The sequence below is a fragment of the Bifidobacterium santillanense genome, assembly GCF_018555385.1.
Taxonomy (GTDB): Bacteria; Actinomycetota; Actinomycetes; order Actinomycetales; family Bifidobacteriaceae; genus Bifidobacterium; species Bifidobacterium santillanense.
In genome coordinates this window covers 1-57,671 of record NZ_JAFEJS010000010.1, presented here as the reverse complement: position 1 = coordinate 57,671, position 57,671 = coordinate 1, and the positions used below count along the sequence as shown (strand labels likewise).

36 protein-coding genes, 4 tRNA genes and 2 pseudogenes are annotated in these 57,671 nt (G+C 68.8%); 27 read left to right on the top strand and 15 right to left on the bottom strand.

Going from position 1 to position 57,671, the window contains the following annotated elements; all coding sequences use genetic code 11:
* Positions 1-17 precede the first annotated feature (17 nt).
* A complete protein-coding gene (locus tag JS528_RS09030; RefSeq protein ID WP_214358731.1) occupies positions 18-1,028 on the top strand; it encodes a CPBP family intramembrane glutamic endopeptidase in 1,011 nt (336 codons plus the stop codon).
* Between the two features lie 22 nt (positions 1,029-1,050).
* On the opposite strand, the gene JS528_RS09025 is transcribed toward JS528_RS09030, so the two are convergent.
* The 4 genes from JS528_RS09025 to JS528_RS09010 all read right to left on the bottom strand — a co-directional run bounded on the left by JS528_RS09025 (position 1,051) and on the right by JS528_RS09010 (position 5,733).
* The gene (locus JS528_RS09025) at positions 1,051-1,851 is read right to left on the bottom strand and encodes a mechanosensitive ion channel family protein (RefSeq protein ID WP_214358730.1); all 801 of its coding nucleotides are present in this window, start codon (positions 1,849-1,851) and stop codon (positions 1,051-1,053) included.
* A gap of 270 nt (positions 1,852-2,121) precedes the next feature.
* Positions 2,122-3,594 (bottom strand): aspartate ammonia-lyase, encoded by a 1,473-nt coding sequence (locus JS528_RS09020; RefSeq protein WP_214358729.1) that lies wholly within the window; start codon positions 3,592-3,594, stop codon positions 2,122-2,124.
* Positions 3,595-3,678: 84 nt separating this feature from the next.
* A complete protein-coding gene (locus tag JS528_RS09015) occupies positions 3,679-4,335 on the bottom strand; it encodes a TetR/AcrR family transcriptional regulator (protein ID WP_214358728.1) in 657 nt (218 codons plus the stop codon).
* Between the two features lie 144 nt (positions 4,336-4,479).
* Positions 4,480-5,733, bottom strand: a complete 1,254-nt coding sequence (locus tag JS528_RS09010; RefSeq protein ID WP_214358727.1) for a DUF2974 domain-containing protein — start codon at positions 5,731-5,733, stop codon at positions 4,480-4,482.
* A gap of 281 nt (positions 5,734-6,014) precedes the next feature.
* Here JS528_RS09010 and JS528_RS09005 point away from each other — a divergent pair.
* The 3 genes from JS528_RS09005 to JS528_RS08995 all read left to right on the top strand — a co-directional run bounded on the left by JS528_RS09005 (position 6,015) and on the right by JS528_RS08995 (position 6,332).
* Positions 6,015-6,087: transfer RNA gene (locus JS528_RS09005), tRNA-Gly, on the top strand.
* A gap of 35 nt (positions 6,088-6,122) precedes the next feature.
* Positions 6,123-6,194, top strand: a tRNA-Val gene (locus tag JS528_RS09000).
* A gap of 65 nt (positions 6,195-6,259) precedes the next feature.
* Positions 6,260-6,332 (top strand) — tRNA-Val (locus JS528_RS08995).
* 213 nt (positions 6,333-6,545) lie between these two features.
* Here JS528_RS08995 and JS528_RS08990 read toward each other — a convergent pair.
* A complete protein-coding gene (locus JS528_RS08990; protein ID WP_240541437.1) occupies positions 6,546-7,913 on the bottom strand; it encodes an amino acid permease in 1,368 nt (455 codons plus the stop codon).
* Between the two features lie 359 nt (positions 7,914-8,272).
* Between JS528_RS08990 and JS528_RS08985 the strand changes: the two genes are divergently transcribed.
* Positions 8,273-9,154, top strand: coding sequence for a biotin--[acetyl-CoA-carboxylase] ligase (locus tag JS528_RS08985; protein WP_214358725.1), 882 nt, complete (start codon positions 8,273-8,275; stop codon positions 9,152-9,154).
* A 72-nt stretch (positions 9,155-9,226) separates the two neighbouring features.
* On the opposite strand, the gene JS528_RS08980 is transcribed toward JS528_RS08985, so the two are convergent.
* Positions 9,227-9,832, bottom strand: a complete 606-nt coding sequence (locus JS528_RS08980; protein ID WP_214358724.1) for a biotin transporter BioY — start codon at positions 9,830-9,832, stop codon at positions 9,227-9,229.
* Positions 9,833-10,007: 175 nt separating this feature from the next.
* Here JS528_RS08980 and JS528_RS08975 point away from each other — a divergent pair, with 175 nt between their 5' ends.
* The 11 genes and pseudogenes from JS528_RS08975 (at position 10,008) to JS528_RS08930 (ending at position 31,946) form a co-directional block, all read left to right on the top strand.
* On the top strand, positions 10,008-11,918 hold the full coding sequence (locus JS528_RS08975; RefSeq protein WP_214358723.1) for an acetyl/propionyl/methylcrotonyl-CoA carboxylase subunit alpha: 1,911 nt from the start codon (positions 10,008-10,010) through the stop codon (positions 11,916-11,918).
* Positions 11,915-13,522: an acyl-CoA carboxylase subunit beta gene (locus JS528_RS08970; RefSeq protein WP_214358722.1), complete on the top strand. Its 1,608-nt coding sequence runs from the start codon at positions 11,915-11,917 to the stop codon at positions 13,520-13,522. The genes JS528_RS08975 and JS528_RS08970 overlap by 4 nt, the downstream gene beginning before the upstream one ends.
* Positions 13,523-13,652: 130 nt before the next feature.
* A pseudogene (locus tag JS528_RS08965) lies at positions 13,653-21,009 on the top strand (fatty acid synthase subunit beta domain-containing protein); the annotation flags it as partial.
* A gap of 59 nt (positions 21,010-21,068) precedes the next feature.
* Positions 21,069-23,138: pseudogene (locus tag JS528_RS11900) on the top strand (beta-ketoacyl synthase N-terminal-like domain-containing protein); the annotation flags it as partial.
* 101 nt (positions 23,139-23,239) lie between these two features.
* Positions 23,240-23,905 (top strand): holo-ACP synthase, encoded by a 666-nt coding sequence (locus JS528_RS08960; protein ID WP_214358720.1) that lies wholly within the window; start codon positions 23,240-23,242, stop codon positions 23,903-23,905.
* Positions 23,906-24,201: 296 nt separating this feature from the next.
* Positions 24,202-26,094 (top strand): alpha-amylase family protein, encoded by a 1,893-nt coding sequence (locus JS528_RS08955; protein WP_240541433.1) that lies wholly within the window; start codon positions 24,202-24,204, stop codon positions 26,092-26,094.
* Between the two features lie 101 nt (positions 26,095-26,195).
* Positions 26,196-27,365: a biotin--[acetyl-CoA-carboxylase] ligase gene (locus JS528_RS11425; protein WP_240541432.1), complete on the top strand. Its 1,170-nt coding sequence runs from the start codon at positions 26,196-26,198 to the stop codon at positions 27,363-27,365.
* A 57-nt stretch (positions 27,366-27,422) separates the two neighbouring features.
* Positions 27,423-27,496: transfer RNA gene (locus JS528_RS08945), tRNA-Gly, on the top strand.
* Between the two features lie 258 nt (positions 27,497-27,754).
* Complete coding sequence (locus JS528_RS08940; RefSeq protein WP_214358761.1) at positions 27,755-28,444, top strand: hypothetical protein; 690 nt, start codon at positions 27,755-27,757, stop codon at positions 28,442-28,444.
* 113 nt (positions 28,445-28,557) lie between these two features.
* Complete coding sequence (rpsO, locus tag JS528_RS08935; protein WP_214358719.1) at positions 28,558-28,827, top strand: 30S ribosomal protein S15; 270 nt, start codon at positions 28,558-28,560, stop codon at positions 28,825-28,827.
* Between the two features lie 359 nt (positions 28,828-29,186).
* Positions 29,187-31,946, top strand: coding sequence for a polyribonucleotide nucleotidyltransferase (locus tag JS528_RS08930; RefSeq protein ID WP_214358718.1), 2,760 nt, complete (start codon positions 29,187-29,189; stop codon positions 31,944-31,946).
* A 153-nt stretch (positions 31,947-32,099) separates the two neighbouring features.
* Here the strand turns inward: JS528_RS08930 and JS528_RS08925 are convergent, their stop codons facing one another.
* Positions 32,100-33,320: a trans-sulfuration enzyme family protein gene (locus JS528_RS08925; protein ID WP_214358717.1), complete on the bottom strand. Its 1,221-nt coding sequence runs from the start codon at positions 33,318-33,320 to the stop codon at positions 32,100-32,102.
* Between the two features lie 422 nt (positions 33,321-33,742).
* Here JS528_RS08925 and JS528_RS08920 point away from each other — a divergent pair, with 422 nt between their 5' ends.
* The 3 genes from JS528_RS08920 (at position 33,743) to JS528_RS08910 (ending at position 37,610) form a co-directional block, all read left to right on the top strand.
* Entirely contained in the window at positions 33,743-34,324 is a 582-nt protein-coding gene (locus JS528_RS08920) for a LemA family protein (RefSeq protein ID WP_214358716.1), read from the top strand.
* Between the two features lie 31 nt (positions 34,325-34,355).
* Entirely contained in the window at positions 34,356-36,674 is a 2,319-nt protein-coding gene (locus JS528_RS08915) for a DUF2207 domain-containing protein (protein WP_240541431.1), read from the top strand.
* 69 nt (positions 36,675-36,743) lie between these two features.
* A complete protein-coding gene (locus JS528_RS08910) occupies positions 36,744-37,610 on the top strand; it encodes an aldo/keto reductase (protein ID WP_214358715.1) in 867 nt (288 codons plus the stop codon).
* Between the two features lie 178 nt (positions 37,611-37,788).
* Here JS528_RS08910 and JS528_RS08905 read toward each other — a convergent pair whose 3' ends face one another.
* Positions 37,789-39,354, bottom strand: a complete 1,566-nt coding sequence (locus JS528_RS08905) for an aminotransferase-like domain-containing protein (RefSeq protein ID WP_214358714.1) — start codon at positions 39,352-39,354, stop codon at positions 37,789-37,791.
* A 317-nt stretch (positions 39,355-39,671) separates the two neighbouring features.
* Between JS528_RS08905 and JS528_RS08900 the strand changes: the two genes are divergently transcribed.
* The 3 genes from JS528_RS08900 (at position 39,672) to JS528_RS08890 (ending at position 43,260) form a co-directional block, all read left to right on the top strand.
* Positions 39,672-40,358, top strand: coding sequence for a LysE/ArgO family amino acid transporter (locus tag JS528_RS08900; protein WP_214358713.1), 687 nt, complete (start codon positions 39,672-39,674; stop codon positions 40,356-40,358).
* Between the two features lie 183 nt (positions 40,359-40,541).
* On the top strand, positions 40,542-42,170 hold the full coding sequence (locus tag JS528_RS08895) for a peptidase U32 family protein (protein WP_214358712.1): 1,629 nt from the start codon (positions 40,542-40,544) through the stop codon (positions 42,168-42,170).
* A gap of 61 nt (positions 42,171-42,231) precedes the next feature.
* Entirely contained in the window at positions 42,232-43,260 is a 1,029-nt protein-coding gene (locus JS528_RS08890; RefSeq protein ID WP_214358711.1) for a purine nucleoside phosphorylase YfiH/LACC1 family protein, read from the top strand.
* A 75-nt stretch (positions 43,261-43,335) separates the two neighbouring features.
* Here the strand turns inward: JS528_RS08890 and JS528_RS08885 are convergent, their stop codons facing one another.
* The 7 genes from JS528_RS08885 to JS528_RS08855 form a co-directional block, all read right to left on the bottom strand.
* The gene (locus JS528_RS08885) at positions 43,336-44,961 is read right to left on the bottom strand and encodes an AtzH-like domain-containing protein (RefSeq protein WP_214358710.1); all 1,626 of its coding nucleotides are present in this window, start codon (positions 44,959-44,961) and stop codon (positions 43,336-43,338) included.
* A 21-nt stretch (positions 44,962-44,982) separates the two neighbouring features.
* Positions 44,983-46,137 (bottom strand): acetamidase/formamidase family protein, encoded by a 1,155-nt coding sequence (locus tag JS528_RS08880; protein WP_214358709.1) that lies wholly within the window; start codon positions 46,135-46,137, stop codon positions 44,983-44,985.
* A 14-nt stretch (positions 46,138-46,151) separates the two neighbouring features.
* Entirely contained in the window at positions 46,152-47,528 is a 1,377-nt protein-coding gene (gene allB, locus JS528_RS08875; RefSeq protein ID WP_214358708.1) for an allantoinase AllB, read from the bottom strand.
* Between the two features lie 2 nt (positions 47,529-47,530).
* On the bottom strand, positions 47,531-48,835 hold the full coding sequence (locus tag JS528_RS08870) for a Zn-dependent hydrolase (protein ID WP_214358707.1): 1,305 nt from the start codon (positions 48,833-48,835) through the stop codon (positions 47,531-47,533).
* Between the two features lie 73 nt (positions 48,836-48,908).
* Positions 48,909-50,171: a pyridoxal-phosphate-dependent aminotransferase family protein gene (locus JS528_RS08865; protein WP_214358706.1), complete on the bottom strand. Its 1,263-nt coding sequence runs from the start codon at positions 50,169-50,171 to the stop codon at positions 48,909-48,911.
* A 336-nt stretch (positions 50,172-50,507) separates the two neighbouring features.
* Positions 50,508-51,329 carry an IspD/TarI family cytidylyltransferase gene (locus JS528_RS08860; protein ID WP_214358705.1) on the bottom strand — a complete coding sequence of 274 codons (822 nt, stop codon included), beginning with the start codon at positions 51,327-51,329 and terminating at the stop codon, positions 50,508-50,510.
* A gap of 82 nt (positions 51,330-51,411) precedes the next feature.
* Positions 51,412-52,335, bottom strand: a complete 924-nt coding sequence (locus JS528_RS08855; RefSeq protein WP_214358704.1) for a MurR/RpiR family transcriptional regulator — start codon at positions 52,333-52,335, stop codon at positions 51,412-51,414.
* Between the two features lie 229 nt (positions 52,336-52,564).
* On the opposite strand from JS528_RS08855, the gene JS528_RS08850 reads away from it, so the two are divergent.
* The 5 genes from JS528_RS08850 to JS528_RS08830 form a co-directional block, all read left to right on the top strand.
* Positions 52,565-54,169 carry an NCS1 family nucleobase:cation symporter-1 gene (locus JS528_RS08850; protein ID WP_240541430.1) on the top strand — a complete coding sequence of 535 codons (1,605 nt, stop codon included), beginning with the start codon at positions 52,565-52,567 and terminating at the stop codon, positions 54,167-54,169.
* A gap of 132 nt (positions 54,170-54,301) precedes the next feature.
* Positions 54,302-55,036, top strand: a complete 735-nt coding sequence (locus tag JS528_RS08845; RefSeq protein ID WP_214358703.1) for an aspartate/glutamate racemase family protein — start codon at positions 54,302-54,304, stop codon at positions 55,034-55,036.
* Positions 55,033-55,482, top strand: coding sequence for a cation:dicarboxylate symporter family transporter (locus JS528_RS08840; protein WP_214358702.1), 450 nt, complete (start codon positions 55,033-55,035; stop codon positions 55,480-55,482). Before JS528_RS08845 ends, JS528_RS08840 begins: the two co-directional genes overlap by 4 nt.
* A 128-nt stretch (positions 55,483-55,610) precedes the next feature.
* Positions 55,611-56,267 (top strand): pyroglutamyl-peptidase I, encoded by a 657-nt coding sequence (locus tag JS528_RS08835; RefSeq protein WP_214358701.1) that lies wholly within the window; start codon positions 55,611-55,613, stop codon positions 56,265-56,267.
* Positions 56,268-56,441: 174 nt separating this feature from the next.
* On the top strand, positions 56,442-57,671 hold a 1,230-nt coding region (locus JS528_RS08830; RefSeq protein ID WP_214358700.1), incomplete at its 3' end, for a cell division protein.

Sequence of the window (57,671 nt, the reverse complement as noted above, 5' to 3'; positions counted from 1 at the left end):
TGCCGTAAGCTGGGCGTATGAGTGAACAGATGTCACAGGGGAATCCGCAGGGGGCGGGACCGGGGAACGTGTTCGTCGCGCAGCGGCGGTTCATGGTGATGGGCGTCGGGTTGTGCGTGATGGTCGCGGTCTGGATCGGGCTCAATATCCTGATCTCGGGGGCCGTCGCCCCGTACTTCCCGCACGGCGCGCCCTCGTGGGTGCTGATGCTGCTGTCGTCCGGTCCGTTGTATCTGGTGGCGATGCCGCTCGCCTCGACGGTGTTCGCGCGCGTGCCGAGACTCGAGACCCGGCGCTTCGCCCTCGGCGCGCGCGAGTTCCTCGCGCTGCTGGTCGCGTGCTTCCCGATCATGATGGTGGGCAACATGATCGGCACGGGGCTCTCGTCGTTGATCTCCGGCGGTCAGTCGACCAACCGCGTCACCGAGCTGGTGCTCCACTCGAGCCCGTGGGTGAACGCGCTGTTCGTGGTCGTGCTCGCGCCGATCCTCGAGGAGTGGGTGTTCCGCAAACAGCTCATCGACCGCACGCGCCGGTACGGCGAACGCGTCTCGATCCTGCTGTCGGCGTTCGCGTTCGCCCTGTTCCACATGAACCTGTACCAGTTCTTCTACGCGTTCGGCCTGGGACTCGTGTTCGCGTACGCGTACATGCGCTCCGGCCGCCTGCGCTATCCGATCGCGATGCACATGGTCATCAACGCGTGCGGGTCGGTGCTCGCGCCCGCGGTGCTGTCGCTGGCCGGTGACTCGGCCGGCGCGCTGGTCGGCGGGTCGATGAGCGACGCCGAGCTGGCGCGCATGGCCGCGACGGACCCCGCGTTCCTGCTCATCGGCCTGTATTCGCTGGCGATGATGGCGCTGTCGATCGCGGGATTCGTGGCGATCGTGCGGCATGCGCGCGACCTCGAGTTCTACACGGCGCCCGAGGAGCTGCCGGTGTGGACCGGCGCGCGTGTGGCGCTGCTCAACCCGGGCATGGTCGTGTACGTGCTGCTCACCGTCGTGCTGAGCGTGTGGGCGGGCTGATCAGCGGGTTCGCCCGTTCGCCTCACTCCGAGGCGCCGCCGTCCCTGACGAGGTAGTCGGCGTCGGCGATGGCGCGCGCGGCCCTGTCCTTGACGGTGGACAGCAGCACGCCCTCGCGCGCGAACAGCAGGATCTGCCCCTCCATGCCGTAGGGGGAGAAGCCGGTGAACTTGACGATTGGCGGGTTCTCCGGGCGCATCACGTCCGCGGCGCCATGCTGCACGCGGGTGGTCATATCGCGGCCGACCTCGTCCGGATCGCTGCCGCCCTTGACGGTGAACGGGATCGTCGTCATGCTCTCGTTCGACGCCGTGAGCTTGGTCAGCGACGCCGTGTTGAGGATCGAGTTCGGGATGACCATGCGGTCGCCGGCGCGCGTCTCGATCATCGAATGACGCCACGTGATGTCCACGACGGTGCCGGTCACGCCCTGGATGGTGACCGGGTCTCCCGGCTGGATCACGTGTCCGAGCATCAGCCCGAAGCCGCCGATCACGTTCGCGATCGTGTCCTTCAGGCCCAGCGACAGCGCGACGCCGCCGACGCCGAGGGCGGTGACGAGGGTCGTCGGATTGATGCCGAACACCGGCTGCAGCACCATCGTGGCCGCCGCGCACCAGACCACCACGCGCATGAGATTGATGAAGATCGAGGCGCTGGGGATCTGCGAGTTGTCGAGCACCTTGCGCAGCACGCGCCGCAGCACCCGATCCGCCACCCACGCGACGATCAGCACGATCAGCAGCCACAGCAGCTTGCCCGCGTTCGCGCGGAACCAGGTGCGTACGAGGTCATCAACACTAGTCACATCAACGGTATCCATGCGCTCCACCATAACCATACGGATGTGGGCGAGATGCGCATTCCCCGGAAAGATGATGTGAAGGTGTGGGGCTCGAGAGGCGGACGCAAGGCAACTCCGCCGCCGAAGTCGGACTGACGCGAACCGAGATGCGCGAAGGCGACTGAACGCTGGAACGGAGCGTGGGGAGGCGGTTCCCTGTTCCGGACCGTAGGCTTGGCCGAGCGGCCTTGAGCGTGTCCGGAACAGGGAACCGCCTCCCCACGCGGTCACGTACGTAACGAAGCGAGATCACACCATATGCTCGCGGCAGGTCTGGCCGAGTCCTCGGGCCAGACGCGTCGGATCGAGGATCTCGTCGAGCTGCTCGGCCGGCAGATCGGTCCGTTCTCCGGCGATCTCGCGCACCGTGCGCCCGGTCGCGACGGCCTCGGCGGCGATGGCCGAACCCTTCTCGTAGCCGATGTAGTGGTTGAGCGCCGCCGCGATCGACGGTGACGTCTCGGCGTGCGCCCGTCCGATCTCGGTGTGCACGACGATGCCCTCGACGCAGTTCGCGCGGAACACGTCCATCGCGTTCGTCAGCAGCGACATGCCGGTGAGCAGCTCGTGCACCATCACCGGGTCGAACGCGTTGAGCTGCAGCTGACCCTCGGCGACGGCCCAGTTGACGGTCACGTCCATGCCGAAGACCATGAAGCAGCACTGGTTGACGCATTCGGGGATCACCGGATTGACCTTCGCCGGCATGATGGACGAACCCGCCTGACGGGCCGGCACGTCGAGGTCGTTGAATCCGGCGCGCGGGCCGGAGTTGAGCAGTCGTAGGTCGTCGGCGGCCTTCTTGAGGTGCACGGCGAGGTTCTTGAGCGCGGCGGAGGTCGCCACGTATGCGCCCATGTCGGTCATCGCGGCCACCGGGTCGGGTGCGGCCGTGATCGGCAGCCCGGTGATGCGCGCCAGATGCTCGGTGGCGGACTTGCGGAAGCGCAGGTCGGCGCAGATGCCGGTGCCGATGGCGGTGGCGCCGAGGTTGAGCTGCGCGAGCTGGGGGACGAGCCGCTCGAAGCCGGCCAGATCGGACTTGAGCAGCGTGGCGAACGCGTGGAACTCCTGGCCGAAGGTCATCGGTACCGCGTCCTGCAGCTGCGTGCGGCCGATCGTCACGTCGTTGATGTGCCTGTCGGCGAGGTCGTGGAACGCCTTGGCGAGGCGCTTGGTCGACTCGGCCAGCGGGTGGATCGCGTCGATGAGCGCGAGCTTGCAGGCCGCCGGATACGTGTCGTTCGTGGACTGCGACTCGTTGACGTCGTCGTTGGGGTGGATGTACGCGTAGTCGCCGCGCCTGTGCCCGGCGAGCTCCAGCGCGCGGTTGGCGATCACCTCGTTCATGTTCATGTTGGTCGAGGTGCCGGCGCCGCCCTGCATCACGTCGACCGGGAACTGGTCGGCGAGCTTGCCCGACTCGATCTCGACGCACGCCTCGCGGATGAAGCGCGCCTTGTCGGGCGCGATGATGCCCAGCTCCTCGTTGGCCGAGGCGCAGGCGCGCTTGACCGTCGCGTAGGCGCGCACGAGTTCGGGGTGCGCGGAGTCGGGGATGCCGGAGACCGGGAAGTTGCCGATCGCGCGCTGCGTGTGGATGCCCCAGTACACGTTCGCGGGCACGGCCATCTCGCCGATGCAGTCGTGTTCGATGCGGGTGGGGGTGGTCTTGTCGTTCGTGGCGTCGTCGCCGGGGATGATGTTCGTTGCAGTCGTCATGCTCATGCCTCCATCATCCCCGGCGCCCGCCGGAAACGCCATGGCCGGAGGCGATTCGGCTCTGTGAGAAAGTTCACCGTCACCCTACGCGACCGTCGTGCGTCCGTCCGTCTGCTGTTGGTTGAAGATGCGGTTCCAGTAGGCGAGCATGCTCTCCTTGGACATCGACGTGTAGATGCCCATCGCGAGCACCGCCACGTCCTCGTTGAGCAGGTCCTGCATCGAGACGGTCTGGCGCAGCTCGGGCCAGCGCCGCAGGATCACGAGCAGGCCGCCGACGGTGAAGTCGAGCATGAGGTCGGTCTTGAGGTCGATGGTCGAGGGGGAGAAGTCGAGCATCTCCATGAGCGACATGCGCGCGAAGTCGCGCAGCGACTCGACCAGTTCGGGCGAGCTGTGGGGGCCGGCGAGCAGGGCGAGGTGGTTGAGGCGGTCCTGCTCGCGCGGCGTGGACATGAAGTGCGTGATGCGCCTGCGCCACTGCTCCTGCGGGTCGGCTTTCGGATCGGGCACCTCCTGGACCAGCGGGGAGTTCTTCACCTCGCTCAGGATGGCGGCGTCCGCGAGTTCGGGCAGACCGGAGAAGTGATAGTAGAACGAGTTGCGGTTCACCTGCGCCCGCTGCACGATGTCGGTGACGGTGATGCGTCGGTATTCGCGTTCCTCGAGCAGCGTCCAGAACGCGTTCTCCATGCGCTGCTTGGCCGGGGGGATGTTCGAGTCCCTGCGTGGACGGGGCATGATGGCACTCCTTTCGCGTCGTTCCGGTGTTTTCGGTCGTTATTGGACCATGTGTTGAGACGACTTGTCTAGACAGTATAACCAATAACGAGACATGCGGAATGCGAAGCGTGAGGCGCGAGGCGGGGAGGGGTGGAATCGGGGCTACTTCCGCCCGTTGCGGGCGGTTGCGGCCTTGACGAGGATCAGCACCGCCTCGAGCAGGTGTCTGCGGTCCTGCGGCGACAGGCCCAGCATCGAGCCGATCATCGCGGGGACCGATCCGGGGAATCCGGCGATCACCTCGGAGAACGTCGTCGCGCCGTCCGCATGCAGCACGGCGAACAGGGCGTCCACCGCGCGTTCGCGCTGCTCGACCGTCAGGCCGCGCATCCACGCGTTGAGCGACTCGTTGAACAGCTGCGAGCTCGACGCCAGATCGGGTTCGGTGGCGAAGTGGTCGCCGTCCACCTGCCACGAGAACGAGAAGTGCTGCATGATGCCGTCCGAGTCGGACGTCACCACACGGCACGGCTCCGGCGTCTCGAAGATCTGCCCGACGATCGACGAGCTCGGCACGATCTTCGTCACCTTGGGCTGGATGTCGAGATACTGGCGCGACGTGACGATGTTCGGCGGGAAGCCGGGGCCGTCGAGCGAATACACGTGGCGGATGCGGCGTTGGACCTGCTCGGTCGCGTTCATCGCCGCGTACACGGCCAGATTGCCGCCCTTCGAGTGGCCCGTCAGGACGATGTCGCCGCGCCACAGGCGGGCGACCATGTCGAGGTACGCGCTCGCCGCACGCTGCGCCGGCACCGGGTACTGGAAGGCCATGTTGAAGTCCTCCTTCCAGCCGATGAGCGAATCGTCGGTGCCGCGGAACGCGATGACCAGCGTGCCGCCGCGCGTCGGCTCCTTCCCGTTCGGGCGCCCGTCGAACCGTCTGCCGTCGGGCAGCATGAACGTCATCGCGGCGAACTGCGTCTGCTCGCCCGGATTGACGTGCTCGACCACCGCGCCGAGGCGCGTGTCGGCGAACCGCGGCGAGTCGGCCACGGCCTGGAAGAACGAGTGCGTCTCCTCGGGGTCGGTCAGCCCCACCATCTGCACGTCGTGCGGCCCGTCGGCCTCGTGCAGACGGTCGTTCGCCTCCGCGAGCGTGACCGAATCGAACGGCTCGCGCACGAGGCCCTTGAGCCACGCGAGCCACAGACGCGGATGGCGCGGCTCGAACGTGCGCAGCCGGGCCGCGAACGAGACCTCCTTGTCCTCGTCGAGCGTGAGCGTGGGGGAGATGCCGGCCACGTCCTCGTAGGCGAGCGAGGCGAAGACCAGCGCATCGACCTCGTTGAACGGGGCGTCCGGATCGGTGAACGGGCGCGATTCGGCCTTGACGTAGTCGAACACATTGCCCATCGCCGCGCACCTCCCTGCGGATCGTCATGGAAACGCCGTCGTCGTGGAGCGGCCCATCAGCCACCATCTTAATTCGCGCGTGGTGCGGCATCGTTGGGTGAAACGGGGAATTGTGTGGGAATCCCGATGGAATCGGGGAGATCGATTGGTGGCGCCCGGCCCGGTGCATCCCGCAAATCGTTGCGAATCCTTGCGACACGCCGATTGGCGCGTCCGATTTGCGCACGTCGCCGAATCCGCGTATATTATCCCCTCGTTGCTTCGCTTCAAGCGAGACACTTGCGGACATAGCTTAGTTGGTAAAGCGCAACCTTGCCAAGGTTGAGACCGCGGGTTCGAGTCCCGTTGTCCGCTCTCGGAAGGCCGGTTTCCGGCCTGATGAACGACCCGGGCGGTTGGCGCAGTGGTAGCGCACTTCCCTGACACGGAAGGGGTCACAAGTTCGAATCTTGTATCGCCCACCCGAGAAACGGCCGGCAGGTGACTGCCGGTTTTGTTTTTCTCGCACAACTGAACATCATCTTTCGGGCGATTGGCGCAGCGGCTAGCGCACTTCGTTCACACCGAAGGGGTCGTAGGTTCGATTCCTACATCGCCCACCCACAGAGAAGAAGAACAGGAAAGCCCCGGCGAACCGTCGGGGCTTTCGCATATCCGGACGAATCGCAGGAGCCGGCCGAAGGCGCCGTGCCCACGCAACCGAGCGGAGGGGCGTCCTTCTCCGTTGAGGACCGTAGGACTTGGCCGAGCGGCCCGGAGCGTGTCCGCAATGGAGAAGGACACCCCTCCGCGGGTGCCTGTCGATGCCGCCGTCAGTGCAGCTCGAGCGGCTGCGCCGGGTGACGTTTGCGCCACCACTGCTGGAGGAAGTAGGCCGCGTAGCACACGATGATGAAGACGATCTCGGCCACCAGCGCGAACCGCTGCTCCTTGTCGAAGAAGACGAGCAGGAATGAGGCGGTGCACAGGATGAACGCGCCCCACGAGGTGAACGGATAGCCCGGCGTCGCGTACTTGAGCTCGGAGGCCGTGTGCCCCGAGGCGATCCAGCGCCTGCGGAAGACGATCTGGCAGTAGGCGATCGCGATCCATACCACCACGGCGGAAAGACCGGACAACGCCACCAGCACCAGATACACGGTGGAGGCCGCGATCACCGACGAGAGCAGCGCCAAGAGACCGCCGGCCATCGCCGCGCACAGGGCCAGCATCGGCACGCCGTGGCGGTTCGTCTTGGCGAACCAGCGCGGGATCATGCCCTCGTTGCCCATCGACCACACCATGCGCGTCGAGGCGTACAGGCCCGAGTTCGAGGCGGACAGCACGGCCGTCAGCACCACGAAGTTCATGATGTCGGCCGCGTACGGGATGCCGATCGAGTTGAACACCAGCACGAACGGGCTCTCGCCCACGCCCGCCTGGCGCCACGGGATCAGCGCGCACATCACGGTGATCGAGCCGATGAAGAACAGCACGAGGCGCCACAGCGTCGTGTGGATGGCCTTCGGCACGGCGGTCTCGGGGTCGCGCGTCTCGCCGGCGGTCACGCCGATCAGCTCGGTGCCGGAGAACGCGAAGTTGACCGTCAGGATCGTGGCGAACACCGGCATGAAGCCGTTCGGGAAGACGCCGTCCTTGACGAGGTTGCCGAACAGCGGCGCGTGGTCGTAGCCGGAGATCGGCACGGCGCCGAAGATCGCGAGCAGGCCGATGAGGATGAACGCGCAGATCGCGAACACCTTGATCGAGGCGAAGACGAACTCGGCTTCGGCGAAGAAGCGCACGGACAGGGCGTTCGCGACGAAGATCAGGATGATACACGCCGCCGACCATATCCAGGTGGGCGTGTGCGGGAACCACCGCTGCATGAGCAGTCCGGCGGCGGTGAATTCGGAGCCGAGGGCCACCGTCCAGGTGAGCCAGTACTGGATCGCGATGACGAATCCGGTGCCCGGGCCGATGAACTTCTCGGCGTACACGTGGAACGAGCCGGTCACCGGCATCGCCACGGACAGTTCGCCGAGGGTGAGCATGACGAGGTAGACGATGAGGGCGCCGATGCCGTAGGCGAGGATCGTGCCGATCGGGCCCGCCTGCTGGATCGTGTATCCGGAGCTCAGGAACAGTCCGGTGCCGATCACGCCGCCCAGGGAGATCATCTGCAGGTGGCGCGATTCCATGCCTCGCTTGAGGTTCGTGTGCAGCGCGTGCTTGGTGCGCTTGTCGTGCGCGTTGTTGCCGTCGTTCGTGGCGACGCTGTTCGCGGTGACGCCGTCGTTGCCGTTGCCGCCGTCGCCTGCGGGTGACGGGGGAGCCGGTTCGGGGCGCTTGCGCATATCGGTGTCGGTCTTGATCATGCTTCTCTCTTGATCGATCGTGGTTGATGGTGAACGGTTTCCTTCGACGGGCGCCGCGCGGGGCGCCCAAGGCCGCGAACAGTATACGCGCGGGGCCCACTTTCACGAGGGGCTCCGCGCCGGACGTGCGATGTTGACGGTCTGCTTTGACTCGTCACCCGACGGGGCGTAAGGTGTGGGACATGATTTCTTTGCTGAAAGTCGCAGCGCCGCGACTGGACAGGACGAGGTCGGTGTCGGACAAGGTCGTTTCGGTGGCCGACATGGACTCGACGCATGCGGAGGCGCGACGCATGGTCGAACGTGGCGAGGTCGTGCGCGAGGGCGTCGACGGCCATGCGCCGATCACCGTGATCGCCGCGGACTATCTGGACAACGCCCTGGTGCGGTTCGGCCGCCCGTGGATCACGGTGCCCGGCCGGTCGCTCACCGTGACGGTCGTCACGATGGTCCCGGCCGAGGTGGCCGACGACGAGCTGCTCAACGGCTGGCTCGCGATGATCGCCGAACTCGCCGCGCTGGACGCGCTCGAGGGCGCGATCGACGAATGCGGCGCCCGTCCGTACGACGAGGACTGCGGATTCAAGCTCAAGTGGCCCAACGACATCTACTGCCATGGGCTCAAGATCGGCGGCACCGTGACAGAGGTCATGCCGGTGCCGGGGGATGCGTCGGAACGCGCGGTGGCGTTCAGCTTCGGCGCCAACCTGCTCGTGCCCGCCGATCGTCTGCCCACCGCGAAGGCCACGTCGCTGCAGATGAACGTGGGCCCGCTGCCCGGCATCGAGGCGTTGCGCGACGGCATCGTCTCCCGCTTCGTCGAGTCGCTGCGCGGACGTCTGGAGGCGTTCGTGAGCGCGCCGCTGGTGCAGTCCGGCAGGTTGCGCTCGGAGATGCGTCACGTGTGCTGGATGATGGGCCGCGAGATCGACGCGCAGCTCATCGACGGATCGGCCGTGCACGGCGTGGTCGTCGCCCTGAACGACGACGCGTCGATCAGCGTGCGCACGGACGACGGCGAGATTCGCGCGCTGCTGTCCAGCGAGGTGGGCCTACTGCAGTGAGGTGCGGATCGAAATAGGCCGGGCGGAGGGGGACTCTGCCCGTCCCTCCGGCCCGGCCGGTCCGTGGTCCGCTCAGCGCAGCCTGGCGAGGCCGGCGGCGGCGAGGGAGGCGACGAACGCCTTGACGACGTCGCCGGCGACGAAGCCCATCGAGGCGAGGGCCACGGTCTCGATCGGCAGTCCGGTCAGCGCGGACTGGACGAGGAATCCGAACGCGTAGACGACGGCCACGCCGCCGACGATGGCCACGGCGAAGTAGCGCAGCGCGGTCAGCGGCGCGGACTTGCCCGCCTTGCCGCGCAGCAGGGCGATGACGACGACGCCCGGCAGGAAGCCGAGCAGGAAGCCGGCGCTCGGACCGACCAGCGCCAGCGTCGAGGCGCCGCCGGCGAACACCGGCAGTCCCGCTGCGCCGGCGGCGAGATACGCGGCGACGGCCGAGCCGGCCTGACGCCACGGGAGCATGAGTCCGGCGAGCATCACCACGAAGGTCTGCAGCGTGATCGGCACCGGGGTGCCCGGAATCGGGATCTCGCCGGCCGCGGCGGCGATCCACATGAGCGCGGCGAACAGCGCCGGACGCCATGAGACGGCGGCCGCGCGGCGGGCGATGGAGAAGATCTTGGTTGCGGCCGGCTTGGCCGCGGCGCCGTTGGGGGCGATGGGTGCGTTGGACATGAGACGTGGGTTCCCTTCTGCTTCGAGTCCCGGCGATGACGACATCCGGGACGTTGCACCCGAGGCTAATCCCGCGAAGCTACGGTGACGTTTGTGGAACGTGACAAAAGTTTCCCCTTCGATTTGTAGACATTTTCGTTGAAAGCGTCAGTGATTGAGAGAAGAATCTGACGCCATGGGGCAAAATGTCAAGAAACTGCTGATCGCCAACCGCGGCGAGATCGCCCTGCGCGTGGTGAGGACCGCGCGCGAGATGGGCATCGCCACGGTGGCCGTGTACGCCGAACAGGACCGCGGGGCGCAATACGTCGACCTCGCGGACGAGGCGTACCTCCTGCCCGGCGACACCTACCAGGACACGTATCTGAACGAGGACCTGCTGATCGACATCGTCCGCCGGTCCGGCGCCGATGCGGTGCATCCGGGCTACGGCTTCCTCTCCGAGGTGCCGAGCTTCGCGGCCAAGGTCGAGGCCGCCGGCGCGATCTGGGTCGGCCCGCACCACACCGCGCTGACCGAGCTGGGCGACAAGATCACCGCCCGCCGCGTCGCCATGCGCGCCAAGGTGCCGCCGGTGCCGGGCCTGTCGGAGTCCGTCAGGGACATCCGCACGCTGCTCGACTTCGCGCACACGCACGGCTACCCGATCATGATGAAGCGCACGGACGGCGGCGGCGGCCACGGCATCACCGTCGTGCGCGACGACGAGGAGCTGCGCCGCTTCTACACCAACCACGACGCGCTCGAGGGCGGCGACCTCGACGAGTACTTCATCGAGAAGTTCATCGACAGGGCCCGCCACGTCGAGACGCAGTCCGGCCGCGACTCCCACGGCAACTTCACCGTCTACTCCACGCGCGACTGCTCGCTGCAGCGGCGCAACCAGAAGCTCGTCGAGGAGGCGCCCGCGCCGTTCCTGCCCGAGCGCGTCGTCGAGACGCTCAAGGAATACTCGCGCCGCCTGTTCGAGACGGTCGGGTACACGGGCCTGGGCACCTGCGAGTTCATGGTCACCCCCAACGGCAAGGTCTACTTCCTCGAGGTGAACCCGCGCCTGCAGGTCGAGCACACCGTCTCCGAGGAGGTCTCCGGCCTCGACCTCGTGCGTGAGCAGCTCGTCATCGCCGCCGGCGGCGAGCTCACGCCCGCGCCTGAGCCGCGCGGCCACAGCTTCGAGCTGCGCATCACGTCCGAGGATCCGAAGACGAACCTCACGCCCTCGGCCGGCACGCTGGAGCGCATCGTCTGGCCGTCCGGCCCCGGCGTGCGCATCGACACCGGCGTCGTCCAGGGCGACACCGTCTCGCCGAAGTTCGATTCGATGATGGGCAAGGTCATCGTCACCGCGCAGGACCGACTCGCCGCCGTGGCGCGCGTGCGCCGCGTGCTCGACGAGATGACGATCGAGGGCGTACCCACCCCGATCCCGCTGTTCAAGGAGATCTTCCGCGACGACGCGTTCACCGCCGAGCACGGCCACGCCTTCGACGTGAGCACGAAGTGGCTGGAGCGCACGTACCTCAACCGCGGGGCCGCCACGGCCAGCGCCGGGCAGCCGGCGTCCCTGTCCGCGGGCGCGGCCGGCGCCGAGGCGGGCGGCAGGGACGAGACCGAGACGTTCGTCATCGAGATGAACGACCGCCGGGTCAAGCTCACCGTGCCGCTCGACATCGTCGAGAACCTCACCGGCGGCGCCCGCGCCCGCGGCGCGAAGCGTCCGACGCAGCCGCTGCGCGGATCTGGCTCGCACGCGTCCGGCCCGGCGCGCGGAAGCGTCGACGACGGCGCCAAGTCCGGCGTCATCGCCTCCCCGATGCAGGCGGTCGTCACGCGCATCAACGTCGCCGAGGGGCAGCAGGTGGCCAAGGGCGACCTGCTCGTCGTGCTCGAGTCGATGAAGATGGAGAACTACGTGTACGCGCCGGCCGCCGGCACGGTCACGAAGATCTTCGTCGGCCCCGCCGACGGCGTGGAGGCCGGCGACACGTTGGTCACGCTGGACGTGGTTGGGGCGTCCGGCTCGGCCGGCGATGCCGACAAGACCGGCAAGTCCGACGCCAAGGGAACGAAGGAGGCCGCACGATGACCGACATCGTGAACATGCCCGCCGTGCGCGACGCCGTGGAGCAGCCCGCGCAGCAGCCGCAGCAGCCGCTGCGCGCCGCCGTCATCCGCGCCGCCGAACTCGCGCGCGACGCCGAGAGCCGCGCGCGCGACAAGCAGCACGCCAAGCACAAGCGGACCGCGCGCGAGCGCCTCGACCTGCTCTTCGACACCGGCAGCTTCGAGGAGATCGGCCGCTTCCAGGGCGGCAACATCAACGCCGGGGTCGCCGGCTCCGCTGTCATCACCGGCTTCGGCCTCGTCTACGGGCGCAAGGTCGCCGTCTACGCGCAGGACTTCTCCGTCAAGGGCGGCACGCTCGGCACCGCCGAGGGCGAGAAGATCTGCCATCTCATGGACATGGCCATCTCGCTCAAGGTGCCGGTCGTCGCGATCGTCGACTCCGGCGGCGCGCGCATCCAGGAGGGCGTCGCGGCGCTCACCCAGTACGGGCGCATCTTCCGCAGGACCTGCGAGGCGAGCGGCTTCATCCCGCAGATCTCGCTGATCCTCGGACCCTGCGCCGGCGGCGCCGTCTACTGTCCGGCCCTGACGGACCTCATCATCATGACGCGCGAGAACTCGAACATGTTCGTCACCGGCCCCGACGTCGTCAAGGCCGCGACCGGCGAGACCATCTCGATGGCCGACCTCGGCGGCGGCGACGTGCACAGCCGCAGATCCGGCGTCGCGCACTACCTCGGCGAGGACGAGTCCGACGCCATCGACTACGCGCGCACCGTGCTCGCCTACCTGCCGTCCAACTCGGACGAGCGGCCGCCGGTCTACGCCTACGCCGCCACCCGCGCCGAACGCGACACCGCCAAGCGCCTGGCGACCATCGTGCCGGACAACGACCGCCAGCCCTACGACATGCTCGACGTGATCCGCTGCATCGTCGACTACGGCGAGTTCGTGCAGGTCCACGAGCGCTTCGCCGCGTCCGCGCTCGTCGGCTTCGCCTGCATCGACGGGCACCCGGTCGGCGTGGTCGCCAACCAGCCGAACGTCAACGCCGGCATCCTCGACGTTGACGCCTCCGAGAAGATCGCCCGCTTCGTGCGCCTGTGCGACGCGTTCAACCTGCCGGTCGTCACCCTCGTGGACACCCCCGGATACAAGCCCGGCGCCGAACAGGAGCACGCCGGCATCATCCGCCGCGGCGCCAAGGTGATCTACGCCTACGCCAACGCGCAGGTGCCGCTCGTCACCGTCGTACTGCGCAAGGCGTTCGGCGGCGCGTACATCGTGATGGGCTCCAAGGCCATCGGCGCCGACATGAACTTCGCCTGGCCGAGCTCGCAGATCGCCGTGCTCGGCGCGGCCGGCGCGGTCAACATCATCCACCGCCACGACCTCGCCAAGGCCAAGGCCTCCGGGCACGACGTCGAGGCGCTGCGCGCGAAGTACATCGCCGACTACGAGGCCACCACCGTCAACGCGAACCTCTCGCTCGAACTCGGGCAGATCGACGCGATGATCGACCCCGAGCAGACGCGCGAGGCGATCGTCGAATCCCTAGCGACGCTCGCCGGCAAGCGGCGGGTGAAGCGCACCACCAAGCACCACGGCAACCAGCCATTGTGATCGGTCCGCTCGGCAGACCGATCACGCGAGGAGGTGGACAGTCCGGTGGACTGTCCGCCGACGGAGCCATCCGCATAGCAGAACGTAACCACAGACCTACGCAACAACACAGATAGGAACACCAACCATCATGACCACCTTCTTCCTCAACCGCCTGGCCGAGGGCGAACCGCACGCGCTCGCCTTCGCCGGCCAGTCCACGCCGTGGCCGGTCGCGCTCGCCGACCAAACCACCGACCCGGAGATCGCCGACGCGCTGCACGCGCACGTGGACGCCGCCTACGCCAAGCTCACCCCGGTCAACGCCGATCTGCTCGCCACCACGGGCCGGCCGGTCGACCTGTTCGGCTTCACGCCTAACCCGGCCCGTCTCGGGGCCGCGGCCGACGCCACCGCCTCCGTCGAGGGCATCGCCCTGACCCAGCTCGGCGCGCTCATCGACCTGAACCACCTCGGCTACGACGTCACCCGCGCGCACCCGACGGCCGTGCTCGGCCACTCGCAGGGCGTGCTCGCCGTGCACATGGTCAAGGCGATCCTTCAGGCCGGCTCCATCGACGCCGCCCGCGACCAGATCGACGAGATCCTCGCCACCGCCGCGCTGATCGGCGCCGCCGGCACCCGGGTCGCCCGCGAACTCGCACTCACCCCGCGCGCCGGCGAGGCCAGCCCGATGCTCTCCGTGCGCGGCGCCACGCGCGCCCAGGTCGAGGCGCTCGCCAAGCGCGTCAACAACCCGCGCGGCCCGATCTCCATCGCCGTGACCAACTCCGCCAACCACCACGTGCTCTCCGGCTTCCCGGAGGACCTCGCCGCGTTCGGCGTCGAGGCGGCCAAGGAGCACAGGAAGCAGGCCCGCCTGCGCGAGGAGAAGGTGCGCGGCGGCGCCGTGTTCGCGCCCGTGCTCGAATACCTCGACGTCACCCTGCCGTTCCACTCCCCGCTCATGAGGCCGGCCGTCGAGCAGGCCGTCGCATGGGCCGGCGCGTGCGGCTTCGACGAGGACCGCGCCCGCGCGCTCGCCGAGGAGGTGCTCCTCAACCACGTCGACTGGGCCGCCCGCGTGCGCGCCGCGCTCGAGGACGCCGACCCGGCCAAACTGTGGATCGTCGACCTGGGTCCGGGCAACACGCTCGGCAAGCTCATCGGCAACGTCGTCGAGGGCACCGGCGTGGGCGTCGTCGAGGCGACCACCCTCGCCGAGCGCGCCGCGCTCTCCACCGCGACCGCCGAGCCCGCCCGCACCCAGAACTGGAAGGCGTTCGCACCGCACGTGGCCTCCACGCCCGCCGGCGACCGCCTGGTCACCCGGTTCTCCGAGCTCACCGGCAAGCCGCCGGTGCTGCTGCCCGGCATGACCCCCACCACCGTCGACCCCGAGATCGTCGCGGCCGCCGCGAACGCCGGCTACTGGGCCGAGCTCGCCGGCGGCGGCCAGGTCACCGCCGAGGTGTTCGACCGCCACGTCGCCCGCCTCGAGGAGCTGCTCGACGAGGGCCGCACCGTCGAGTTCAACGCGATGTTCATGGACCGCTACCTGTGGAACCTGCAGTTCGGCTCCTCGCGCATCGTGCCGAAGAAGCGCGCGTCCGGCGCCCCGATCGACGGCGTCGTCGTCTCCGCCGGCGTGCCCGAGCTCGACGAGGCCGTCACGCTGATCGCACAGCTGAAGAAGGACGGCCTGCCGTACGTGAGCTTCAAGCCCGGCACCGTCGACCAGATCCGCCAGGTCATCCGCATCGCCAAGGCCGTCGCCCCGACCGTCATCCTCATGCAGGTCGAGGGCGGCGCCGCCGGCGGCCACCACAGCTGGGAGTCGCTCGACGACCTGCTGACCTCCACCTACGCCGAGGTGCGCGCCTGCGACAACCTCGTGCTCGTCGCCGGCGGCGGCATCGGCACGCCCGAACGCGCGGCCGACTACCTGTCCGGCGAATGGTCGCGCGCCTACGGCCTGCCCGACATGCCGGTCGACGGCGTGCTCGTCGGCACCGCCGTGATGACCGCCAAGGAGGCCCACACCAGCCCCGAGGTCAAGAAGCTGCTCGTCGCGACGCCCGGCATCACGCCCGAGACCGCCGCTGCCGCCGGCGAGGCCGACCCGTTCGGTCCGGCCGGCGAGACGTGGGTGCCGTCCGGCAAGTCCGTGGGCGGCGTCGCTTCCGGCCTGTCCCACCTGCACGCCGACATCTACGAGGTGGAGAACGCCTCCGCCGATTGCGGCCGACTGCTCGTGCGCGTCATGAAGCACCCGGAGGAGCTCGAATCCCGTCGCGACGAGATCATCGCCGCGCTCGACAGGACCGCCAAGCCGTACTTCGGCGACCTGAAGTCGATGACCTACCTCCAGTGGGCCCAGCGCTTCGCCGAGCTCGCCTACCCGTGGGTCGACGACACGTACGCCGACCGCTTCCTCGACCTGCTGCACCGCATCGAGGCCCGCGTCGCCAACGTCGACTCCGGCGAGTTCGACTCCAGGCTCGACGTGACGCGCGACGACGTGATCGCCGACCCCGCGCCGGCCATCGCCGCCCTGAAGAAGGCGTATCCGCAGGTCGCCGACATCACCGTGACCCCCGCCGACGAGGCGTGGTTCCCGGTGCTCGTGCGCGAATACCCCAAGCCGATGCCGTTCGTGCCGGTCATCGACAACGACCTGCTGCGCTGGTGGGGCCAGGACCAGCTGTGGCAGTCCGAGGACCCGCGCTACCCGGCTGACTCCGTGCGCGTCATCCCCGGCCCGATCTCCGTGGCCGGCATCACGACCGTCGACGAGCCGGTGGCCGACATCCTCGGCCGCTTCGAGGCCGCCGCGATCGAGCGCGCGAAGACGCTCGACGGCGAGACTGCCGCGACCGAGCCGCTCTACGCGACGCTCGGCGAGGCCGTGAACGCCGAGGACTTCATCCGCAAGTCCCCGAACATCTCCTGGGTCGGCCACGTGACCGACAACCCGGCCTACGGCACCGCGCTCGGCGACAAGGACTACGAGATCCGCGCCGTCGACGAGGCCAAGGGCGAGTACGACCTCGACATCCACCTCGACACCTACTGGGACAACGACCCGGACGGCGGCGCCTCCAAGCACGCCGTGCGCGACATCGTCATCCCGCTGACGGTGCCGAAGGACGCGACCGGCGGCATGCCGATCGTCAACCGCGAGCGCCTCATCCCCGACGTGTACGCGATGCTCGCCGCCACGGCCGGCATCGGCAACACCGCCATCACCGGCGACGAGCTCGTCGCGATGCCCGAGATCGAGAAGGCCGAGGGCGACAAGGGCCATCCGTTCGGCGTCGCGCACGCCCACTACACGTTCTCCGCGAACCTCGGCTACGACCACGAGGCCGCGACCGGCGGCGCTCTGCCGGACACCCTCAGGGCCTCCCGCATCGCGCCCGACGCGCTGGTCGGCCCGGCCTGGCCGGCGATCTACGCCGCGCTCGGCTCCGTGTCCGTCAAGGGCTACCCGGTCATCGAGGGCCTGCTCAACGCCGTCCACCTCGACCACCTCATTGAACTCGAGGAGAGCGAGGACGAGCTCCTCAGGCACGTCGGCGAGACCGTCGCCCTCGAATCCTGGGCCGAGGACTACTTCGAGTCCGCCTCCGGCCGCGTCGTCACCATCCACGTGACGCACACCGCCGCCGACGGCACCCTGCTCGCCCGCGAGACCGAGCGCTTCGCGATCCGCGGCCGCGTCTACTCCGACGCGCTGCCGCCTGAGGCGCCGGAATACGGCGACTGGCTCGCCTCCCACCCGACCGCCTCCGAGGAGGACGGCGAGGAGCGGACCGCGATCCTGCCGACGCCGCGCCGTCTGCTGCGCCGCGTCACGGTCACCGCTCCGGGCGACATGACCGCGTTCGCCCGCACCTCCGGCGACTTCAACCCGATCCACACCTCGAAGCGCGGCGCGGCCATCTCCGGCCTCGCGGCCCCGCTCGTGCACGGCATGTGGCTGTCCGCCACCGCCCAGCACGCCGCCCAGGCGACCGACGACAAGGGCGCCCACTACGAGATCGCCGGCTGGACCTACAACATGTACGGCATGGTCCAGCTGAACGACCGCGTCGAGATCTCCGTCGAACGCGTCGGCAAGGTCGACCACGGCGGCATGGCCCTCGAGGTCACCTGCCGCATCGCCGGACAGCTCGTCTCGCGCGGTACCGCGCTCGTCCGCGCCCCGCGCGCCGCCTTCGTCTACCCCGGTCAGGGCATCCAGAAGCAGGGCATGGCCCTCGACGAACGCGCCAAGTCGCCCGCCGCCCGCGACGTGTGGGAGCGCGCCGACAGGCTCACCCGCGCCAAGCTCGGCTTCTCGATCATCGCCCTCGTGCGCGATAACCCGAAGGAGCTCACCGCCAACGGCGTCACCTACCGCCACCCGGAGGGACTGCTCAACCTCACGCAGTTCACGCAGGTCGCGCTCGCCACCGTCGCGTTCGCCCAGACCGCGCGTCTGCGCGAGTCCGGCAGCGACATCTGGCCGGCCTACTTCGCCGGCCACTCGCTCGGCGAGTACAACGCCCTGTCCGCGTTCGCCGGCGTGATCCCGCTGGAGACCGTGCTCGAGCTCGTGTTCCACCGCGGCTCGACGATGCACCACTTGATCGAGCGCGACGCGCAGGGCCGCTCCAACTACCGCATGGGCGCGCTGCGCCCGAACCAGTTCGGTGTGGACGACGCGCACGTCAAGGCGTACGTGGAGTCCGTCGCCGAAAAGAGCGGCGAGTTCCTGCAGATCGTCAACTACAACCTCGCGGGCGCGCAGTACGCGGTCGCCGGCACCATCGCCGGCCTCAAGGCCCTGAAGGAGGACGCGAACCGCCGCGCCAGGGAGGCGGGTGGCAAGCCGGCGTTCATGCTCGTGCCGGGCATCGACGTGCCGTTCCATTCCACGCTGCTGCGCAAGGGCGTGCCGGAGTTCCGCGACAAGCTCGACGCGCTGCTGCCCAAGCACATCGACTACCGCGGGCGTCTGGTCGGCCGCTACATCCCGAACCTCGTGGCCTGCCCGTTCGAGATGACGCGCGAGTTCGCGGCGAAGATCCTCGAGGTCGTGCCGTCGACCCGCATCAAGGAGGCGCTCGACGACCCGGCCGTGTGGGACTCCTACGCGGAGGACGACCAGAAGCTCGGCCGCCTGCTGCTGACCGAGCTGCTCTCCTGGCAGTTCGCCTCCCCGGTGCGCTGGATCGAGACCCAGTCGCTGCTCTTCCGCCACGCCGCCCAGGGCGGTCTCGGCGTCGAGGAGTACGTCGAGGTCGGCCTCGGCAACGCCCCGACCCTCGCGAACCTCGGTGCCAAGACCCTGCGTCTGCCCGAGTTCTCCACCACCGACGTCACCGTCTACAACGTCGGCCGCGACGAGGGCCGCGTCTATATGACGGATTCCGACTCGCTCGTGCCGGACGAGCCGGAGGCCGAGTCCGCCCCGGTCGAGGCGGCCGCCGCTCAGCCCGCTCCCGCCGCCGTGTCCGCTCCGACCGCCGCCGCCAAGCCTGCCGCCGAGCCGGCCCCGGTCCAGGCCGCCGCCCCGGCAGCCGGCTCCGCCGTCGCCGACCTCGGTTCCGCGGCCGCCGGCCCGGCCGAGGACCTGCCGTTCAAGGCGTCCGACGCGATCGGCGTGCTCATGGCCTACTCCGCCAAGCTGCGCCTCGACCAGATCGGCTCCTCCGACACCACCGACACCCTGACCAACGGCGTCTCCTCGCGCCGCAACCAGCTGCTCATGGACATCAGCTCCGAACTGGGCGTGGCCAGCGTCGACGGCGCCGCCGAGGCGACCCTCGACCAGCTCGCCAAGCTCGTCAACAAGGTCGCCCCGAACTACAAGCCGTTCGGACCGGTCCTCTCCGAGGCCATCCGCGACCGTCTGCGCGCCCTGTTCGGCGCCGCCGGCGTCAAACCCGCGCACATCCGCGAGCGCGTGACCGGCGTGTGGAAGCTCGGCGAGGGCTGGGTGGCCGCCACGACCGCCGCGCTCCTGCTCGACACCCGCGAGGGCGCGAGCTCCCGCGGCGGCGACCTCGCGAAGCTGCCGACCGGCGCCGTCGCCAACGCGGCCGCCGCCGACCAGCTCATCGACGACGCCGTGGCCCTCGTCGGTCAGACCAAGGGCGTGGCCGTCTCCAAGCCGTCCGCCGGCGGTTCGGCCGGCGGCGCGGTGGTCGACTCCGCCGCGCTCGACGCCTTCGCCGAGAAGGTCACCGGCTCGAACGGCGTGCTCGCCGCCACCGCACGCTTCGTCCTGAACGAGCTCGGCGTGGCCGCCCCGGCCCCCGAGGAGGGCGAGGACGAGAACGCCGCCGTGGTCGAGGCCGTCAACGCGGAGCTCGGCTCCGACTGGCCCAAGCAGGTCGAGCCGCGCTTCGACGCCGCCAAGGCCATCCTCCTCGACGACCGCTGGGCCTCCGCCCGCGAGGACCTCGCCCGCGCGTTCTACGAGCACGACGCCTCCGCCCTCGAGGGCTCCTTCGTGGGCCTGGGCAAGGCCGTCGCCGCCGAGGCGCGGTGGTTCGCCTCCAAGGCGGACGACGAGGCGCTCAAGGACGTCTTCGCCCGCATCGCCGCCGAGGCCCTCGAACCGGCCTCGTCCGACGACGCCGCGTCCCGCTTCGCGGGCGACGTCGCCGTGGTCACCGGCGTGAGCCCGAACTCAATCGCCGCGCAGGTGGTCGAGGGTCTGCTTGCGGGAGGCGCGACCGTCCTCGCCACGTCGCACAGCTTCAGGCCGTCGATCAAGGCGTGGGCCAAGCAGGCGTACCGCTCCCACGCGGCCGGCGACGCCCGCCTGTGGCTCGTGCCCGCGAACCTGTCCAGCTTCCGCGACGTCGACGCGCTCGTCGACTGGGTCGGCAACGTCCAGAAGAAGACGACCGGCGCGACGACCACCATCCTCAAGCCCGCGTACGAGCCGACGCTGTTCTTCCCGTTCGCGGCCCCGCCGGTCCACGGCACCCTCGCCGACTCCGGCGAACTGTTCGAGTCGCAGGCGCGCCTGATGCTCTGGGGCGTCGAGCGCGCGATCGCCGGCCTGTCCCGTATCGGCGCCGACACCGACGTGCAGCACCGTCTCCACGTCGTCCTGCCCGGTTCCCCGAACCGTGGCGTGTTCGGCGGCGACGGCGCGTACGGCGAGGTCAAGTCGGCCTTCGACGCGGTCGTCAACCGCGCCCGCGCCGAGCGCGACGCGTGGGCGGGCCGCGTGACCTTCGCCCACCCGAAGATCGGCTGGGTGCGCGGCACCGGACTCATGGGCGGCAACGACCCGCTCGTCGCGGTCGTCGAACGCCACGGCATCCACACGTACTCGACCGAACAGATCGCGGCCAAGCTGCTCGACCTGTGCACCGCCGAATCGCGCGAGGCGGCCGCCAAGGCGCCGCTCGACGTGGACCTGACCGGCGGCCTCGGTTCCGAGCCCATCGACATCAAGGCGCTGCGCGCGGAGGCCGAGGCGGACGCCGCCAAGGCCGCCGCATCGGACGCCGCGAAGGGCGAACCGGAAAGCACGGCGGACGGCTCCGTCTCCGACGCGACCGTCATCAAGGCGCTGCCCACCCCGCACACCCCGCACCAGCCGCACGTCGACCTCGACGACTGGAAGTCCGTCACCGCCCGTCCGGAGGACGAGATCGTCATCGTCTCCGTCGGCGAGCTGGGCCCGTGGGGCTCCGGCCGCACGCGCGCCCAGGCCGAACTCGGCATCCACCCCGACGGCACCGTCGACCTCAACGCCGGCGCCGTGCTGGAACTCGCGTGGAACATGGGCCTGCTGACCTGGGCCGACAGCCCCAAGCCCGGCTGGTACGACACCGACGGCAACCTCGTGCCCGAGGAGGACATCGCCGAACGCTACCACGACGAGGTCGTGGCCCGCTCCGGCATCCGCCCGTTCGAGGAGGGCATGGGCAACGACTACAGGGACGGCTCCGACGAGGAGGAGGCCGAGGTCTACCTCGACCACGACGTCACCTTCTCCGTGCCGACCGAGGACGTCGCCCGCGAGTACGTCAAGCTCGACGAGGCCCACACCTCCTACGCGAAGGACGACGAGTCCGGCGAGTGGAACGTCACCCGCCACGCCGGCTCGATGATCCGCGTGCCGCGCCGCGCCGCCATGACCCGCACGGTCGGCGGCCAGTTCCCGAAGGGCTTCGACCCGGTCAAGTGGGGCATCCCCGCCTCGATGGTCGGCGACGTCGACGAGATCGCGCTGTGGAACATCGTCACCACCGTGGACGCCTACCTGTCCGCCGGATTCAACCCGGCCGAGATCCTTGAGGCCATCCACCCGTCGTTGGTCGCGTCCACGCAGGGCACCGGCTTCGGCGGCATGATGTCGATGCGCAAGCTCTACCTCGACCGCTTCCTCAACCACGAGATCCCGACCGACATCCTCCAGGAGGCGCTGCCGAACGTCGTCGCCGCGCACGTGATGCAGAGCTACATCGGCGGCTACGGCAACATGATCCAGCCGGTCTCCGCCTGCGCCACCGCCGCGGTGTCGCTCGAGGAGGGCGCCGACAAGATCGCGCTCGGCAAGGCCGACTTCGTCGTCACCGGCGCGATCGACGACATCGGCGTCGAGTCCGTGATCGGCTTCGGCAACATGAACGCGACCGCCAACTCCGAGGAGATGTACGCCAAGGGCATCGACGCGCGCTTCTTCAGCCGCGCGAACGACCGTCGCCGCGGCGGCTTCCTCGAGTCCCAGGGCGGCGGCACGATCCTGCTCACGCGCGGCGACATCGCGCTGAAGCTGGGTCTGCCGGTCGCCGGCGTCATCGGCTTCGTCCACTCCTACGCGGACGGCGCCCACACGTCGATCCCGGCCCCGGGGCTCGGCGCCCTGGCCGCCGGCCTCGGCGGACGCGACTCGAAGCTGGTGCGCGACCTGGCGAAGCTCGGCGTCACGCCGGACGACATCGCCGTGGTCTCCAAGCACGACACGTCCACCAACGCGAACGACCCGAACGAGTCCGAGCTGCACAACACGCTCGCCCACGCGATCGGCCGCACCGACGGCAACCCGCTGTTCGTCATCTCGCAGAAGACCCTCACCGGCCACGCGAAGGGCGGCGCCTGCGTCTTCCAGGTCAACGGACTCACGCAGCTGTTCGGCTCCGGTGTGATCCCGGCGAACGCCTCGCTCGACTGCGTCGACCCGAAGCTCGCGAAGGACGACCACATGGTCTGGCTCAGGAGGCCGCTGCGCATCGGCGGCGGCGAGGACGCGTTCGGCCGCACGGCCGAGGGCGCGCCGGTCAAGGCGGGACTCGCCACGTCGCTCGGCTTCGGACACGTCTCCGGCTTCGTCGCGCTCGTCCATCCGGGCGCGTTCGAGGCGGCCGTGGCCAAGGCCGACGGCGAGGCGGCCCTCGAGGCGTGGCGCGAGCGCGCCAACACCCGTCTGGCCGCCGGCCAGCGCCGCCTCGAGGAGGGCATGATGGGCCGCGCCGCGCTCTACGAGCCGATCGACAACCGCCGCTTCCGCGAGGACGGCACGCGCCTGGCCGACGGTTCGCGCTACGACGCCCACGAGGTCGAGAAGGCCATGCTGCTCGACCCGGACGCGCGCCTGAACGCCTCCGGCTACTTCGAGGCCTGATCCGCCACGAGGGGAGCGATCCCGCGGAGCATCATCCGCCGGGACGCTCCCCTCGCTCCGTATTCGGTCGGTGCGGCCTTGAAGCGGGTAGGGTGATGTCCATGAGTGTATTGGGATTGGGCCACGACGTGGTCGACGTGGCGGCGTTCGGCGAACAGCTGGCCGAACCGGGCTCGCGCATGCGCGGGCTGTTCTCGGTGCGCGAGGTGCGCCAGGCCGCGACCCGCGCCCGTCTCAAGAACGACGGCGAGGCCGTGCATCTGGCGGCCAAGTGGGCCGGCAAGGAGGCGTTCCTCAAGGCGTGGTGCGAGGCGCTGGGGGAGGGTGACTACCCGTTCACGCTCGACGACTTCCCATGGTCCTCGATCGAGGTCCTCGACGATTCGCGCGGCGTGCCTCATGTGACGCCGTCCGGCGAGGCGGCCGTCGCATTTCGCTCGTCGATGGCCGCCGCGATCGCCGAGGCCGGCACGTCCGGAAGTGTGATATCGACGGGTGGGTACGGACGCCCCGGCTCGTCGGGGTCGTCCGGTTCGTTCGGCGCCGCGGCGTCCGTCGGCGCTTACATGGGCCCGTCGGCGTCGGCCTCCGTCGATCCGGCCGCCGGTCCTTACGCGGTGATGCGCGCCGCCGCCGCGTCCTCCGCGGCCGCGGTCCGTCGGCTCGAAGCCGGCCCGTCGCCATCGCCGTCCCCGGTCCGCATCCACCTCTCCCTGAGCCACGACGGGCCCGTCGCCTCGGCCGTCGTCATTTTGGCCTTCGACTGATTGTCCGACGACCTCGTCTCTTCGGGCGGCCTCGTTTCCGATGATTGCCGGCTTGGCCGCGTCGTCCCTCGTCCGGCCGCCATCCGCGTTGCCGCGCCGATCGCACCAACCTCTCCATCCGGTATCGGACGTGCGCCGATCGCACGTCGAGGACGGTCGTCAATCTCCTCGAACGCATATCGAACCGTTTCGACACGCCGGCTATCGAACCGGTTTGATAAATCGCGCGCGCGCGGTTACCATGAAAGTGCAGTCGATACAACAACGAAGTTCGAGCACAACCCAAGGAGTCGAAGATGGTCGCCAAGTCCCGCGCCGCGAAGTCCGATCCGAAGTCCGCCAAGGCAACGAAGCCCGTCAAGTCCGTCCCCTCGCCGGCCGCCACCGACGAGACGTTCGACGCACGCCTCGCCCGTCACCGCGACGAGCTCGAGTCCCTGTTCCGCATGCTCTACGGCGATTCCCCCGAGCTCAAGGAGTTCGAGCGCTCCATGGCCGAGGCATACGCCGCCCGCCCCGCCGACCTCAAGGACCTCGACAAGGCCCGCGAGCAGGACCCGCAGTGGTACAAGCGCGGCGACATGTTCGGCATGACCATGTACACCGATCTGTTCGCCGGCGACCTGAAGAAGCTGGCCGGCAAGATCGACTACCTCAAGGAGCAGAAGCTCACCTACCTGCACCTCATGCCGCTGCTGCAGATGCCGCACCCGAACAACGACGGCGGCTACGCCATCGAGGACTTCGACACCGTCGACCCGCGCATCGGCACCAACGAGGACCTCGCCGCCCTCACCAAGAAGCTGCGCAAGGCCGGCATCAGCCTGTGCCTCGACTTCGTGATGAACCACACCGCGTCCTCCCACCGCTGGGCCAAGGCCGCCGAGGCCGGCGACCCGGAGTACCAGGACTACTACTTCTGCTACGACGACCGCACCGTCCCGGACAAGTACGACTCCCAGGTGCCGCAGGTCTTCCCGAACACCGCCCCCGGCAACTTCTCCTGGAACGAGAAGATGGGCAAGTGGGTCATGACCCAGTTCTACCCGTTCCAGTGGGACCTCAACTACCGCAACCCCAAGGTCTTCGTCGCGATGATGAAGAGCGTCCTGCACCTGGCGAACCTCGGCGTCGAGGTCTTCCGCATCGACGCCGTGCCGTACATCTGGAAGCAGCTCGGCACCAACTGCCGCAACCTGCCGCAGGTCCACACCATCGTGCGCATGATGCGCATGATGCTCGAGGTCGTCTGCCCGGCCGTCGTGCTCAAGGGCGAGGTCGTCATGGCCCCCAAGGAGCTCGCCGCCTACTTCGGCACCCCCGAGCGCCCCGAGTGCCACATGCTGTACAACGTCTCGATCATGGTCAACCTGTGGAGCGCGCTCGCCAGCGGCGACGTGCGTCTGCTCAAGGCCCAGATCGACAAGCTCAACGCCCTGCCGGAGAACTGCTGGTTCGTCAACTACCTGCGCTGCCACGACGACATCGGCTGGGGTCTCGACGAGGACGAGGAGGTGCGCCTCGCCATCGACCCGCTCAAGCACAAGGAGTTCCTGTACCACTTCTACGAGGGCGCGGTCCCGGGCAGCTGGGCCATGGGCGAGCTGTACAACTACGACGAGGCCACCAAGGACGCGCGCAGCTGCGGCACCACCGCCTCCCTGTGCGGCGTCGAGAAGGCGATCATCACGCACGACAAGCCCGCCTACGAGAAGTCCATCAAGCGCGACCTGCTCATGCACCGCGCGATGGCGTTCCTGCGGGGCTTCCCGATGCTCAACTGCGGCGACGAGATCGGCCAGCTCAACGGCTGGGAGTACAAGGAGGACCCGGACCGCATCGAGGACAGCCGCAACCTGCACCGCAGCCCGTTCGACTGGACGAAGGCCGCCGAGCGCCACACCGATGGCACCCTGCAGAACCGCCTGTGGGACGGCATGGAGGGCCTGCGCGAGATGCGCTCCGACCCCTGCTTCGCGCCCGACGCCTGGGTCACCACGTGGGACACGCACGACGACGCCGTCCTCGCTGTGGTCCGCAAGTCCGGCGACCGCACCATCGTGGGCCTGTTCAACTTCGCCGACGCCACGTCCGCCGCGACGATGGACAGCACCCCCGACGCCACCCTGCCCGCCGGTCCGGTCGAACTCGGACCGTACGAGTACCAGGTGATCGTCACCCGCGAGTAGTCCCGCTCGCCTCGTTCCCGAAGGCCGCCCGGTCGACGCACGCCGCGTCGCCGGGCGGTTTCGCTTTCCTGGTCCATGTATCACGACTACAGTCGGAAACCATGACGCTCCCCAATGACACCATCCCCGACCTGACCGCCGCTGCTACGGCCGCCGCGACCCGCATGCCGGCGACCAACCGCGCCGCCGACGCCGCGTTCCTTCTCGGCGAGATCGACTCGACGAACACCCTCGCCCGCGAACTGCTCGTCGACGGACGGCTCGGTGCCGTCCTGTCCGGGGTATCGGGCGATGAGCTCTCCGCGAGAGGATCTTCCGTCAGTGGACCTTCCACATCCAGTCGTGCCGCCCGTTCGGCCGTGCCCGTCGCCGTAGTCGCCGCCGATGCCCAGACCGCCGGACGCGGCCGGCTCGACCACACGTGGACGAGCCGACCGGGGGAGTCGTTCACCGTGACCTTCGTCGTCGCCGTGCCGCGCGCGGTCGCGACCGACGAATCGGTCAACGGCTGGCTGCAGATGATCGCGGGCCTCTCCGTGCTCGACGCGCTCGACGACGCGCTCGCGATCAGCGGCGCCCGCCCGGTACGCGGCGCGTTCGATGCGTTGGGCGCGCCGGACGGTCAGAAGGCCGCCGTCGATTCCCGCGTGCATTCCGCTGCGGATGGTTCTGCGGACTCCACCGCCGCCGACCCGCACGGGCGTTCCGTCGCGGCGCCCGCCGTCCCGCAGCTCAAGTGGCCCAATGACGTCTATCTCGGCGGCCGCAAGCTCGGCGGCATCCTCGCCGAGATGGTCCCCCTGTCCGCTCCGGCCGCCGCGGCCGTGCCCGCCGGCGGTCCGAACGACTCGACGGTTCGGGCCGACTCCGCCGTCGCGATCGTCTTCGGCATCGGCCTCAACCTCAACGTGCCCGCCGACCGCCTGCCCACGGCCGAATCGACCTCGCTGCAGCTGCACTACGCGCCGCTGCCTGCGCCCGACGCGCTGCGCGACGCGATCGCCGCCGGAGTCGTGCGCTCCCTGCGTCGCCGTCTCGCCGCGTTCGTCGCCGATCCGAAGCGCCGCGCCGCCCTCCTGCTGCGCGAGACCCGCGAACGCAGTTGGACGCTCGGACGACGCGCCGTCGCCCACTTCGTCGACGGCGCCGAGCTGGAGGGTGTCGCCGAGGACCTGAACCCCGACGCCTCGCTGGTTCTGCGCGACCGCGACGGCGTCGAACACACGGTGCGCACCGCCGACGTGGGAGTGTTGCCCGAGCGCGATGTATGACCATCGTGTATACTTGCTCGAGTTGTTTCGTTCGCGTCATCGCGAACGGCTCGGCACGCGGATGTAGCTCAATGGTAGAGCCTCAGTCTTCCAAACTGATTACGCGGGTTCGATTCCCGTCATCCGCTCCATGTGAAGGCCCCGGAAATCCGGGGCCTTTGTCGTTTCCGCCCCCATCCGGCATCCCACCGTGCCATCCATGCCACCGACCGGCGGATATCTCTCGCTGAGAGGTGTCGGCGAGCGGTCCGGACCGGTCGGCAGATGGCGCGGATAGCTCCCGCATGACGGGCGAGTACCATGGGACGGTAATGAATACGGCAAGGGATCGGCTCACGGAACGGGGGAGTATGACGCGCAACGGCGGGACCGCGAAGGCCGCGGAGACCATGAGGGACGCGACGGCGCAGGCCGGCGATGACAACGAGGCCGTCGAGATCGTGGGCGACAAGGTCGAGATGGTCGAGGTGTCCAAGCATCCCGATCCCACCATCCCCGTGACCGACCTCTCGCTCGCCGACATCGAACGCCGCCGCTCGCACCCCGTGCAGTGGGCCGCGTACGCGATCGCCGTGCTCGTCGCGATCATCGCGCCGTACTGGCTGGGCCGCATGCTCGCCGTGCGCAACACCGCCTGGCTGACCGACAAGCTCAACGTGTTCACCCCGCAGGGCATGGCGTTCCTCGCCTGGACCGTCACGCTGGTCACCATCGCCTGTCTGGGACTGGCGATCGTCGATTCCGGACGATGGCTGTGGCGCATCATCTTCGCGTTCGCGCTCGCCGGCGAACAGCTCGCCGCCGGCGTGAGTCTGCTCAAGTTCGACTTCTGGTACTCGACCTACGTCGTCTACGGCGACTCCGCCGCGGTCGCCAACGCCGCGAACCTCGGCATCATCGCGGCCGGATTCGGAGTGGCCGTGTTCGCGGTGATCTGGGTCGGTCTGCTCGTCGTCATCAGGAAGGACTCGCCCCTGAACGTCCTGACGCGCAGCTGGGCCTCGTTCATCCTCTTCTTCGCGATCGAGGTGATCGCCCTCCTCGTCGTCATGTTCGGCGGCCTCCTCACCACCGTGTGACGTCCGGCCCCCGTCCTATACTTTCCATTTGGCGTAAATCGCCCGCGGATAGAGAGCGCTTCGAGCATCGTGCCCGGAGCACCGCGCAACAATCAACCTTGAAGGAGGACGCCGTGGCACTGACGGCTGAACAGAAGACCCAGATCATCAACGAGTTCGCGACGCACGAAGGCGACACCGGCTCCCCGGAGGTCCAGGTCGCCCTGCTCTCCAAGCGCATCGCCGATCTGACCGAGCACCTGAAGCAGCACAAGCACGATCACCACTCCCGTCGTGGTATGCAGATGATGATCGGTGACCGTCGCGCTCTGCTTGACTACCTCAAGCGCAACGACATCAACCGTTACCGTGCGCTGATCGAGAAGCTTGGTCTGCGTCGATAATGAAGACTTCCGCCCGGGCGCCATCGGCGTTCGGGCGTTTTTACATACGCCTGCACACGGCAACACGAACGAAGTAGGAGCGAGCCGGAAGAACAGGCTCCGCACGGAGGAAAAGACCGGAAGGTCCGGTCCGGAAGGTCCGATGGAGGAGCCGGCAAGAGGACTCACCTCTCGAAGGGGTTGACACGAGGGAAACGCGGCGGAGGCACGTCGGGTAGGACCAAACGACACGAGCCGCGGGGCCGCAAGGCCGAAGCACACGCCCGCAACACATGCGAATGTAAGAGCCCGCCCAGCTGAAGAGGGCACTGTTTGTCTAGGAAAAAGCACACACGATAACAGAACAAAGGAGGAACCCTATGGAGGGTCCCGAAATCAAGGCCGCCGAGGCCGTGATCGACAATGGTTCATTCGGCAAGCGCACGCTGCGCTTCGAGACCGGCCGTCTCGCCCAGCAGGCCGACGGCGCCGTCGCCGCCTATCTGGACGACGACACGATGGTGCTGAGCACCACCACCGCCGGCTCCAGCCCGAAGGAGAACTACGACTTCTTCCCGCTGACCGTCGACGTCGAGGAGAAGATGTACGCCGCGGGCAAGATCCCGGGCTCGTTCTTCCGCCGCGAAGGCCGTCCGTCCAACGACGCGATCCTGGCCTGCCGCATCATCGACCGTCCGCTGCGCCCGCTGTTCCCGCACACGCTGCGCAACGAGGTCCAGGTCGTCGAGACCGTGCTCGCGGTCAACCCGGACGACGCGTACGACGTGGTCGCCCTGAACGCGGCCTCCGCCTCCACCATGATCTCCGGCCTGCCGTTCGGCGGCCCGGTCTCCGGCGTGCGTCTGGCCCTGATCGACGGCCAGTGGGTCGCCTTCCCGAAGTGGAGCGAGCGCGAGCGCGCCGTCTTCGAGATCGTCGTCGCGGGCCGCGTCGTCGAGAACGGCGACGTCGCCATCGCCATGATCGAGGCCGGCGCCGGCAAGAACGCCTGGCACCTCATCTACGACGAGGGCCAGACCAAGCCGGACGAGGCCGTCGTGGCCGAGGGCCTCGAGGCCGCCAAGCCGTTCATCAAGGTCATCTGCGAGGCGCAGAACGAGCTCAAGGAGAAGGCCTCCAAGGAGACCAAGGAGTTCCCGCTCTTCCCGGAGTACACCGACGAACTGTACGCCCGCATCGACGAGATCGCGCACAAGGACCTCGACGAGGCCCTGACCATCGCGGAGAAGCTGCCGCGTCAGGAGCGCATCCACGAGATCAAGGAGCACGTGCGCGAGATCCTCGCCAACGAGTTCACCGACATGGCGGACGACGAGAAGGACAAGGAGCTCGGCAACGCGTTCAAGGAGCTGCAGCGCCAGATCGTGCGCCGCCGCATCCTCACCGAGGACTACCGCATCGACGGCCGCGGCCTCAAGGACATCCGCACCCTGTCCGCCGAGGTGGACATCGTGCCGCGCGTCCACGGCTCCGCCCTGTTCCAGCGCGGCGAGACCCAGATCCTGGGCGTCACCACGCTGAACATGCTCAAGATGGAGCAGCAGCTGGACTCCCTGTCCGGCCCGCAGTCCAAGCGCTACATGCACAACTACGAGATGCCGCCGTACTCCACCGGCGAGACCGGCCGCGTCGGCTCCCCGAAGCGCCGCGAGATCGGCCACGGCGCCCTCGCCGAGAAGGCCCTCGTCCCGGTGCTGCCGGACCGCGAGGAGTTCCCCTACGCCATCCGTCAGGTCTCCGAGGCCATCGGCTCCAACGGTTCCACCTCGATGGGCTCCGTGTGCGCCTCCACCCTGTCCCTGCTCGCCGCGGGCGTCCCGCTGAAGGCTCCGGTCGCGGGCATCGCGATGGGCCTCGTCTCCGGTGACGTCGACGGCAAGCACATCTACAAGACCCTGACCGACATCCTGGGCGCCGAGGACGCGTTCGGCGACATGGACTTCAAGGTCGCCGGCACCTCCGAGTTCATCACCGCCCTGCAGCTCGACACCAAGCTCGACGGCATCCCGGCCGACATCCTGGCCGCCGCCCTGCAGCAGGCCAAGGACGCCCGCACCACGATCCTCGAGGTCATCAACGAGTGCATCGACGGCCCGGCCGAGATGAGCGAGTACGCCCCGCGCATCATCACCACCACCGTCCCGGTCGACAAGATCGGCGAGGTCATCGGCCCGAAGGGCAAGATGATCAACCAGATCCAGGAGGACACCGGCGCCGAGATCGCGATCGAGGACGACGGCACCGTCTTCATCTCCTCCGAGGGCGGCGAGGCCGCCGAGAAGGCGAAGCAGATCATCGACTCCATCGCCAACCCGCACGTGCCCCAGGCCGGCGAGACCTACAACGGCAAGGTCGTCAAGACCACGTCGTTCGGCGCCTTCGTGAACCTCACCCCGGGCACCGACGGTCTGCTGCACATCTCCCAGATCCGCAACCTCGCCAACGGCGAGCGTATCGATCAGGTCGAGGACGTGCTCAAGGAGGGCGACACCGTCGAGGTCGTCGTCCAGGGCGTCGACGACCGTGGCAAGATCTCCCTGGCCATCCCCGGCTTCGAGGACCAGGAGTCCGGCGCCTCTCGTGGCGGCTCCCGCGGTGGCGACCGCGGCGCCGACCGCGATGATCGCCGTGGCGGCCGTGGCCGTCGCGACGACCGCCGCTCCTCCGATCGCGACTACGACGACCGTCCGCGCCGTCGCCGTGCCGATCGCGATGACCGTGACGACGATTACGATGATCGTCCGCGCCGTCGTCGCGCCGCCGACCGTGACGACGATCGCGACTACGATCGCGACGACCGCCGTCCGGCCCGCGATGACCGTGACGACGATTACGATGATCGTCCGCGCCGCCGTCGTTCCGCCGATCGCGACGATCGCGACTACGATCGCGACGACCGCCGCTCCTCCCGCGCCGATCGCGACGATGATCGTCCGCGTCGCCGTCGTTCCTCCGATCGCGACGACGATCGCCGTTCCTCCCGCGGCCGTGGCGGCTACGACCGCAACCCGCGCTACGCGACCGACGAGAACTACGACGAGTACCACGCCGACCGCATCGAGCGCACCGAGCGCCCGCGCCGCCGCGTGCGTCGCGACTTCGATCCGTTCGAGGACTGATCGCTGATTGATTGAGAGGCCCTTGTGCCCGGTTCCTTCCGGAAACCGGGCACAAGGGCCTCTCCGTTGTCATCGGTCGAATTGTTCGACCCGTCATGAGGGGTGCCCGCCGGAGCGAGTGAACGGCGAGGGCCGGGAACGGGTGGAAGAGGGCTACAGCCCCGCCTCAGCCAGGGCGTGGTCGATGTCGCGGATGAGGTCGTCGGTGTCCTCCAGGCCCACCGCCAGACGGAAGAAGCCGCGATGGAACTCCGGCGGGTACAGGTACTGGCGTTCGTCGTCCTCGCCGAGGAAGACGATGAGGCTTTCGTCGTGGCCGAGCGACACGGCCGACGTGATCACGTTGAGCTTCGAGACGAAGCGGTTGTGCCCGTCATGGTCGGTGTCGAGACCGAACGAGAGCACGCCGCCGAAGCCCGCGTCCGGCCGGGCGAGCTGGCGGACCGCCACGTCGTGCCCCGGATGCGACTCGAGACCCGGATAGGCGACGAAGCGCACCTGCGGCAGCGACTCCAGATGCCGGGCGATCGCCAGCGCGGAGGCGTTGTGCTGGCGCATGCGCAGGGGGAGCGTGACCGAGCCGCGGTTGATGAGCCACGCGTTGAACGGCGAGATGATGCCGCCGTAGTTCACCTGGTACGTGAAGCGGATCCGGTCGGTGAGCTCCTTGGCGCACGCGATCGCGCCGCCCAGCGCGTCGCCGTGGCCGTTGATGTACTTGGTCAGGCTCTCGATGACGACGTCCGCGCCGAGCTCGGCCGGGCGCACGTTGAACGGCGAGTTGAACGTGTTGTCGACGCTCAGCAGCGCGCCGGCCTCGTGCGCGAGCCTCGCCGCCGCCTCGATGTCCGTGACCTTGAGCGTCGGGTTCGCCGGCGTCTCGATGTGGATGAGCTTCGTGTTCGGGCGGATCGCCTTCGCGATGTTCTGCGGGTCGGACGTGTCAACGATCGATGTCTCGATGCCGTACTTCTCGGGCAGGATCTGGTTGAGCAGACGGTACGCCGCGATGTAGGTCGTGTCGGAGAAGATCGCGTGGTCGCCGCGGTTCAAAAGCGTGGTGAACGTCGCCGCGAGCGCCGCGACGCCCGAGGCGAGCACGACCGCGTCCTCGGTGCCCTCGAGGTTCGCGAGCTTCGCCTCGAGATAGCGCTGGTTCGGATGCCCGTTGCGCGTGTACAGGTTCACGTCGGAGCTCGACCAGTTGATGTCGGACGGGTCGTAGGGCAGCGCGTATGCGTTCGCCAGCGTGATCGGGCGGCGGATCGCGCCGGTCTCGGCGTCGACCCCGTTGCCCAGGTGGATGGATTTCGTCGCGAAGCCCAGCGGCACGTCGTCGAAGGATTCGCCATGATGCACAAGATCTGAAGTCATGCCTTCAGTCTGTCACCGCGACGTTTCGTGCGCACGTGACGCCGAAACGTCCGGAACCGCGTGATTCCGCCCTTTGATAGCCGTCCATAGGCAGAACCGAATACGGGGGTTGACGCTCCGCTTCGTGGGTGGCCGCGGGGAATCGCCGTATTCCCTTCGGGACACGCTCCGGGCCGCTCGGCCAAGTCCTACGGTCCCAAACGGAATACGGCGATTCCCCGCTCCGTTCCGTACGGAAGCAACGGATGGTCGTAAGGAGCGGGGGATCGGGCAATCCTGTTCCCGACCGTAGGCTTGGCCGAGCGGCCTTGAGCGTGTCGGGAACAGGATTGCCCGATCCTCCGCGGTCGCCGGCCGCCGGTCTACCGAACAACCGAATCATGTGGGAGAATGGGGGCAGTGCTCCAAGGAAGGGGATGAACATGGATGCCATCTTGCTGCTGCTGGTCGTCGTGCCGCTGGTGATCGCGGTCGTGCTCGTCGTATGGGCCATCGGCGCGTACAACGGGCTCGTCACGCTGCGCAACCGCGTGGGGAACGGATGGGCGCAGATCGACGTGCAGCTGAAGCAGCGCGCCGACCTGATCCCGAATCTCGTCGAAACCGTCAAGGGCTACGCGACGCATGAGAACGAGGTGCTCACGCAGGTGACCGCCGCGCGTGCCGGCGCCGTGCAGCTGGCCGCCGACCCGCATGCGACGCTCGCCCAGCGCGCCGCGGCCGAGAACCAGCTCACGCACGCGCTGATGAACCTCACCGCCACCGCCGAGGCGTATCCGCAGCTGCAGGCCAACCAGAACTTCCTCGGCCTGCAGAACCAGCTCAAGGACCTCGAGCAGCGGATCGCGTACGCGCGCCAGTTCTACAACGACGTCGTCATGAAGTACAACACGAAGATCGAGACGGTGCCGAGCAACATCATCGCGAACCTGTTCCACTTCACGCAGGCGCAGTACTTCCAGGCCGACGAGGCCTCCCGCGCCGTGCCGCAGGTGAAGTTCTGAGCCCCGGGCTCCGGACCGAAGGACCTGAACCATGTCCCGCAAACGCATCGTCCGCGCCGTAATCGTCACGGTGATCGTCGCGCTCCTCACGCTGATCGGCGTCCTGCCGATGGGCCTCGCGGCGGGAGGCGTCCCGGCCGACGCGAGCTACCGGTCCATCGACTACGAGGCGACCGCCACCCCCGACGGCGACCTGAAGGTCACGCAGAGCATCGACTACAGGCTCAAGCGTCGCGAGGACGACGACGGCAACGTCAAGCCGTACCGCCAGCTGTACTGGCAGTACACGCTCAATCCGGGCAACCTCACCAACATCACCGACATCCGCGTCAGGAACCTCGACACCGGCCGGGCGTACACGCGCACCGAGCCGAGGAATCCGGACGGTGTGGGCGATACCAGCTGGAACAGCGACTACGCGAACCACTGGTACATCGCCGACGTCACCCTCTCCGACACCGATCCGCAGCCGTACGACCCCGCGAGCGGGGGTCTGTCCGTCGGGACCGGGGACCCCTCCGGGTATTCGGACACGAGGACCGTCGAACTCGGCTGGAACATCCCCGTCACCACGAGCGCGGACAGCATGCGCTTCGAAGTGTCGTACGTGATGCACGACGTCGCCACGAAGTACGACGACGTCACCACGTTCATGTGGGAGCCGATCGGCACGACCAACCAGCTGCCCGCCGGAAGCGTCGCCGGCGTCGTGCGCTTCCCCGACGGCGTCAAAGAGCGCGACGTCCGCACGTGGCTGCACTCCGAATCGAACGGCGAGATCGCGCGCACGTCCGACGGCGCCATCCGCTTCTCCCTCAACGACGTGAAGGTCGGCAGGTACGTCGACGTCGTCGCCGCCTACGATTCGGCGTACGCCGGCGACGTGGCGCGCACCGGCGCGGGCGACCGGCTGCCGTCGCTGACCGCGACCGAGACCGCGAAGGAACAGGCGTGGGCGGACAGCCGACGCACCGCCGCGCGCATCACGCTCGCCGTCTGGATCATCACCACGCTGCTCGGCGCGCTGTTCGCCGCGTGGGCGATCATCGCCGTGATCCGCTCCAACAAGGCCGCCCGCTACACCGGCGGCATCGAATACTGGCGCGACGAGCCCGGCGTCAGCCCCGATTCGGCCGCGCGCCTGATCGGCGTGGTCGACGACTCCGTGCGGGGCGGGCTCAACGACCGCTCGCTCGCCTCGACCGTGCTGTCCCTCGCCGTCAAGAAGGCCATCGCGATCTACCCCGGCTCGGCGGACCTGTACCGCGGCATCGACATGAGCCGCGCCGACCCGGTCGGCATCGCGCGCATGGTCGGCGCGGACGCGGGCCGGCTCGCCGACGCGAAGTCGACCAACACCATCGTGATCCTGCCCGCCGCGCTCGCGCACGGCGAGGATTCGGGCAGCCTCGCCGGACGCGAGGCCCGCGCGGCGCTGGGACTGAGCCAGTCCGAATCCGCCTGCCTCGACCTGCTCATCGCCATCTCGCGGCGCGTCGGCGGGCCGGTGTTCGACTTCCGCCGGATGCGCATGGCGTGCAAGGACTGGCGGGACGGCTACGAGTGGATCGGCCGGTTCCGCACCGCCGCGAGCAACGAGTTCGCGCTGCTCGGCGCCACCAGACGCCGGGGCGCGAGCTACGGCGTGCCCGCGGGACTCGCCATCGCGACGGGACTCCTCGCGCTCGTGTTCAACTCGGTCATCGGCAACCTCGCGCTGATGGTGTGCGTCGGGCTGCCGATCTACGCGGTCGGCCTGTTCTGCTCGGCGGCCGGCGCGCCGGTCGCGCCCACGCCCGCCGGACAGGAGTACCTCGGCCGCTGCCTCGGACTCAAGCGCTATATGGAGGACTTCTCCGACTTCGCCGACCGCGGGGTGCCCGACCTCGCGCTGTGGGACTGGTACATGGTCTACGCGGCCGCGTTTGGCATCTCGCGCGAGGCGGTCGCGCAGCTCGCCCGCGCCTACCCGCAGGTCGCCGACCCCGAATGGCTCGACTCGCACGGCCCCGGCACGCTGTGGTACTGGACGTACCGTCCGTACGCGTACGGCCGGTACTCGTCGTCCGACTACGGCACGTCGTCGGCGCTGGGCGCGTCCGCCGGGGCCGGCGCCGCGGGCGGCGGGCCGACTCCGGGGGACCTGCCGTTCGGCGGCGACACGTTCGCGGCGGGATTCGGCGACATCGGCTCGCAGATCAGCGCGGGCTTCGCCTCCGTCTCCTCGACGATCTCGGCTGCGGCCCCGTCCTCGTCCTCCTCCGGAGGCGGCGGTTCGTTCGGCGGCGGAGGCGGCAGCTTCGGCGGTGGCGGCGGCGGATCCGGCGGTGGTGGCGGCGGCGCCCGCTGACCGGGCGGGGGACGCCCGGCCGGCGGGACTACACTGAACAACGAACACCAACCAACGAAGGGAGCAGCCATGGCGCTGTATCGCAATCTGGGACCATTCTCCACCACCGCCATCGGCCACGGCGAGATGCCGCTGACCATCGAGAACAACCGGGGCCACGACGTCGGCATCGAGACGCTGCATGCCTCGCTCGACGCCGGCTGCCGCCACATCGACACCGCGTGGGCCTACTACACGCCGGGCGAGGAGGAGCAGACCGGCGAGAAGCTGGTGCGCGAGGCGCTCGCCACCTGGAAGGGACCGAAGGACGAGGTCACGGTCGCCACGAAGATCGGCCTGCGCCGCGTCTGGGGCGAGCACGGCGAGCCGCTGTGGCCGCGCGACGGCAAGCCCGAGCACCTCATCGAGTACGGCAAGCAGTCCGCGCTGGCGCTCGGCGTCGACACCATCGACCTGCTGTACCTGCACCGCCACGACCCGGAGGTGCCGTACAACGAGTCCATCGAGGCCCTGAAGCAGCTCGTCGACGAGGGCGTGGCCCGCGTGGCCGGCGTCTCCAACGCGTCCATCGAGCAGATCGACATCGCCCGCTCGATCCTGGGCGACAAGCTCGTCGCCGTACAGAACCAGTACTCGCCGATCCACCTCGAGACGCAGGACACGCTCGACTACTGCGCCAAGCTCGGCCTCGCGTTCGTGTGCTGGAGCCCGCTCGGCGGCTACCGCCACCCGTACGACGAGTCGAAATTCGACCCGTTCCGCGAAGTCGCGGCCGCCCACGGCGTGAGCTACCAGCAGGTCGTGCTCGCGTGGGAGCTCGCCAAGGGCGACCACATGTTCGTCATCCCCGGCGCCCACCGCCCCGAGACGATCCTCGACTCCCTCAAGGCCGACCAGCTCGAGCTCTCCGAGGAGGACCTCGCCAAGCTCGGCTGATTCCCTGCCTCACGGCTGTCGCCGTTCGGCCTCGCCTACCGACGGTCCACCGGACCATCGGTTGACGGGCTCGGCCCGCCAAGCTCGGCTGATTCCCTCATCCACGCATGATGCGCCGTTCCCGTATGGGGCGGCGCATCGTCGTCACGGGGCGGTCGCCGGCGTCATGCGCGGCGCGTCACACCAGTTCGGCGAGCGTCGCGGCGGCGGCCGCGAACTCCTCGGGCGTGGTGTACGCATAGCTCAGGCGCAGCGCGTTGTCGCCCTCGAAATCGTAGATGTCGCCGGGGTTGAGCAGCACCCCGCGTTCGATCGCCTTCTGGAACAGACGGCCCATGCGCACCGGCTCGTCGAACGTGAGCCAGATGTAGAAGCCGCCGCGGGGCGTGTTCCACTGCGCGCGACCGGCGAACACACGATCCAGCGTCTCGAGCGCCGCGTCGCGCCGGCGCCGGAGCTCCGCGCGCAGCGACTCCAGGTATTCGGCGTACAGCCCGCTCGTGAGGAAGCGGGCGAACACCCACTGGCTGAGCGCACTCGCGCCGTAGTCCATCTGCATCTTCACGTCCGCGAGACGGTGGACGATGCGCTCGTCCGCGACGATCCAGCCGATGCGCAGCCCCGGGGCGAGCGCCTTCGACGCGCTGCCGAGTGTGATGACCATGCCGTTGTCGTCGAAATGCTTGAGCGACTTCGGCGCCGCGCCCTCGAAGATGAGGTCCTGATACGCGCAGTCCTCGATGATCGGCAGACGGTTCCTCACGCACGCCTCGATGAGCGCACGGCGACGCGCCTGAGGCATCGTCAGTCCCGTGGGATTGTGGTTCGTCGGAATCGTGTACAGCACCGACCCGGCCACGCGCTCGCGGGCGCGCCCGTATGCGCTCGCCGCGTGGCCGACCGGCGCGGCGTCGACGGACGGTGCCGGCGCTTCCGGCGAGCCCGGCGAGTCCGATGGCGAGGTGATCGCGGCGTCGCCGCCCAGCAGACGGTCCAGCGCGCGCACGTCGAGGCCGTCCGCGTCCATAGTCACTCCGGCGAGCCGCATGCCGGCTGACTGGAACACCTGCAGCGACTTGATGTAGCTCGGCGCCTCCGCGTAGACGGTCGAGCCCGCCGACAAGAGGCTCACCGAGATCATCTGCAGCCCCTGCAGCGCGCCCGAGGAGACGAGCACCTGCTCGGGCCGGCAGTCCACGCCCCACGTGCCCATGTGCTCGGCGATCGCCGCGCGCAGCACGTCCAGACCCTCCGGCGGCGGGTAGCCGAGCGAGTCGATCTCGTCGGCGGCCTCGCGCGCCACGCGCCGCCACATGTCGCGCGGGAAGAGGCGCGGGTCGATCTCGCCGGTGCCGATGCGCGTCTTCGTATGGTCGAACTCCAGACGGTTGATCGCCTGGATCGTGGCGTTGTTCGCCTTGAAGAAGCCCGACGAGACATAGTCGGCCCAGTCGGGCGCGCCGGGCAGCATCAGCGACCACGTGTTGCTCACGATGCGTGTGCCGGCGCCGTGCCGCCCCTCGACGATGCCGTAGTCGGCGAGTTCCTCGATCGCGGCGATGACGGTCGACCGGTTCACGCCGAAGCGTTCGGCCATCGCGCGCTGGCTGGGAAGGCGCGAGCCGATCGGCCACGCGCCCGACGAGATGCGCGCGCACATGAAGTCGACGATCTGATCGGTGACCGGCTTGTCCGCCGTGCGGTCCGGTCTCCAGTCGATGTCGAGCGGCGCGCTGCGTGCCATGTGCTGTTCCTTTCGTTGACGTCGCGGCTTTCCTCGGGTGTCCCGCCGGCGGCCTCCGCATGAGGGGCCTGTTGCGGTCGCGGATCGAGAGGAATGCGGCGGCCATCCATCAGGGCGTATTTGGTTGGTTGTTTTCCGCCGTTCTTGGCTGGTTGCCAAGTGTAATCCGATGCGTACTATATGACAACGGCATTGGAATGAAGCGGATTACGGGAATCGTGGTCCGTGTGAGGAAATCCAGTTGAATGTGATTTGGCTGGTTTTGGTTGGGTGGGTATTACCCAACCAAACATGGAACGTGTGAGGGAAGAACGGTCATGGGTCTGTATATCCAGGGACTGACGATGGGGCTCGCGTACATCGCGCCGATCGGCATGCAGAATCTGTTCGTCATCAACTCGGCGCTGACGCGCACGCGTCGCAACGCGCTGATCACCGCGCTCATCGTCATCTGCTTCGACATGGCGCTGTCGCTGTCCTGCTTCTTCGGCGTGGGCGCGCTGATGCAGTCCCACCCGTGGCTCGAGACCATCGTGCTGGGCCTGGGCGGTCTGGTCGTCGTGCGCATCGGCATGGGCCTGGTCCTGCCGAAGCGCAAGGCCGCGAAGGGCGACGAGAGCGGACGGGCAGCGCAGGTAACCGCAGCTCCGACCACAGGGGCCGGCGCCGCCGCGGCCCCCGCCAAGCACCTCGGCATGCGTGGCCTGCTCGACACGATCGGCACCGCGTGCGCGGTCACCTGGTTCAACCCGCAGGCCATCATCGACGGCACGCTGATGCTCGGCGCCTTCGCCGCGACGCTCAACGCCGGCCAGACCACGCCGTTCATCACCGGCGTCGAGACCGCGTCCGTGCTGTGGTTCCTCGGCGTCACGCTCGTCGTCAACGCGTTCGCCCACAGGTTCAGCCCGAAGGTCATCGACGTCCTCAACCGAGTGTGCGGCGGCGTCATCACCCTCTACGGCGTCAAGCTCCTCGTCGACTTCGCCCTCGCCGTGCTCTGACCCCTCCGTTCCTCCCCTTCTCGGCGCGAATTATTTGCGCTTGAACCCCGTTTCGCGCAAACAATTCACGCCGAAGCGTTCTCCGCGCGATTTTCTTGCGCGTGACGGGCCCGTAGCGCAAAACTTTCGCGCGGAGTGAGGGGATATGACTCTCGCTACACTGTTGGGGTGATGAACGAGGATATGACGACGAATCTGCACATGCGCCGCAAGCCCGAGGTGCTCGCCCCGGCCGGCAACCTCAGGGGCTTGAAGACGGCCGTCGACTACGGCGCGGACGCCGTGTACTGCGGCGGCAAGGCCTTCGGTATGCGAAGCGCGCCGAGGAACCTGAGCCTCGAGGACTTCGAGGAGGGCGCCCGCTACGCCCATGAACGCGGATCGCGCGTCTACGTGACCCTGAACGTCCTGCCCCGCAACGCCGAGGTCGAGGCGATGCGCGACTACATCGGCCAGCTCAAGGACACCGGCATCGACGCGATGATCGTCACCGACATCGGCGTGATGATGATGGCCCACCAGATCGCCCCCGACGTCGAGCTGCACGTCTCCACGCAGGCGGGCGTCACCAACTACGGCGCCGCGCAGGCCCTCTATGAGTTCGGCGCCCGCCGCGTCGTGCTCGCGCGCGAGATGGACCTGCAGGCCGTGCGCGACATCCGCGCCCGCATCCCCGACGACATGGACATCGAATGCTTCGTCCACGGAGCGATGTGCATGGCGTTCTCCGGCCGCTGCCTGTTCTCCAACTACCTGACCGGCCGCGACGGCAACCACGGCGAATGCGCCCAGCCCTGCCGCTGGAAGTACTCGATCGTCGAGGAGAAGCGGCCCGGGCAGTACTTCCCGATCGAGCAGACCGAGGAGGGCGCCTACCTGTTCAACTCGCAGGACATGTGCATGCTCGAGCACATCGATGACCTCATCGACTCGGGCGCAACCAGCCTCAAGATCGAGGGCCGCTCCAAGTCCGCGTACTACATCGCCGCGATGACCAACGCGTACAAGACCGCGGTGAATGCGTACATGGTCCAGCGCGGTTTCGAGGACGCCGACGGCACCGTGCTCAAGCCCTTCCGCGACCGCGTGATCCGCGAGGGCGACCCCGACTACGCCGAGTCGATCGCCGCCGCCCCCGACGCGATCGAACGCGACGCCGACAAGGCGTTCGCGGGGGTTCCCGGTGGCGACGTCGGCCTTGAATTCGCCGGCCCGGTGACGACCGAGGACGGTACCGCGGGCAAGACCCCAACCGAGGATGCCGCGGCCCGCTCCGCCGGCGGCGCCCAGCTCGACGAGCTGAGCTACAAGGCCCGCTCCGCCCGCCGCAAGTCGAACACGCGCGAGGAGGTCCTGCCCGAGGGCTGGCACCACGCCAAGACCCGTCCGGCCGAGCGCGTCACGCTGCCCGACTGGCTCCTCGAGGAGCCCGACAAGGTCGCCCACCGCGACTACTCCACCGGCTTCTACTACCCCGAGCACAAGGTCACGCAGAACACCGACCGCTCCGCCTACTTCCGCGCGTGGATGGTCGTCGGCGAGGTGCTCTCGTGGAGCCCGGATCGCGGCGGCCGCGTCACGATCATGAGCCGCAACAAGATCGAGCCCGGGCAGCTCGTCGAGTTCCTGCTGCCCGGCGAGGCGCCGCTCGTCTACACCGTGCCGGAGCGTGGGCTCGAGGACTCCGACGGCGTGCCGGTCGCGGCCATCAACAACCCCGCGCACGTGTTCTCGCTGCCCTGCCCGCACGAGGTGCCGGTCAACGCCGCCATCCGCTCGCGCACCAGGAAACCCACGCTCAAGGCGGAGTGATCCGCTGGCGCACAGTACCGCGCCGATACGTAGAACAGACATCGCAAAGGACCACAACCACATGACCGCATACGACGACAACGCCATCATCGACTCGAACAAGATCAGCTCCACCGACCGCGACGGCCGCCCGATTCCGGTGACCATCCCGATCGCCCTCGCCCCGGGCGTGACCGTCGTCTACACGACCCGCCTCGGCGGCCTGTCCACCGGCGACTTCGGCAACCTCAACCTCGGCGGCAAGTCCGGCGACGACCCGCAGGCCGTGCTGTCCAACCGCATCGCCCTGTCCGAGGCCGTGAACGCGAAGCTCTCGCTCGTCTCGCAGGTCCACTCCGGCGTGGCCGTCGACGTGGATGACGCCTTCGAGATCAACACCCCGTTCGGCTTCGACGTCTCCGGCACCAAGGGCGGGGCCGACGCGGCCGCCTCGACCGGCGAACCGACCGAGCCGACCGGCGCGGCCGGGCCTCGGGTCAGGGAGGCCGACGGTCAGGTCACCTCGCAGCCCGGCATCGCCCTGGGCATGTTCGCGGCCGACTGCCTGCCCGTCCTGCTCGCCGACCCGGTCGCCGGCATCATCGGCGCCGCGCACTGCGGCCGTCGCGGCCTCGAGAAGGGCGTGATCGGCGCGACCGTCGAGCTGATGAAGCTCAAGGGCGCCGACCCGGACCGCATCGTCGCCACGCTCGGCCCGCGCATCTGCGGCGAATGCTACGAGGTCGGCGACGAGATCGCCGAGACCTTCCAGAAGCGCTTCCCGCTGACGAGGACCGAGACCCGCTTCGGCGGCGCCGGCATCGACATCGCGGAGGCCGCGATGATCGACCTCGCGTTCGCCGGCGTCCACAACGTCGTCGACTCGATGCCGCGCGTCCACGCCGCCACCGAGTACCTCGAGGAGGATGCCGAACTCGCCGAGCTGTGCCGCACCGACGGCGAGGGGCCGACCGAGCTCGCGGAGCGCATCGGAAACATCCGCCACAGCATGTGCACGCTCGAGAACCCGCTGTGGTACTCGCACCGTCGCGCCGCGAAGGCCGGCAAGGCGCACGAGGGCCGCATGCTCGCCCTCATCGTGCGCCACTGATCTCGGCCCGCGCGATACGGAAAACCGCCCGTACCTCCTGTGAGGGTACGGGCGGTTTTCCGTATCGCGCGAGCCTCAGCGCACGAGGTCCTTCGCCAGCTCGATCAGCGCCTTGTCCGAACCGGCCGGGCCGACCAGGCACGCGCCGCAGGGCAGTCCGTCGGCGGTCTCGAGCGGGATGTTCACCGCCGGCAGTCCGCCGACGCCCGCGATCGAGGTGAGCCGCAGCGTCTGTGCGCGGGCGTGCTCGACCGCCGTCACGTCGCCGTTGTTCACGAGGAACGGCGCCACCGACGAGGCGGAGGGGATGAGCAGCGCGCGTCGGCCGATGATGCCGCGCACCAGCGTGCGCGCCTGCGCGAGACGGTCGAGCCCGCGCCGGTAGTCGTCCTCGCCGATCGTCGCATCGTGGCGGAAGCGCTCGGCGATCTCGGGCGCCGGCGAATCCCAGTGCCGCGAGATCCACGCGCCGTTGGCGCGCCACGCCTCGTAGCCGCGCACGACCTGGAAGACCGCGAGCAGCTCGTCGAGCATGTGCGGCGTGAAGCCGGCGTTGTCGACGCCGGCCGCCGTCTTGGCGACGACCGCGTCGCGGAACGCCTCGAACGCCTCGCGCACGTCGTGCTCGGCGAGGCCGTCGAGTTCGGTGGCGATCGCGAGGCCCTCGATCGCGCCGGCCGGCTCCCGCTCCGGCATCAGTGCGCGCGCCGCGAATCCCAGCGTCTGTGCGTCGCGCGTCATCCAGCCGACCGTGTCGAACGAGTCGGACAGCGGGTGGATGCCGTTGCGGCTGATGCGCCCGTGCGTGGTGCGGATGCCCCACAGCCCCTGATACGCCGACGGGATGCGGATCGAGCCGGCCGTGTCCGTGCCGAGGCCGATCGCCGCCTGCCCGAGCGCCACCGCGGAGGCCGGGCCGGACGACGATCCGCCGGAGATGCGGTCCGGCGCCTTCGGGTTCGGCGGCGTGCCGTAGTGCACGTTCGCGCCGGCCAGCGAGTAGGCGAACTCGTCCGTCTGCGCGATGCCGACGATCGACGCGCCCGCGTCGCGCAGCATGTCCACCGCGTCGGCGTTCGCCTCGCACACGGGGGAGTCGGCGAGGAAGTCCGGATTGCCGGCGCCGATGCGCTGGCCGGCGACCGCGTACAGATCCTTGACCGCGACGCCCATGCCGGTCAGCGGTCCCTGCTTGGCCGCCGGGACGAGCGGGTCTCCCGCCACGCGCCACACGCGCCGGTCCAGCGCGGGGGCGGGGTAGGTCAGATGCGCGGCGACGATCCGCCACACGCCGTCGGCCGCGGCGGCGCCGTTCGCGATGGCCTCACCGTCGCGCAGCCGCGTCCACACCTGCGTCTGGATGACGCGTCCGCCCGCCGCCTTGTCGAATTCGGAGACGACGACTGCGTTGTCCGCGTCCAGCCGGCGCGCGATGCGCCGGTGCAGCCGCCTGGCCGGGGCGCCGCCGCGCTTGGCGCGGAACGCGGTGATCGCGGTGTGCCCCACGCGCATGCCGGCGCCGTCCGAGCGCACGACCGGGATGTCGTCGGGATTGTCCGCGAACAGTTCGGACAGCACGTCCGTGTCGTTCGCCATCAGCGCGCGCTCATAGCGTTCGATCGCCTTGCGCAGCGCCGGATCGAGCACGTCCGCATTGTCGAATGCCGGCTTCACGGCGTGCGCCGCCTTGGAACCCGTCATGCCATGTACCTCCCGGAAATCCTAGAAATCGGTTGCGTGTGCGTCGTCGAAACGATGGCCGTACGACGCGATGGCGTCGAGCACCGACGCGTACGCCGGGCAGTCGCGGAACATCGCGAGGTCTACCAGTCCGTGTGCACCCTTGACGATGTCGACCGCCTGCGTGACGTCGAAGTCGACCGCGGCGGACAGCAGCAGATACACCTGCCGGCGCGGCAGCGAGAACATCGTCGAGAGCATGTCGATGGTGTGGTCGACGCTCGCCGCCAGCGCCTCGTCGAGCGTGTCGCCGAGACCCAGCGGGATGAGCGCGCCGTGCGCGACGGCGAACGGCAGGTCGACGCGGCCGAACAACTCCTCGGCCCGGTCTCCCGGCACGACCTCGACGTGCAGATGCGCGCGCAGCGACGCCTCGAGCGCGGTGAGCGACACCTCGCCGTTGCCCTGCGCGAAGTGCGGGTCGCCGATGTAGAGGCCCGCGTCCTCGACCTGCACCGGCAGGAACAGCGTCGCGCCCTCGGTCAGATCGCGCAGGTCGATGTTGCCGCCGTAGTTCGCCGGCGGGATCGAACTGGGGCGTGCGTCGGCGGCCGTCGTCACGCCGGTGATGCCGAGGAACGGGTGCATCGGGAAGCGCACGATCGGACCGTCCGACTCGTTCCCCGCGCGGAACCAGGCCGTTTCCGTCTCGTCGTCGGCGCGGCAGAACTGCCCGTAGTTCCCATCGAAATCCTCGCTGTCCGCGAGCACGCCGCGCGCGTGGCGGGTCGAGATCACGCCGTACGGGACGCGGCGTTCGAGCCGGCCGATCGTGACGGCGAGCAGGTCGCCGGGATGCGCGCCGGGCACGCGGATCGGTCCGACGACCATGTGCGGGCCGTCGGCTTCGGCGTCGCGCGGCACCTCGCGCGCGATCGCGACCGCGTCGTCGAGCACCTCGTCGGCGGGCACCCCGTGGGCGCCGAAGTAGGCGACCGGGTCGCTTCCCTGATCGGGCAGCAGGCCCTCGTGGCTCACCGTGTCGATGACGATGTCGCCGCCGGGCGCGACCTCGCCGACCGGGCGGGCCATGTCGACGGCGCTCGGCAGGCGGCCCCACAGCACGTTGCCGGGGGTCGAGGGCACGTAGTTCGCGCCTTCGGGCACGCCCACGCCGGTTTGCAGAATCCTTGTCATGTCGCTCCTCGTTTCTACGGGCGGCGGATCAGGTTCGCCGGATCGCCCGCCTCGTCCCTGTCGGCCGGATGCAGCGTAGCACCGCCGATCATCGTGCGGGTGATCACGCCGTCGAGCACGCGCCCGTCGAACGCGCTGATCGGGTTGCGGCTGAGCAGTTCGTCCGCATGCACGGTGAACGACTCGTCCGGCCTGATGACGACCAGGTCGGCGCGTTTGCCCGGCGCGATCGCGCCGCGGTCGTGGAACCCGGCGAACCGGGCCGTGTTCGCGCTCATCCAGCGCACCGCGTCGGCCAGACCGAGCCCGCGGCGCTTCGCCTCGGTCAGCACCGCGCGGAAGCCGACCTGCAGGCTGGAGACGCCGCCCCATGCAGTGGCGAGCGTGCCGGCCTTCATCTTCGCGTCGGCGGGGGAGTGGTCGGTCGCGATGAAGTCGAGCGTGCCGTCCACGAGGCCGGCCCACAGCGCGTCCTGCTCGTCGAGGCCGCGGATCGGCGGACAGCATTTGAACGCCGTGTTGCCGTCGGGGATGTGGTCGCAGTCGATCGTCAGGTAGTGCGGGCAGGTCTCGGCCGTGATCGGCAGGCCCTTCGCCTTGGCCTCGCGGATGACGTCGACCGACGCGCCGCAGGAGATGTGCAGCAGGTGCGTGCGGCAGCCGGTGCGTTCGACCAGCTCGGCCACGGTCGCCACGGCCGCCGCCTCGCACTCGGCCGGACGGGACTCGACGAAGCTGCGGTAGGAGTCGGTGATGTGCCCGCCGTGCTCGGCGAGCTCGTGCGGGTCCTCCGCGTGGATGATGAGCTGGCCGCCGAACGACGCGATCTCGCGCATCGCCGCCTCCAGCTTCGGGTAGGCGAGCGATCCGTACTCGTCGACGCCGCTGGGGGACAGGAAGCATTTGAAGCCGAACACGCCCTCGTCCCACAGGCGCCGCAGCATGCCGGTGCCGAGGTTCGTCTCGTCGACGCCGCCCCAGAAGCCGAGCTGCGTATGCGCCTTGCGCTCGGCGCGCGCCTTCTTGACGTTCAGCGCGTCGACGGTCAGGGTCGGCGGGTTCGAGTTGAGCGGCATGTCGAGCACGGTCGTCACTCCGCCGGCGGCCGCCGCGCGGGTCGCGCAGTCGAAGCCCTCCCATTCGGTGCGGCCGGGCTCGTTGATGTGCACGTGCGTGTCGACGATGCCCGGGATGAGCACCTCGCCGTCCTCGAGCGCGATCGTCTCGCGGGCCCCGGCGGCGCGCGCATCCGCCGCGTGCCCGCCCTCGGTGCCGCCGCCGCGCGTCACGGTCGTGATGCGTCCGCCGTCCACCAGCACGGTGCCGTCCGTCACGACGCCGCCGAGCAGCATCCGGCCGGTGATCTTCAGATCGTGGATCTCCCCGCTCATCGTCACGCCTCCATCCCCAGCACGACGTCCGCGGTCAGCGCGTCCGCCTCGGCCGCGCGCAGTCGCGTCGCGACGTTCTCGATGGCGTGTGCGAACGCGTCGGCACCGTACGCCACGTCGTCCTCGCGCACCGACTCGAGCGGGCTGTGGCTGATGCCGCCCTTGCAACGCACGTACAGCATCGCGATCGGCAGGAGCCCCGCCACGGCCATGCCGTCGTGGCCCGGGTAGCTGATGAGGCCGAACGCCTCCTTGCCCTCCGCCTGCTCGATGCCCTCCTCGATGCAGGAGCGCAGGAACGGATCGCACTGCGCACTGTCGGCGGTGTGGATGCACTCCTTCTCCATCGTCACGTCGTATCTGGCGCACACCTCGGCGGCCATGTCCCAGATCCTGCGGTACGTCTCGTCGCGCAGCTCGTCGGTGCCGGCCCTGAGGTCCAGGCTGAACGTCGCCTTGCCGGCGATCACGTTGACGCCGCCCGGCTCGGCCGAGATCTCGCCGACGTTCGCGCGCGTGCCCGCCTCGCGGCTGATGCGGTCGACGCCGGTGATGATCTCGGCGGCGGCGGTCAGCGCGTCGTGGCGCAGGTCGTACGGGGTGGCGATGTGGCAGCTCAGGCCATGGATCGTCACCATGTAGCGCGACGCTGCGGCGATCGAGCTCACCGAGGAGAGCGCGCGGTCGCGCTGCTCGAGGATCGGCCCCTGCTCGATGTGGAACTCGAGGTAGCCGATCGCGTCCTCGGTGGTGTGCGCCGCCTCGGCGACGTGCTCCGGGTCGAGGCCGAAGTCGCGGAACGCCTGGCGCATCGTGACGCCGTTCGCGTCCGTCAGGTCCAGCCATTCGTCGTTCCAGCCGGCGCCGAGCGCGTAGGAGCCGAGCAGGGTGGCGCCGAATCGGGCGCCCTCCTCGTCGCCGAAGCCGACGACCTCGAGCGCGAACGGCAGCGTGGCGGTCGCGCCGGACTTCACCAGATGCTCGGCGACGGACAGGGCCGTGATGACGCCGAGGATGCCGTCGTACTTGCCGGCGTCCGGCACCGAGTCGAGGTGCGAGCCGAGCACCAGCGCGGGCAGTCCGTCGCGCTCGCCCTCGGCGCGGCCGCGCAGGTTGCCGGCCGGGTCGATGCTCACCTCGAGGCCGGCGTCCCTCATCCAGCCGCCCACGAGTTCGAAGGCCTTCGCCATCTCCGGCGACAGGTAGGTGCGTTCGATGCCGCCCTCCATGCTGGTCAGTTCGGCCAGCTGGTCGCATCGGTCCATGATCGTACGGGCCGCCTCATCGGCCCACTGCGCTGCGCTCATCGTGATTCCCTCGTTTTCGTTGCCGTGTGTTCGTTGCCGTTATGGCCGTGCCGTGACTACGCTCGTCGCGGCGTCACTCGCCGTAGACCTCGAGCGCCGCCTCGATGCCCTTGTCGGTGGAGACCTTGACGCCGTTGCGCTCGAGCACGTTGCCGAGGGCCGCGGCGCAGGTCAGGACGGCATCCTTGCGCGCGTTGACGCCCATCACGCCGATGCGCCAGATCGTGCCCTTGAGCGGGCCGAAGGAGGAGGCGATCTCGACGGAGAAGTCGTTGAGCAGCTGCGCGCGGATGGCCGCGTCATCGACGCCGTCGGGGATGATCACGCCGACCACGTCGTTCATGCGGTGCGACTGGTCGCCGTAGAGCTTGAGGCCCATGCCCTCGATGGCGGCGGACATCGCCCTGCCGTTCAGGGCATGGCGGGCGATCGCGTTGTCGATGCCCTCCTCGCACACGATGCGCGCGGCCTCGTGCACGGCGTAGAGCGCGTGCGTGGCCTCGGTGTGGTGGTTGAGGTGGCGCGGGCCCCAGTAGTCGAAGATCTGCGCCATGTCGAAGTAGTTGCTGTGGATGCGGTCGGCGTCCGGGGCGATCTCGCCGGCGTTCGCGACGCCCGCCTCGATGCTGCGGCGCTCGTTGATGACCTCGACCGCGCGGTCGGAGACGGTAATCGGGGCGGAGCCGGAGGGACCGCCGAGGCACTTCTGCATGCCGGTGGTCACGATGTCGAGCCCCCAGGCGTCGGCCTGCATGTCGTTGCCGACCAGGGACGCGGTGGCGTCGGTGTACAGCAGCGCGCCGTACCTGTGGCAGATGTCGCCCAGACCCTCGAGCGGCTGGCACATCGTCGTGGAGGTGTCGCCCTGCACGGTGGCGACGAGCTTCGGGCGGACCGACTTGATGGCCTCCTCGATCTCGGCGAGCGTGAAGACCTCGCCCCACGGGCGCTCGATGACGTGCACGTCGGCGCCGGCGCGCTCGGCGATCTCCTTGAGGAGCATGCCGAAGCGGCCCGCGACGCACACGAGCACCGGGTCGCCGGGCGCGAGCACGGAGACCAGCGCCGCCTCGATGGCGGAGCGGGAGGTGCCGTCGACGACCATCGTCTGCTTGTTGGAGGTCTTGAAGATGGTGCGGAACATGGCCTGCACCTCGCCCATCACCTTGAACATGTACGGGTCGAACTGGCCGACGGTGGGCTTGCTCATCGCGGTGAGGACGCGCGGGTCCACGTTCACCGGGCCGGGGGCCATGAGCAGACGGTGCGGCGGGTTGACGGGCTTGATCTTCGAGGTGTCGATCGTCTCGGTTGCGGTGGTTGCTGCGGTGGTCATGCCGATCATCTCCTGTGTGTGAAATCCTTCGTGATGAAAATTATTTCAGCACCGCAGCAATTCTGAAATTTTTCATTCATGTTAACGAGAGTTTTCGGCGGCCCCGCGTCCGCGGGACTCAGTGCGATCGTCGCGGAATATGGCGTTGAGTACCACGCCTCATGTAATTGACAACAGTGCAGTTGTTGTCAAATCCCTTGTTTTCCAAGGGGTTTCGGGTGCGTTCGTGTGGTACTCAATCGCCTTCCTCGTCGAAAATGACTTGAGTACCACGACGCCGCGGGACTCAAGTCGGAATCAGGCCGTTCCGTCGTTGAGTCCCGCGGCGTCGTCGTGTCAGCGCGCCATCTGGGCGGCGGCGCCGCTGAGAAGGGCGTGCATGCGGGCGCGTGCCTCCTCCTTGGTCATGTGGTGCGTCAGGTCGGCGGCGATGCGCTCGGCGACGGGGATGTCCTCCATCGTCGTGATCTTCATGTTCGTCTCGGCGCCGGAGACGATCGCGACCGGCACGTCGGGCATGTAGTCGACGACGACGCGCGTGTCGTCGGTGGGATGGAAGTCCGGGTCGGCGGACGCCAGCTCGTACGCGCGGCGGATCGTCGCGAAGCGGAACGACTGCGGCGTCTGCGCGCGGAACGTGTTCGGACGGTCGGGCACTGAGCGCACGACCTTGCGGTCGCCCAGATCCTCGGTGAGCAGGACGGTGTCGGTGGAGGCGAATGCGACGGTCGCGGCCTGGAACTCGTCGAGCGCGTCGATCGACCCGTCGATCGCGGATTGCGCGACGAACGGGCGCACCGCGTCGTGGATGAGGATCTTCGCGTCGTCCGGGATGCCGGCCTCGGCGAGCATGGAGAGCGCCGCCGCCGTGCTGTCGACGCGCTCGGCGCCGCCGTCGATGACGACTCGCACCTTGGCGTAGCCGGCCTGCTCGATGAGCTCCTCGACGGTGCCGCGCACCTTCTCGTTGACGACCACGACGATGTCGGTGACGCGCTCGCAGCGCTCGAACGCCTCGATGCTCCAGCACACGATCGGCTTGCCGCCGACGGAGACGAGCTGCTTGGGATTGTCGGGACCGAACCGCGTGCCGAATCCGGCGGCGAGGACCACCGCGACGACGGGGACGGGGGTTTGTTGTGCTTCTCTCTCGGTCATAATGCCTCCACCGTAGAACGAGGGGTGGCTGACCGTGAGCTGGGTCACAGCGTTTCGCACGAAATGCGCACGGACCCGGGGTCTATCGCCGGCGCGACGACTCCAGTTCGTCGAGGTCGTCGAAGAGCCGGTTGATGCTCTCGACGCGCGCCGCCGAATCGGACGGGGGGATGCGGTCGGACACCGCGTCGACCAGCAGCGCGGCGAGCGCGAACGCGGCCGTGTAGCTGGACAGGACGTGCGTGCTCAGATCGGCCTCAAGGACGGTGGCGCTGGTCGCCGCCTGCGAGACGGCCGCGGCGAGCACCGGTCGGACGGTCGCGTCGCCGATGACGATCATCGGCACGCCGGCGGCGGCGAGCGCGTCGACGATCCCGGCGAACGTGGCGGGACGGCGGCGCACGCCGACGACGATCGCCGCGTCGGACGGGCCGTAGTCGACGATCTCCTCGGCGACGGACTGACCGGGTTGGGGCAGGACGCGCACGTCGCCGCGCAGCTGGGTGAGCTGCTCGCGCAGGTGCAGCGCGACCGGATAGCCGTTGCGCAGTCCGATGACGCACACGCGCCGGGCGTCGGCGATCGTGGCCGCGGCCGCGCGCACGGATCCCTCGTCGAGGCGGGAGAAGGTGCGGCGCACGGCGGTCAGCTCGCGCTCCATGTGCGCGGCGACCAGGCCGTCGTCCCCGTCGGCGTCGTCGACGTTGGACAGCTCCGGCGAGCCGGGCTGGTGGAAGCGGCGCACGTCGCGGCGGAACTCGCCGGCGTTCGCGTAGCCGAGCTTGCGGTACAGACGGCTCATCGTCGGCTGGGAGACGCCGCTCAGCTCGGCCAGCTCGGCGGAGTTGCAGACCAGTACATCGGTCAGGTGACCGAGGATGAAGCGCGCGGCCTCCTGCTCGGTGGCGGTGAGCGCGTCGAAGGACCGCCGGATGCGGTCGACGGCGGAGGTGGACGGTGCTGTTTCAGAGGCATCGGCGCCTGAAAGATGAATTTCAGTGGTCATGAACCACACTGTTTCGGACGAATGTTTCCCGCGGGTAAACGGATGGGGCGGTTTCGACGGCTCCGGACGGGCGTTGCGGACGTTATGTGTCGAACGGATTTCGAGTCGACCCCCTCGGTAATTAAAAAGAAATTTTCAGATCGCCGGCGTTGAAATATTAATTTCCGTTAATGGTTGCAGGTCGAAAACAACGCCCCGGAGGGCGCGGCCGACAGTCTTCCCGAGACATATGAACAGCAACCGTAAGGAGCGCACGATGACCGCCATCACCATCGGACAGATCAAGCAGTCCGCACCGGCACCGGAACCCATCGAGCCCGACGACGCCACCGTCATCAAGGACGGCTACGACCCCAGACTCGCCAACGCGGACCTCGCGCCGCTCAAGAAACAGACCTGGTCGTGGTACAACATCTTCGCCTTCTGGATGTCCGACGTGCATTCGGTCGGCGGCTACGTGACCGCCGGCAGCCTCTTCGCGCTCGGCATCGCCAGCTGGCAGGTGTTCATCGCCCTGATCGTCGGCATCGTCATCGTCCAGGCGCTCGTCAACCTCATCGCCAAGCCGAGCCAGCGCGCCGGCGTGCCGTTCCCGGTGACGATGCGCTTCGTGTTCGGCGTCAAGGGCGCGAACATCCCGGCCGTGATCCGCGGCATCATCGCGGTGGCCTGGTACGGCGTGCAGACCTACCTCGCCAGCGAGTCGCTCAACATCATCTTCCTCAAGTTCATCCCCACCGCCCAGACCCTGGCCACCGACTACTCGTTCCTCGGCCTGTCCGCCCTGGGCTGGATCTCCTACGGCATCCTGTGGGTCGCGCAGGCGTGCGTCTTCTGGACCGGCATGGACACGATCCGCAAGTTCATCGACTGGGCCGGTCCGCTCGTCTACGCCGTCATGTTCATCCTCGCGATCTACCTCGTCAACCGCGCCGGCGGCCTCGGCGCCATCGACCTCAACCTCTCCAGCGGCAAGCCGATGGGCTTCGTCGAGTCGATCCCGGTCATGATCACCGCCATCGCCCTGGTCGTCTCCTACTTCTCCGGCCCGATGCTCAACTTCGGCGACTTCTCCCGCTACTGCGGCACCTACAAGAGCGTCAAGCGCGGCAACTTCTGGGGTCTGCCGGTCAACTTCCTCGTCTTCTCCCTGCTGACCGTCGTGTGCGCCTCCGCCACCGTGCCGGTCTTCGGCGAGCTCATCACCGACCCGATCAAGACCGTCGAGCGCATCGACACCCCCGTCGCGATCCTGCTGGGCGGCATGACCTTCGTCGTGGCGACCGTCGGCATCAACATCGTCGCCAACTTCGTCTCCCCGGCCTTCGACTTCTCCCACGTCAACCCGCAGAAGATCAGCTGGCGCACCGGCGGCATGATCGCCGCGGTCGGCTCCGTGATCATCACCCCGTGGAACTGGTACTCCAACGACCAGGCCATCCACTACACGCTCGACCTGCTCGGCGCCCTCATCGGACCGCTGTTCGGCATCCTCGTCGCCGGCTACTTCATCGTCTCCAAGCAGCGCGTCGCCGTCGACGACATGTTCACGATGAGCCCCAAGGGCCGCTACTGGTACCGCAACGGCTTCAACCCGAACGCGGTGCTCGCGATCGTGCTGGCCGGCGTCCCGTCCATCGTCTGCGCCGTCCTGCCCTCGCCGCTCAAGCAGATGGGCGTCGTCGACGTGACCTGGCTGTCCAACTTCAGCTGGTTCATCGGCGCCGGCCTGGGCCTGGCGATCTTCGCCCTGCTCGAGGCGAAGCGCCCGCAGATGGTCGCGCTCGCCTCCGACGACCCGACCGTCAACGACGGCGCCGCGGTCAGCGACTGATCGACCGGACGATCCGCCGCCGCGTATACCGCACATTCCTCGCATACCTCATATGTCAACCGACGAAGGCTCCCCGTGCGGGAGCCTTCTCCATACACTCCCACTTCTCCACTTCCCAAGAGGCGATCCCCCATGAAGATCAAGGTCATCAACCCCAACACCACCTGGTCCATGACTCGCACCATCGAGACCGCGGCCCGCGCGTCCGTCTCCCCGGACGTCGAGATCGAGGCCGTGAGCCCCACGATGGGCCCCGTCTCGATCGAATCGCACACCGACGAGGCGCTCGCCGCCGTCGGCGTCATCGACGAGATCCGCAGGGGCGAGGCCGACGGCTGCGACGGCTACGTGCTCGCCTGCTTCGGCGATCCGGGCCTCCATGCGGCCCGAGAGCTCGCCTCCGGGCCGGTCATCGGCATCGCCGAGGGCGCGTTCCACGCCGCGAGCCTCCTCGGCCGCTCGTTCGCGATCGTCACGACCCTGGGCCGCACGCTCGGCCGGGCCCGCGACCTCGTCGACGAATACGGCTTCACCCGCGCGTGCGTCGCCTACCGCGCCTGCGAGGTACCGGTCCTCGGTCTCGACGAGGACCCCGAGGGCGCCTACGCCGCGCTCAGGGCCGAATGCGAACGCACGATCGCCGATGCCGCGCCCGACTCGATCGTCCTCGGCTGCGCCGGCATGGCCGGCATGTGCGCCCGTCTGCAGGACGAGCTGGGACTGCCGGTGATCGACGGCGTCGCCGCCGCGACCTCCCTGGTCGAGGCGATGGTCCGCATCGGCGCCCGCACCTCCAAGCGCGACGAGTTCGCCGCCCCGCCCGCCAAGGAGGTCGTGGGCCTCCTCGCCCCGTTCACCCGCTCGTGAGCCTTGGTCCGGCCGTTGCCCGACGTCATGGACGCCGGTCTGACCGTGATCTTCGCAATTCCACCTCGCTGCTGTTCCTCGCCCAGGCGTTCGGCGTGAACCTGAGCCTCGGCCAGCAGCTCGTCGCGATCGGCGTGCTGCTGCTCACCTCCAAGGGCATGGCCGGCGTGCCCGGCTCCGCGTTCCTCGCGCTGTCCGCCACGGCGACCGCCCTGGGCATCTTCCCCGTGTCCGGCGTGGCGCTGCTGCTCGGTGCCGACCGCATCATGGACTCGATGCGCGTGTTCGTCAACCTGCTCGGCAACTGCGTGGCCACCTTCGTGGTCTCCAACTGGGAGGGCGATCTCGACCACGAGCAGATGAGGCGCGTCTTCGCCGCCGACAGGGCAGCCCGCCGAGGCGAGACCGCCCCGGCCGTCGTGGGCGACGTCCGCGAGACCGCCTGAGCGCGGTACTCAGCATGGAAACCGGACCGGAATGCGTTGAGTCCTACGAAAATGCGGTACTCAGCACATTCCCCGGTCGTTTTCGCGTTGGGTGCCGCGGCGCGACGCGAGACGGTAGACTTGGGGGCATGCAGCAGCTCAGTGTCGTGATCTCCGGCTTCGACCACTATCAGGACGTCCGCATCAACCCCTCCTACGAGGTGCCCAAGGCGCTCGCCGAGAAGGGCGTGGACGGCCTGGACGACGTGGAGCTCGCCATCCATGCGGTGAGCCTGCCGGTCAGCTTCGCCAAGGCGTGGCCCACCCTGCGCGAGACCATCGAGGCCACGCATCCGAACATCGTCATCGCCACGGGCCTCAAGCACGCGGCCCGCGGCGTGATGCTCGAGCGCTGCGCCACGAACCTCATGGACGCCGCCAAGCCCGACGTCGACAACGTGGCGCCGCGCCGCGCCCCGATCGATCCGGACGGTCCGGCCGCGTACTGGACCAGACTCCCGCTGCGTTCGATCCTCGCCGACTTCACGCGCGACGGCATCCCCGCCACGCTGAGCTCCGACGCCGGCACCTTCGTGTGCAACTCGCTGTTCTACAACCTGCTCAACTGGGCGTCCACGCAGGAGAAGGTGCTCGCCGGATTCGTCAGCTTCCCGCTGATCAACGAATCGCGCCATCCGCAGCACGGACTGCCGCTGCGGCACCTCGTCACGGCCGGCGCCGACGTCGTGCGCGACAGCGTGCGCTACTACCGCCGACCCACCTCCGGTGACATCCTCATCGCGTAGCTTCGCGCCGTGCGGAGCCCGGTCCGTGCGGAACTGGAAAAGCTGTGTGAATCCACGGATTCCACAGCCTGTTTCCGGCGTGTTTGGGCTACCATGCTGAAGCGTATGCGCCCGTATAGGACGGGGACAACGAGCGACGTGAAGCAGCCGAAGGCAGCCGAAAGGATGAGGGACATGGATCAGTTCCCGATTGTGTTGAGGGGATACGACAAGGACAAGGTCGACGAGGCGTTCGCCACGGCGCAGGCCAGCGTGCGTCAGGCGCAGCAGACCCTCGCCGGCATGCGCCAGCAGATCGCCGAGAACGACAAGCGCATCCTCGAGCTGCAGGCCCAGCTCGAGGAGGAGAAGAAGCGCAAGCCGAAGTCGAACAGCTTCGCCTCGCTCGGCGCCAACGCCCAGCAGATGCTCGCCTCCGCCGAACAGACCAGCTCCGAACTGCTCGAACGCGCCAAGTCCGACGCCGCCACCACCCGCAAGGGCGCGCAGGCGCAGGCCCAGACGCTGATCAACAACGCCAAGCTCGACGCCAAGCACATCGTCGACGACGCGAACCAGAAGGCCGCCACGATCCTCGCCCAGGCCAACACCGAGGCCGACACCATCACCACCACGGCCAAGAACAACGCCGCCCAGCTGCGCGCCGAGACCGCCAAGAACGTCACCGAGCAGCGTCAGACCGTCGAGCTGGAGCTGAGCAACTCCCGTGAGGCGCACGACAAGCAGCTCGCCTCCGAGAAGGCCAAGCAGGAGCGTGAGCTGTCCGATCTCAAGGCCGAGGCCACCGCGCAGATCGCCGCCCAGCGCAAGAGCACCAACGAGGAGCTCTCCCGCCTCAAGTCCGAGGCGAACGACCAGATCGAGGCCGCGCTCGCCGAGGCCAACAAGAAGCTCGCCGACGTGCGCGAGCAGGTCTCCAAGATGATGACCGACGCCCAGCGCCGCGCCGGCGAGATCACCGACGAGGCCAAGTCCAAGGCCCAGGAGATCACCGACGAGGCCGAGGTCAACCGCACCAAGACGATGAGCCAGGTCAACGCCGAGGTCGAGCAGATCCGCACCGACATCGCCGCCCAGCAGGACGAGGCCACGAAGAAGGTCTCCGAGCTGCTCGACAACCTCGAGGAGCGTCGCACCGCCGCCAAGAAGGAGGCCGACGAGCTGGTCGGCCAGGCCAAGACCGCCCGTGAGGAGGCCGACGCCTACGCCGCCGCCAAGCGCGAGGAGGCCGACACACAGGCCGCCGCCACCCTGAAGAAGGCCAGCGAGGACGCCGAGCGCCAGATCGAGGAGCGTCGCACCGCCGCCCAGCAGGAGCTCGAGGGCCTCAAGACCCACATCGCCAGCCTGCAGCAGCGTGAGGCCCAGATCACCCAGCGCGTCAGCGAGCTGCGTGCCATGTTC

Bases quoted from the DNA above. Each gene is read 5' to 3' on its own strand.
- JS528_RS09030 (WP_214358731.1), top strand. From the start codon at position 18: ATGAGTGAACAGATGTCACAGGGGAATCCGCAGGGGGCGGGACCGGGG.
- JS528_RS09025 (WP_214358730.1), bottom strand. From the start codon at position 1,851: ATGGATACCGTTGATGTGACTAGTGTTGATGACCTCGTACGCACCTGG.
- JS528_RS09020 (WP_214358729.1), bottom strand. From the start codon at position 3,594: ATGACGACTGCAACGAACATCATCCCCGGCGACGACGCCACGAACGAC.
- JS528_RS09015 (WP_214358728.1), bottom strand. From the start codon at position 4,335: ATGCCCCGTCCACGCAGGGACTCGAACATCCCCCCGGCCAAGCAGCGC.
- JS528_RS09010 (WP_214358727.1), bottom strand. From the start codon at position 5,733: ATGGGCAATGTGTTCGACTACGTCAAGGCCGAATCGCGCCCGTTCACC.
- JS528_RS08990 (WP_240541437.1), bottom strand. From the start codon at position 7,913: ATGGAATCGCGCCACCTGCAGATGATCTCCCTGGGCGGCGTGATCGGC.
- JS528_RS08985 (WP_214358725.1), top strand. From the start codon at position 8,273: ATGATTTCTTTGCTGAAAGTCGCAGCGCCGCGACTGGACAGGACGAGG.
- JS528_RS08980 (WP_214358724.1), bottom strand. From the start codon at position 9,832: ATGTCCAACGCACCCATCGCCCCCAACGGCGCCGCGGCCAAGCCGGCC.
- JS528_RS08975 (WP_214358723.1), top strand. From the start codon at position 10,008: ATGGGGCAAAATGTCAAGAAACTGCTGATCGCCAACCGCGGCGAGATC.
- JS528_RS08970 (WP_214358722.1), top strand. From the start codon at position 11,915: ATGACCGACATCGTGAACATGCCCGCCGTGCGCGACGCCGTGGAGCAG.
- JS528_RS08960 (WP_214358720.1), top strand. From the start codon at position 23,240: ATGAGTGTATTGGGATTGGGCCACGACGTGGTCGACGTGGCGGCGTTC.
- JS528_RS08955 (WP_240541433.1), top strand. From the start codon at position 24,202: ATGGTCGCCAAGTCCCGCGCCGCGAAGTCCGATCCGAAGTCCGCCAAG.
- JS528_RS11425 (WP_240541432.1), top strand. From the start codon at position 26,196: ATGACGCTCCCCAATGACACCATCCCCGACCTGACCGCCGCTGCTACG.
- JS528_RS08940 (WP_214358761.1), top strand. From the start codon at position 27,755: ATGAGGGACGCGACGGCGCAGGCCGGCGATGACAACGAGGCCGTCGAG.
- JS528_RS08930 (WP_214358718.1), top strand. From the start codon at position 29,187: ATGGAGGGTCCCGAAATCAAGGCCGCCGAGGCCGTGATCGACAATGGT.
- JS528_RS08925 (WP_214358717.1), bottom strand. From the start codon at position 33,320: ATGACTTCAGATCTTGTGCATCATGGCGAATCCTTCGACGACGTGCCG.
- JS528_RS08920 (WP_214358716.1), top strand. From the start codon at position 33,743: ATGGATGCCATCTTGCTGCTGCTGGTCGTCGTGCCGCTGGTGATCGCG.
- JS528_RS08915 (WP_240541431.1), top strand. From the start codon at position 34,356: ATGTCCCGCAAACGCATCGTCCGCGCCGTAATCGTCACGGTGATCGTC.
- JS528_RS08910 (WP_214358715.1), top strand. From the start codon at position 36,744: ATGGCGCTGTATCGCAATCTGGGACCATTCTCCACCACCGCCATCGGC.
- JS528_RS08905 (WP_214358714.1), bottom strand. From the start codon at position 39,354: ATGGCACGCAGCGCGCCGCTCGACATCGACTGGAGACCGGACCGCACG.
- JS528_RS08900 (WP_214358713.1), top strand. From the start codon at position 39,672: ATGGGTCTGTATATCCAGGGACTGACGATGGGGCTCGCGTACATCGCG.
- JS528_RS08895 (WP_214358712.1), top strand. From the start codon at position 40,542: ATGACGACGAATCTGCACATGCGCCGCAAGCCCGAGGTGCTCGCCCCG.
- JS528_RS08890 (WP_214358711.1), top strand. From the start codon at position 42,232: ATGACCGCATACGACGACAACGCCATCATCGACTCGAACAAGATCAGC.
- JS528_RS08885 (WP_214358710.1), bottom strand. From the start codon at position 44,961: ATGACGGGTTCCAAGGCGGCGCACGCCGTGAAGCCGGCATTCGACAAT.
- JS528_RS08880 (WP_214358709.1), bottom strand. From the start codon at position 46,137: ATGACAAGGATTCTGCAAACCGGCGTGGGCGTGCCCGAAGGCGCGAAC.
- allB (WP_214358708.1), bottom strand. From the start codon at position 47,528: ATGAGCGGGGAGATCCACGATCTGAAGATCACCGGCCGGATGCTGCTC.
- JS528_RS08870 (WP_214358707.1), bottom strand. From the start codon at position 48,835: ATGAGCGCAGCGCAGTGGGCCGATGAGGCGGCCCGTACGATCATGGAC.
- JS528_RS08865 (WP_214358706.1), bottom strand. From the start codon at position 50,171: ATGACCACCGCAGCAACCACCGCAACCGAGACGATCGACACCTCGAAG.
- JS528_RS08860 (WP_214358705.1), bottom strand. From the start codon at position 51,329: ATGACCGAGAGAGAAGCACAACAAACCCCCGTCCCCGTCGTCGCGGTG.
- JS528_RS08855 (WP_214358704.1), bottom strand. From the start codon at position 52,335: ATGACCACTGAAATTCATCTTTCAGGCGCCGATGCCTCTGAAACAGCA.
- JS528_RS08850 (WP_240541430.1), top strand. From the start codon at position 52,565: ATGAACAGCAACCGTAAGGAGCGCACGATGACCGCCATCACCATCGGA.
- JS528_RS08845 (WP_214358703.1), top strand. From the start codon at position 54,302: ATGAAGATCAAGGTCATCAACCCCAACACCACCTGGTCCATGACTCGC.
- JS528_RS08835 (WP_214358701.1), top strand. From the start codon at position 55,611: ATGCAGCAGCTCAGTGTCGTGATCTCCGGCTTCGACCACTATCAGGAC.